Source organism: Micromonospora sp. NPDC049900 (assembly GCF_044461025.1).
In the GTDB taxonomy this organism is placed as follows: Bacteria; Actinomycetota; Actinomycetes; order Mycobacteriales; family Micromonosporaceae; genus Micromonospora.
Map to the genome: position 1 here is coordinate 460,950 of NZ_JBITKM010000001.1, position 55,760 is coordinate 516,709.

Consider the following 55,760-nt stretch of genomic DNA (forward strand, 5'->3'; position numbering starts at 1 on the left):
ATGGGCCCGGGTGTGCCGATCGACCCGAACCTGGTGAAGAACCTGCAGGAGGGCTCGGCCGACAGCTGAGCATCGACCTCCGCGAAGGGCCCCGCCACGGTCGTGGCGGGGCCCTTCCGGCTCTCGTCGGCGGATCTGACGGTCCGCCGCGTACGGCCGGTGGCCTCAGCCGGGTGAGCAGGGGCACAGCAGAGCATTTGGTGGAGCGGCGCGTGGTCGCGTACGCTACGTAGGTTCACACATGTTGTCATGTGTGAGGATCCACCCAGAGACCGCTGGTCACCGTGCCTCGGCACGGTCGAAGGTCCCGCGAAGACGGGCGACCCGCGTAGGGCGGCAAGCGATAACCGGCAGTGTCCCGTGGTCCGCCGACTGCGATGATCTCCGCCGACCTCGCCCCGTGCGCCCTGCGCCGGGGCTTTTCTGTTGCCGCGGTGCCTCCGCCCCCGTCACAGGCGCCTGTCTGCGACGGTGACCAGCCTCGAGTAACGAGAGAGGAGGGACATGGCGGACAAGCCGATCCGGGCCGACAAGGCCACGGCCGTTGCTGAGCTGACGGAGAGTTTCCGCAGCGCGGGTGCCACCGTGCTGACCGAGTACCGCGGTCTGACGGTTTCCCAGCTCACCCAGCTGCGGCGCTCGCTCGGCAAGGAGACCACCTACACGGTCGCCAAGAACACGCTGGCCAAGCGTGCTGCGGCGGACGCGGGCATCTCCGGCCTCGACGAGCTGTTCACCGGTCCTACCGCGCTGACTTTCGTTTCGGGCGACATCGTCGAGGCGGCGAAGGGACTTCGCGACTTCGCGAAGTCCAACCCGAAGCTCGTCATCAAGGGCGGCGTCTTCGAGGGCAAGGCCATCACCGCGGCCGAGGTCACGAAGCTCGCCGACCTGGAGTCCCGCGAGGTGCTGCTGGCCAAGCTGGCCGGCGCGATGAAGGGCAACCTGAGCAAGGCTGCGGCCCTGTTCCAGGCCCCGCTGTCGAAGACCGCCCGTCTGGCGGCCGCACTGCAGGACAAGCGCGAGAAGGAGGGCGCCGAGGCGGCCTGAGGCCACCCGGCGCACCCACGTTCTTAGATAAACCATTCAGAAAGGACGCCAGACATGGCGAAGCTCAGCACCGAAGAGCTGCTCGACGCGTTCAAGGAGATGACGCTGATCGAGCTCTCCGAGTTCGTGAAGCAGTTCGAGGAGACCTTCGAGGTCACCGCCGCCGCGCCGGTCGCGGTCGCCGCGGGCCCGGCCCAGGGTGGCGCCGCCGCCGAGGCCGAGCCGGAGAAGGACGAGTTCGACGTCATCCTCGACGCCGACGGTGGCAAGAAGATCCAGGTCATCAAGGTCGTGCGTGAGCTGACCGGCCTGGGCCTCAAGGAGGCCAAGGACCTGGTCGAGGCCGCGCCGAAGGCGGTCCTGGAGAAGGTCAACAAGGAGGCCGCCGACAAGGCCAAGGCCAAGCTGGAGGGCGAGGGCGCCAAGGTCACCCTCAAGTGACCTGAGCCTCACCCGGGCGCCCCGGCTCACGTGAGCCGGGGCACACCCACATCGCGGCGGGCGACGATCCGGATCTCGGATCGCCGCCCGCTGTGTGGTTTCACCGCCCGGAACCGGTCATGAGCAGGGCGTGTGCGTCGCGGCGGGCGCGGGGGCGAACGGCGCTCGTTTCGCCCGTCGGTGGGAAAGAGCGTCGGATGGCGGCACCGGCCCTTGACGCGACCATGGCCTCCCAGGCACGCTGACATCAGCAAGACCTTCCGCGCTTGCGACGGCCACCGGCTGGGTATGAAGCGGCAGCACCACCGCCGCAGACACCTGGGCGGCCCGGCAGGGACGTTGCGTTCCGAGCGGCCCGGTGCGACCCGTTTCCAGGGTCCCGAGGCCCGTTCCGCAACTTCCTGCGGGGTGGGCTGGACAGCGGTTAGCCTCTCGGCTACACTGCTAGTTTGCGCTGCCTTCCGACTTGACCCCTGCTCGGAAATGTCCGTTTATGGATATTTTCTGGTGGGGTCATTGGAGTGCACGCGTACCAGCCGTTCTGCAGCACCGGTCCTCGGAAGGACGCATCTTGGCAGCTTCCCGCCCTGCGAAGACCAGTCGTACGTCGAGCGCATTCGCTCCCCGCCGAGTTTCCTTCGGTCGGATCACCGAACACCTCGAGGTCCCCAACCTCCTCGCCATTCAGAACGAGTCCTTCGACTGGCTCGTCGGCAACGAGGGTTGGCAGGGCCGGTCGGCGGACGACCCGCACGCACGCTCGGGTCTCGCGGAAATCCTCGACGAGATCAGTCCCATTGAGGACTTTTCCGGCACCATGTCGCTTTCCTTCTCGGCACCGCGCTTCGACGAGGTCAAGGCCTCGATCGAGGAGTGCAAGGAGAAGGACCTGACCTACTGCGCGCCGCTCTTCGTGACCGCGGAGTTCACCAACAACACCACCGGCGAGATCAAGAGCCAGACGGTGTTCATGGGTGACTTCCCGATGATGACGCCGAAGGGCACCTTCATCATCAACGGCACCGAGCGCGTCGTGGTCAGCCAGCTCGTCCGCTCGCCGGGCGTCTACTTCGACAAGCAGCCGGACAAGACCTCCGACCGCGACCTCTCCAGCGTCAAGGTCATCCCGAGCCGGGGTGCCTGGCTGGAGTTCGACATCGACAAGCGCGACACGGTCGGCGTACGCATCGACCGCAAGCGTCGGCAGGCCGTCACGGTGCTGCTCAAGGCCGTCGGATGGTCGGCCGAGCGGATCCGTGAGAAGTTCGGCTGGTCCGAGCTGATGATGACCACGCTCGAGAAGGACCACATCGCCGGCCAGGACGAGGCGCTACTCGACATCTACCGGAAGCTGCGCCCTGGCGAGCCGCCGACCCGTGAGAACGCCCAGACCCTGCTCGACAACCTCTTCTTCAACCCGAAGCGGTACGACGTCGCCAAGGTCGGTCGGTACAAGTTCAACAAGAAGCTCGAAGTGGACGTGCCGATCACCACCGGCACGCTGACCGAGGACGACATCGTCGCCACCGTGGAGTACCTCTGCCGGCTGCACGCCGGTGAGGAGGGCTACGAGGCCGACGACATCGACCACTTCGGCAACCGGCGCCTGCGTACCGTGGGCGAGCTGATCCAGAACCAGGTTCGGGTCGGCCTCTCCCGGATGGAGCGGGTCGTCCGCGAGCGGATGACGACTCAGGACGTCGAGGCGATCACGCCGCAGACCCTGATCAACATCCGTCCCGTGGTGGCCGCGATCCGGGAGTTCTTCGGCACCTCGCAGCTGTCCCAGTTCATGGACCAGACCAACCCGCTGGCGGGCCTGACCCACCGGCGCCGGCTGAGCGCGCTCGGCCCGGGTGGTCTGTCCCGGGAGCGGGCCGGCTTCGAGGTCCGCGACGTGCACCCGTCCCACTACGGCCGGATGTGCCCGATCGAGACGCCGGAAGGCCCGAACATCGGTCTGATCGGCGCCCTGTCCACCTTCGCCCGGGTCAACCCGTTCGGCTTCATCGAGACGCCGTACCGGAAGGTCGTCGACGGTCGGGTCACCGACCAGATCGACTACCTGACCGCGGACGAGGAGGACCGGTTCGTCAAGGCGCAGGCCAACGCGCCGCTGCGGGCCGACGGCACGTTCGCCGAGGACCGCGTCCTGGTCCGCCGTAAGGGCGGCGAGACCGAGGACGTCGCGCCCGGCGCGGTGGACTACATGGACGTGTCGCCGCGGCAGATGACCTCGGTCGCGACCGCGATGATCCCGTTCCTGGAGCACGACGACGCGAACCGGGCCCTGATGGGCGCCAACATGCAGCGTCAGGCGGTGCCGCTGGTCAAGGCGGAGTCGCCGCTGGTCGGCACCGGCATGGAGTACCGCGCCGCGGTCGACGCCGGTGACGTGGTGGTGGCCGAGGTCGGTGGCGTGGTCGAGGACCTGTGCGCCGACTACATCACCGTCCACCAGGACGACGGCCACCGCCGGACGTACCTGCTGCACAAGTTCCGCCGCTCCAACGCCGGCTCCTGCGTCAACCAGAAGCCGGTGGTCTTCGAGGGTGACCGGGTCGAGGCCGGCCAGGTCGTCGCCGACGGGCCGTGCACCGACGAGGGCGAGATGGCGCTCGGGCGCAACCTGCTCGTGGCGTTCATGTGCTGGGAGGGTCACAACTACGAGGACGCGATCATCCTGTCGCAGCGCCTCGTGCAGCAGGACGTGCTCACCTCGATCCACATCGAGGAGCACGAGGTCGACGCGCGGGACACCAAGCTCGGCCCGGAGGAGATCACCCGCGACATCCCGAACGTCAGCGAGGAGATGCTCGCCGACCTCGACGAGCGCGGCATCATCCGGATCGGTGCGGAGGTCGTCCCCGGCGACATCCTGGTCGGCAAGGTCACGCCGAAGGGCGAGACCGAGCTGACCCCGGAGGAGCGGCTGCTCCGCGCGATCTTCGGTGAGAAGGCGCGTGAGGTCCGGGACACCTCGCTGAAGGTGCCGCACGGTGAGACCGGCACGGTCATCGGCGTGCGTACCTTCTCCCGCGAGGACGGCGACGAGCTGCCGCCGGGCGTCAACGAGTTGGTCCGGGTCTACGTCGCCCAGAAGCGGAAGATCCAGGACGGCGACAAGCTCGCCGGCCGGCACGGCAACAAGGGCGTCATCTCCAAGATCCTGCCGGTCGAGGACATGCCGTTCCTGGAGGACGGCACCCCGGTCGACATCGTGCTCAACCCGCTGGGTGTGCCGAGCCGGATGAACATCGGCCAGGTGCTGGAGACCCACCTGGGCTGGGTGGCCAAGACCGGTTGGAAGGTCGACGGCGACGACGCGGAGTGGAAGCGTCAGCTCCAAGGGATCGGTGCGGACGAGTCCGAGCCGGACACCAACGTGGCCACGCCGGTCTTCGACGGTGCCCGCGAGGAGGAGATCTCCGGTCTGCTCGCGTCGACCCTGCCCAACCGGGACGGCAAGCAGCTGATCGGCGCCACCGGTAAGGCGCAGTTGTTCGACGGTCGCTCCGGCGAGCCGCTGCCGGACCCGATCGCGGTCGGCTACATCTACATCCTGAAGCTCAACCACCTGGTCGACGACAAGATCCACGCTCGGTCGACCGGTCCGTACTCGATGATCACGCAGCAGCCGCTGGGTGGTAAGGCGCAGTTCGGTGGCCAGCGCTTCGGTGAGATGGAGTGCTGGGCGATGCAGGCCTACGGTGCCGCGTACGCCCTGCAGGAGCTGCTGACGATCAAGTCCGACGACGTCCTGGGCCGGGTCAAGGTCTACGAGGCGATCGTCAAGGGCGAGAACATCCCCGAGCCGGGCATCCCGGAGTCGTTCAAGGTGCTGCTCAAGGAGCTGCAGTCGCTGTGCCTCAACGTCGAGGTGCTCTCCAGCGACGGCGTGGCCCTGGAGATGCGCGAGACCGACGACGAGGTCTTCCGGGCCGCGGAGGAGCTGGGTATCGACCTTTCCCGGCGCGAGCCGAGCTCGGTCGAGGAAGTGTGACGTTGGGCCTCGGTGGCGGGGCGTTCTCTCCGGAGGCCGCCCCGCCCCGAGCCCAGACCCGGTCAGCTGCTAACGCAACAAGCGACGTGTGAGGGAATTGAACGTGCTCGACGTCAACTTTTTCGACGAGTTGCGAATTGGGCTGGCGACCGCCGACGACATCCGTCAGTGGTCGCACGGCGAGGTCAAGAAGCCCGAGACGATCAACTACCGCACCCTCAAGCCGGAGAAGGACGGGCTCTTCTGCGAGAAGATCTTCGGTCCGCAGCGGGACTGGGAGTGCTACTGCGGCAAGTACAAGCGGGTCCGGTTCAAGGGCATCATCTGTGAGCGCTGCGGCGTCGAGGTGACCCGCTCGAAGGTCCGCCGTGAGCGGATGGGCCACATCGAGCTCGCCGCGCCGGTGACCCACATCTGGTACTTCAAGGGCGTGCCGAGCCGGCTGGGTTACCTGCTGGACCTCGCCCCGAAGGACCTCGAGAAGATCATTTACTTCGCCTCGTACGTCGTGACGAGCGTCGACGCCGAAGCGCGTCACCGCGACCTCTCGACCATCGAGAACGAGATCCTGGCCGAGAAGCGGCAGTCGGAGAACAGCCGCGACTCGGAGATCGAGAAGCGGGCCGCCAAGCTCGAGGCCGACCTGGCCGAGCTGGAGGCGGAGGGCGCGAAGGCGGACGTCCGGCGCAAGGTCAAGGAGGGCGGAGAGCGCGAGATGCGCCAGATCCGCGACCGGGCCCAGCGCGAGATCGACCGCCTGGACGAGGTGCTGGACACCTTCCGCAAGCTGGACTCGAAGCAGTTGGTCACCGACGAGTTGCTCTACCGTGAGCTGCGCGACCGGTTCGGCGAGTACTTCACCGGGGGCATGGGCGCCGAGGCGATCAAGGCCCTGGTGCAGAACATGGACCTTGAGGCCGAGGCGGAGAACCTGCGGGAGACCATCCGCACCGGTAAGGGTCAGCGGAAGATCCGGGCGCTCAAGCGGCTCAAGGTCGTCGCGGCGTTCCAGAACACCCGCAACTCGCCGCTCGGCATGGTGCTCGACTGCGTACCGGTCATCCCGCCGGACCTGCGCCCGATGGTGCAGCTCGACGGTGGCCGCTTCGCGACCAGCGACCTGAACGACCTGTACCGCCGCGTGATCAACCGGAACAACCGGCTCAAGCGGCTGATCGACCTCGGTGCGCCCGAGATCATCGTCAACAACGAGAAGCGGATGCTGCAGGAGGCCGTCGACGCGCTGTTCGACAACGGCCGCCGCGGCCGGCCGGTCACCGGCCCGGGTAACCGTCCGCTGAAGTCGCTGTCCGACATGCTCAAGGGCAAGCAGGGTCGGTTCCGTCAGAACCTGCTGGGCAAGCGCGTCGACTACTCCGGCCGTTCGGTCATCGTGGTCGGCCCGAAGCTCAAGCTGCACCAGTGTGGTCTGCCCAAGCAGATGGCGCTGGAGCTGTTCAAGCCGTTCGTGATGAAGCGGCTGGTCGACCTCAACCACGCGCAGAACATCAAGTCCGCCAAGCGGATGGTCGAGCGGCAGCGCCCGGTCGTGTGGGACGTGCTGGAAGAGGTCATCGGCGAGCACCCGGTGCTGCTCAACCGGGCGCCCACCCTGCACCGACTCGGCATCCAGGCCTTCGAGCCGCAGTTGGTCGAGGGCAAGGCCATCCAGATCCACCCGCTGGTCTGCACCGCGTTCAACGCCGACTTCGACGGTGACCAGATGGCGGTGCACGTGCCGCTGTCCGCCGAGGCCCAGGCCGAGGCGCGGATCCTGATGCTGTCGTCGAACAACATCCTCAAGCCGGCCGACGGCAAGCCGGTCACCATGCCCACCCAGGACATGGTCATCGGGCTCTACCACCTGACCCACCTCACCACCGGTGAGCGCGGGGAGGGCCGGGCGTTCAGCTCGGACGCCGAGGCGCGGATGGCGTACGACAACGGCGAGCTGCACCTGCAGGCGCCGGTCAAGATCCGGCTGCGGGACGTGGTCGAGGTGGACAACGGCGCCGGTGGGCAGCCGTGGACCGCGCCCGAGGGCTGGGTTCCCGGTGAGCCGCTGAGCGTGGAGACCACGCTCGGCCGGGTGCTGTTCAACGAGACCCTGCCGCAGGGCTACCGGTTCGTGAACTACGAGATCCGCAAGGGTCAGCTCTCCGCGATCGTCAACGACCTCGCCGAGCGGTTCCCGAAGGTGGCCCTGGCGGCCACCCTGGACGGGCTCAAGGAGGCCGGTTTCCACTGGGCCACCTGGTCCGGCGTGACCATCGGCATGGAGGACGTCATCGCTCCGCCGCGCAAGCGGGAGATCCTGGAGCGGTACGAGAAGGAAGCCGACCGGATCGACAAGCAGTACCAGCGTGGTCTGATGACCGCCGAGGAGCGTCGCGGCGAGCTCATCGAGATCTGGACCAAGGCGACCAACGAGGTCGCCAAGGAGATGGACACCGCGCTGCCGCAGGAGAACCCGCTGTGGAAGATGATCAACTCGGGTGCTCGCGGTAACCTGCTCCAGCTCCGGCAGATCGCGGCGATCCGTGGTCTGGTGGCCAACCCCAAGGGCGAGATCATCCCGCGGCCGATCAAGGCCAGCTACCGGGAGGGTCTGTCCGTGCTGGAGTACTTCATCTCCACGCACGGTGCCCGTAAGGGTCTCGCGGACACCGCCCTGCGTACCGCCGACTCGGGTTACCTGACCCGGCGTCTGGTGGACGTCTCGCAGGACGTCATCATCCGCGAGGAGGACTGCGGCACCGACCGGGCCATCCCGATGCAGGTCGGTCAGCAGCTCGACGGCCGGCTGGTGGTGCACGAGCACGCCGAGACGAGCGTGCACGCCCGTACCCTCGCCGACGACATCAAGGGGCCGGACGGCACCGTCGTCGCCGTGCGTGGCGCGGACATCAACTCGATCCTGGTCGACAAGATCGTCGCCGCCGGGGTGGACGGTGTCCGGGTCCGCAGCGTGCTCACCTGCGAGTCGAAGCTGGGCGTCTGCGGTGCGTGCTACGGCCGCTCGCTGCCGACCGGCAAGATCGTGGACGTCGGTGAGGCGGTCGGCATCATCGCCGCCCAGTCCATCGGTGAGCCGGGTACCCAGCTGACGATGCGTACCTTCCACACCGGTGGTGTCGCGGGTGAGGACATCACTCAGGGTCTGCCGCGTGTGCAGGAGATCTTCGAGGCCCGGATTCCGAAGGGCAAGGCGCCGATCGCCGACACCCCCGGCCGGATCCGGATCGAGGACGGCGAGCGGTCGCGCAAGATCGTCGTGATCCCGGACGACGGCAGCGACGAGATCGTGTACGACAAGATCTCGAAGCGGGTCCGGCTGCGGGCGCACGACGGCGACCACGTCGAGGTCGGCGAGAAGCTCACCGAGGGCACCATCGACCCGCACGAGCTGCTGCGCATCCTCGGCCCGCGTGCGGTCCAGGTCCACCTGACCCAGGAGGTCCAGGAGGTCTACCGCTCGCAGGGTGTGCTCATCCACGACAAGCACATCGAGATCATCATCCGCCAGATGCTCAAGCGGGTGACGGTCATCGACTCCGGCTCGACCGAGTTCCTGCCGGGTGTGCTGGTCGACCGGGCGCTGTTCGAGTCGGAGAACCGCCGGCTCGTCGGCGAGGGCGGCGAGCCCGCAGCCGGACGTCCGGTGCTGATGGGTATCACCAAGGCCTCGCTGGCCACCGACTCCTGGCTCTCGGCGGCCTCCTTCCAGGAGACCACCCGGGTGCTGACCGACGCGGCGATCCACGCCCGCAGCGACTCGCTGATCGGTCTCAAGGAGAACGTGATCATCGGTAAGCTCATCCCGGCCGGTACCGGCATCAGCAAGTACCGCAACGTCCGGGTCGAGCCGACCGAGGAGGCGAAGGCCAAGGTCTACTCGATGACCGGCTACCCGGAGACCGACTACGGTTTCGGGCCGGCCAGTGGCCAGGCGGTTCCGCTGGACGACTTCGACTTCGGGTCGTACCGCTAGGACCGTGTGACGTGGGAGGCCCCCGGCATCCGCCGGGGGCCTCCTCGTGTCCGTACCCGCCGCTGTGGCGCGGGGTCCGGCGCGGACAGGCATCATGTGCTCATGACGATCGCACCCGGACCGGCGCCGACCGCGTCGGCGCCACGTCATCCGCTCGACCCCGATCCGGTCCGGGCGACCAAGGCCCGCGCCGTGTTCGCGCTCGGGCTGATGGGGGCGATGACCGGCCTGCTGCTGGGCGGGGTGGTCCCCGCGACGATTGCGCTGCATCTGGCGCGGCAGGCACGCCGGGAGGCGTACGCCTCGGGCGGCTTCCTGACCGGCGCGGCCTGGCTGCGTCGCGGCGAACGGCTGGCCTGGACGGGGTTGGTCCTGGTCGCGGCGAGCGTGGTGGCGCTGCTGGTGATCGGGGTGGTCCGGCTCGCCGAGGCGCCCTACGGGCAGGACTTCGCCCCCACCGTCGACTGACCCCGACCTGACGGGGCCTCGCGCCGGGCACGGAGGGCCGACCCACGGCGGTAGCCTGACGGTGTCCGTCCCGCACCGCGGTGGACGGCCGATGAGGAGGAGATCCCGTGACGGAACCGGCGCGCCCCGAGGGCGGCGAGTCCGCCCAGCCCACTTCCGGGCGCCCGGACGACGCGGCCGGGACGGAACCGGGGGAGCAGCCAGGGCCCGGGTACGCGCCGGAGTCCGCCACCCCGCCGCCCCCGTCCGGGTACGCGTCGGCCTACGCCCCGCCGCACAGTGCACCGCCCGGCTTCGGTCCACCCTCCGCGCCGCCCGGCTTTGGCCCGCCGTCCGGGCCGCCCGGGTTCAGCCCGGCTTCTGGGCCGCCCGGCTTCGGTCCGCCTTCTGCGCCGCCCGGCTTCGGTCCGCCGTCCGGGCCGCCCGGGTTCAGCCCGGCTTCTGCGCCGCCGGGCTTCACCGCGCCTTCTGGGCCGCCCGGTGTCGGTCCGCCGCACAACTCGCCGCCGCCGGGACCGCCGCCCGGTGGCCCGGGATTCGGTGCGCCGCCGGTTCCAGGCGGGTCCGGATCGGGCTGGGGTGGCCCGGCGGCCGTGCCGCCACCACAGGACCGGCCCCGGCCGCCCAAGCGGGTGGAGCCGGTGCCCGGCACCCCGTTCGCGACCGTGCACCTGGACGTACCCCCGGTCACGTCGGGACTGGCGGTCGGATCGCTGGTGGCCGGCATCACCTCGATCCTGATCTCGTTCCTGACCATCTGCATCGGTGCGGTCGGCGGCGGCACGGGCGGGGGAGCCTGGGCCGCCGGTGCCTTCGCCGTGCTGGGCAGCCTGACCGGTGCCGGTGCCGTGGTGGCCGGCCTGCTCGGCGTACGACAGATCCGCCGCCCGGCCGCTCCGCCGGCGGTCCGGTTCACCGGCCGTGGCGTGGCGATCGCCGGGATCAGTTGTGGTGGCGCGGGTCTTCTCCTCTGTCTGTCGGGCCTGGGACTGGCGTTGCTGCTGACCCTCACCTGAGACGCGATCCACGTTCGTGGCGGGTGGGTGAACCGGCCGCCGGATACCGACCGGGCCCGCCCAGGGGCTATCGGTCCGGTTTCCGGCGGAGCCGGTACACTTGTCTCCGTAGGTGCCCATCACAACTGTCAGGCATGACGGATTCAGCCGGCGAGCAGTGAGAAGTCCGGCGGGTCTTCCGTTTTGACCTGCACGGCTGTGGTAGGTACTCTTTCCCCTTGTGCCCGGGCTTGCCCGGGCAACTCGTGCGTGCGCAGGATCCGGAATCCGGTATCCGAACAGCGGCACGACTGAGCCAGAAGACCCGGCGGGCGGTGACCCGCGTGCCGGTGACACAACCCGGAGCCTCCGCGCGAGCGTCGGAACCGGGGAACCGTGAGCGGGCGACACGCCCGACCGCGGGTGCCGGGACCACCGCGAGGTGGCCCTGGTCGGAATGTAGGAGAGCCGGTTCATCAGGCCGGTTAAGCGAAGCGCGGTCGCGTGAGCGGCCGAAGGGAGCGGAGAAACCCGGTGCCCACGATCCAGCAGCTGGTCCGCAAGGGCCGCCAGGCCAAGACGAGTAAGACCAAGACCCCGGCGCTGAAGGGATCCCCTCAGCGGCGCGGCGTGTGCACTCGCGTGTACACCACCACCCCGAAGAAGCCGAACTCGGCGCTGCGCAAGGTCGCTCGTGTCAAGCTCAGCAGCCAGATCGAGGTGACCGCCTACATCCCGGGCGTCGGCCACAACCTGCAGGAGCACTCGATCGTGCTCGTCCGCGGTGGTCGTGTGAAGGACCTCCCCGGCGTGCGTTACAAGATTGTCCGCGGCTCGCTGGACACCCAGGGTGTCCGCAACCGCAAGCAGGCGCGCAGCCGTTACGGCGCGAAGAAGGAGAAGAGCTGACATGCCGCGTAAGGGACCCGCTCCGCGGCGGCCGCTGGTCGCTGACCCGGTGTACAACTCGCCGCTGGTCACCCAGCTGGTGAACAAGATCCTGCTGCGGGGCAAGCGTCAGCTCGCCGAGCGCGTGGTGTACGCGGCACTGGAGGGCTGCCGGGAGAAGTCCGGCACCGACCCGGTCGTCACCCTCAAGCGGGCGATGGACAACGTCAAGCCGACCCTCGAGGTGCGCAGCCGCCGTGTCGGTGGCGCCACCTACCAGGTGCCGGTCGAGGTCCGTCCGGCCCGGGCGACCACGCTGGGCCTGCGCTGGCTGGTCACGTACTCCCGCGCCCGGCGCGAGAAGACCATGGTCGAGCGGCTGATGAACGAGCTGCTGGACGCGAGCAACGGCCTCGGTGCCGCCGTCAAGCGGCGCGAGGACACGCACAAGATGGCGGAGTCCAACAAGGCCTTCGCGCACTACCGCTGGTAACAGCCTGGTCCCGGCGCCCAACCGGTGCCGGGACCACCACCAGTTGTGTCGAGACGACGATAAGTAGGGATTGAAGTGGCCGCCGCAGACGCGCTCGCCAACGTACGCAATATCGGCATCATGGCGCACATCGATGCCGGTAAGACCACTACCACCGAGCGAATCCTGTTCTACACCGGTATCACGTACAAGATCGGTGAGGTCCACGAGGGCGCTGCCGTCATGGACTGGATGGAGCAGGAGCAGGAGCGCGGTATCACCATCACCTCCGCCGCCACGAAGTGCGAGTGGAAGGGCCACACGATCCAGATCATCGACACGCCCGGCCACGTCGACTTCACGGTCGAGGTGGAGCGGTCGCTGCGTGTCCTGGACGGTGCGGTCGCGGTCTACGACGGCGTGGCCGGCGTGGAGCCGCAGACGGAGAACGTCTGGCGTCAGGCGGACAAGTACAACGTCCCCCGGATGTGTTTCGTCAACAAGCTGGACCGGACCGGCGCGGACTTCTTCCGCTGCGTGCAGATGATGATCGACCGGCTGAACGCCACCCCGCTGGTGCTTCAGATCCCGATCGGCGCCGAGAGCGACTTCATCGGCGTGGTCGACCTGGTCGAGATGCGCGCCCTCACCTGGCGTGGCGAGACCCAGAAGGGTGAGGACTACGCGGTCGAGGAGATCCCGGCCGAGCTGGCCGACTCCGCCGCCGAGTGGCGCGAGAAGCTGATGGAGACCCTGGCCGACGTCGACGACTCGGTGATGGAGAAGTACCTGGAGGGCGAGGAGATCTCCGTCGAGGAGATCAAGGCCGCCATCCGTCGGGCCACCATCGGCGGCAAGGCCAACCCGGTCCTCACCGGCACCGCCTTCAAGAACAAGGGCATCCAGCCGATGCTGGACGCGGTCGTCGCGTACCTGCCGTCGCCGCTGGACATCCCGGCGATCGAGGGCACCGCGACCGACGGTGAGACCCCGATGCAGCGCAAGCCGTCGGTGTCCGAGCCGTTCTCCGGTCTGGCCTTCAAGATCCAGACGGACAAGCACCTCGGCAAGCTCACCTACGTGCGGATCTACTCCGGCACGCTCGAGTCCGGCTCCCAGGTGGTCAACTCCACCAAGGACCGCAAGGAGCGGATCGGCAAGATCTACCAGATGCACGCCAACAAGCGGGAAGAGCGCAGCTCGGCCCAGGCCGGCGACATCATCGCGGTGCAGGGTCTGAAGCAGACCACCACCGGTGACACGCTGTGCGACCCGGCGAACCCGGTCATCCTGGAGTCGATGACCTTCCCGGAGCCGGTCATCGAGGTCGCCATCGAGCCGAAGACCAAGGCCGACCAGGAGAAGCTCAGCACCGCGATCCAGCGGCTGGCCGAGGAGGACCCGACCTTCCGCGTCAAGCTGGACGACCAGACCGGTCAGACGGTCATCTCCGGCATGGGTGAGCTGCACCTGGACATCCTGGTCGACCGGATGCGCCGCGAGTTCAACGTCGAGGCGAACATCGGTAAGCCGCAGGTGGCGTACCGCGAGACCATCCGCCGCAAGGTGGACAAGGTCGAGTACACCCACAAGAAGCAGACCGGTGGTTCCGGCCAGTACGCCCGGGTGATCATCAGCCTGGAGCCGCTGCCGCTGGGCAACGACGCCCCGACCTACGAGTTCGCCAACGGCGTCACCGGTGGCCGCATCCCCCGGGAGTTCATCCCGTCGGTGGACGCGGGTGCGCAGGACGCCATGCAGTACGGCATCCTCGCCGGCTTCCCGCTGGTGGGCATCAAGCTCACGCTGCTGGACGGCCAGTACCACGAGGTCGACTCGTCGGAAATGGCGTTCAAGATCGCCGGCTCGATGGTGATGAAGGAGGCGGCCCGCAAGGCCGACCCCGCACTGCTCGAGCCGATGATGGCTGTTGAGGTCACCACTCCCGAGGAGAACATGGGTGACGTCATCGGCGACCTCAACTCCCGCCGCGGCATCATTCAGGCGATGGAGGAGCGCAGCGGCGCCCGCGTCGTCCGTGCTCTGGTGCCGTTGTCGGAGATGTTCGGCTACGTCGGCGACCTGCGGTCGAAGACCCAGGGCCGGGCTAGCTACAGCATGCAGTTCGACTCCTACGCCGAGGTTCCGGCCTCGGTCGCCAAGGAGATCATCGCCAAGGCGACGGGTGAGTGACGCTCACCTGAGCTGATCCGGGGTGGTCGCGGGAGGATTCCCCGACTGCGACCACCTCGGTCGGATTGTGTGAATTCCGGGCCTGTAGGCTTCATCGCCGCAGAACCCACAAAGCTCTCCGGCCGTCAGGTCGGAAAGGCTGTCGACAGAGTCCTAAGCGCCGACCTGGCGCACCGGGGCGAACGAACCAAGAAGTCCACAGGAGGACACCAGTGGCGAAGGCGAAGTTCGAGCGGACTAAGCCGCACGTCAACATCGGCACCATTGGTCACATCGACCACGGTAAGACGACGCTGACGGCGGCCATCACCAAGGTCCTGCACGACCAGTACCCGGACCTGAACCCGTACACGCCGTTCGACGAGATCGACAAGGCGCCGGAGGAGAAGGCCCGCGGCATCACGATCTCGATCGCGCACGTCGAGTACCAGACCGAGGCGCGGCACTACGCGCACGTCGACTGCCCCGGTCACGCCGACTACATCAAGAACATGATCACCGGTGCCGCCCAGATGGACGGCGCGATCCTGGTGGTCGCGGCGACCGACGGCCCGATGCCGCAGACCCGCGAGCACGTGCTGCTGGCCCGCCAGGTCGGCGTGCCGTACATCGTCGTGGCGCTCAACAAGAGCGACATGGTCGACGACGAGGAGCTGCTGGAGCTCGTCGAGCTCGAGGTCCGTGAGCTGCTCTCGGCGCAGGAGTACCCGGGTGACGACCTGCCGGTCGTGCGGGTCTCGGCGCTCAAGGCGCTCGAGGGCGACCCGGAGTGGACCGGCCGGCTCCTGGAGCTGATGAACGCCGTCGACACCGCGATCCCGCAGCCGGAGCGCGAGACCGAGAAGCCGTTCCTGATGCCGATCGAGGACGTCTTCACGATCACCGGTCGTGGCACGGTCGTCACCGGTCGCGCGGAGCGCGGCATCCTCAAGCCGAACGAGGAGGTGGAGATCGTCGGCATCCGTGAGAAGTCGATGAAGACCACCTGCACCGGCATCGAGATGTTCCGCAAGCTGCTCGACGAGGCCCGCGCGGGCGAGAACGTCGGTCTGCTGCTGCGCGGCATCAAGCGCGAGGACGTCGAGCGCGGCATGGTGGTCGTCAAGCCGGGCACCAGCACCCCGCACACGGAGTTCGAGGCGACCGTCTACATCCTCTCCAAGGAGGAGGGTGGCCGGCACACCCCGTTCTTCCAGAACTACCGTCCGCAGTTCTACTTCCGGACCACGGACGTCACCGGTGTCGTCACCCTCCCCGAGGGCACCGAGATGGTCATGCCTGGCGACAACACCACGATGACCGTGAAGCTGATCCAGCCCATCGCGATGGAGGACAACCTCAAGTTCGCGATCCGGGAGGGTGGCCGTACGGTCGGCGCGGGTCGCGTCACCAAGATCATCAAGTGAGCTGGGTAACCCCGATTAGACCCGCCGCCGGTCGTGCGGCATACTAGTCAGGTTGCGTAACGACAGTTCGCTGCCTGTGTTCGGCTCACGCCGAACCTCCGGGTAGGCAGAACAGTCGGGCGTGGGGTGGTTGGCGGCCCGGCCGCCAACCACCCTCGCGCGGCGTTCAGGTCGCGGGTAGCGCGATCGGCGCCTGGACCCACCGCGGTCAGGATCGCTCCGGAATCTCGGGGCGGAGCCTGGCCACAGGGCGCGACACGCCCGACCGCGGGGGTGGGCGAAGAGGGCCTGTACCAGCCGGTACAGGCACCCGCAACACAGCGGCATCGAGAGAAGGAACAGAAGCCACCATGGCGGGACAGAAGATCCGCATCCGGCTCAAGGCCTATGACCACGAGGTCGTCGACTCCTCGGCGCGGAAGATCGTCGAGACGGTGACGCGTACCGGGGCGCAGGTCGCTGGCCCGGTGCCGCTGCCCACGGAGATCAACCGTTTCTGCGTCATCCGCTCGCCGCACAAGTACAAGGACTCGCGCGAGCACTTCGAGATGCGTACGCACAAGCGGCTGATCGACATCATCGACCCGACCCCGAAGACGGTCGACTCGCTCATGCGCCTCGACCTGCCGGCTGGCGTCGACATCGAGATCAAGCTGTAGGGACCGGACACATGGACAGGCAAGTTAAGGGGATCCTGGGCGCGAAGCTCGGCATGACCCAGGTCTGGGACAACAACAAGGTTGTCCCGGTGACCGTGGTTCAGGCCGGCCCCTGCGTCATCACCCAGGTTCGTGACGCCGACAAGGACGGTTACTCCGCGGTCCAGCTGGCGTACGGGACGATCGACCCGCGCAAGGCCAAGAAGCCGCTCCGCGGGCACTACGCCAAGGCCGACGTGGCGCCGCGCCGGCACATCGTCGAGCTGCGCACCGCCGACGCCGGCGACTACTCGCTCGGCCAGGAGATCACGGTCGAGGAGTTCCCGGTCGGCGTCTCCATCGACGTCACCGGCAAGACCAAGGGCAAGGGCTACGCCGGCCCGATGAAGCGGCACGGCTTCCACGGTCTGCGCGCCAGCCACGGTGTCGAGCGCAAGCACCGCTCCCCGGGCTCCATCGGCGCCTGCGCCACCCCGGGTCGCGTCTTCAAGGGCACCCGGATGGCGGGCCGCATGGGTGGCGTGCGCTACACCGTGCAGAACCTGACCGTCCAGGCGGTCGACACCGAGAACAACCTCCTGCTCGTCCGCGGCGCCATCCCCGGCCCGAAGGGCGCGCTGGTCCTGGTCCGCACCGCGGCCAAGACCAAGGCGAAGAAGGGCGGTGTGGCCAAGTGACCACCGTTGACGTCCTGAACACCGAAGGCGCCAAGAGCGGCTCGGTCGAGCTGCCCGCCGACATCTTCGACGTGCAGGCCAACGTCCCGCTGATGCACCAGGTCGTGGTGGCGCAGCTGGCGGCGGCCCGGCAGGGCACCCACAAGACCAAGACCCGCGGTGAGGTCGCCGGCGGCGGCAAGAAGCCGTACAAGCAGAAGGGCACCGGTCGGGCCCGTCAGGGCTCGATCCGGGCGCCGCAGTTCGCCGGCGGTGGCGTGGTGCACGGCCCGGTGCCGCGCGACTACAGCCAGCGCACCCCGAAGAAGATGAAGGCCGCCGCGCTGCGTGGCGCCCTCTCCGACCGGGCGCGCGCCGGACAGGTGCACGTCGTCGAGGCGTTCGTCTCGGGCGAGAAGCCGTCGACGAAGGCCGCGCTGGCCACGCTCGCCAAGCTGACCGAGGCCCGTCGGGTGCTGGTCGTGCTGAGCAGCACCGACGAGCTGAACTGGGTGTCGCTGCGCAACGAGTCGCGGGTGCACCTGATCGAGGCCGGCCAGCTCAACACGTACGACGTGTTGGTGGCCGACGACGTGGTCTTCACCAAGGAGGCCCTGGACGAGTTCCTGGGCGTTCCCGCCGAGACCACCGAGGAGGGTGGCAAGTGAGCACGATCGCCGACCCGCGCGACATCATCGTGGCGCCGGTCGTCTCGGAGAAGAGCTACAGCGAGCTGAACCGGAACTGGTACACCTTCCTGGTGCACCCGGACGCGAACAAGACCGCGATCAAGATCGCCATCGAGCAGATCTTCAACGTCCGCGTCCTGACGGTCAACACGCTCAATCGCGAGGGCAAGCGCAAGCGGACCCGTACCGGGTTCGGCAAGCGCAAGGACACCAAGCGGGCGATGGTGAAGCTGGCTGAGGGAGACCGCATCGAGGCCTTCGGCGGCCCGGTCAGCTGAGGGGTGTAGACAATGGCTATCCGTAAGTACAAGCCGACGACGCCGGGCCGGCGTGGCTCGAGCGTCGCCGACTTCGCCGAGATCACCCGGTCGACGCCCGAGAAGTCGCTGTTGGCCCCGCTGCCGAAGAAGGGCGGCCGGAACGCCCACGGGCGGATCACCGCCCGGCACCAGGGCGGCGGCCACAAGCGCCAGTACCGGCTGATCGACTTCAAGCGGGTCGACAAGGACGGCGTGCCGGCCAAGGTCGCGCACATCGAGTACGACCCCAACCGCACGGCGCGGATCGCGCTGTTGCACTACGCCGACGGCGAGAAGCGGTACATCCTCGCGCCGAAGGACCTGAAGCAGGGCGACGCGGTGGAGTCGGGCCCGGGCGCGGACATCAAGCCCGGCAACAACCTCCCGCTGCGCAACATCCCGGTCGGTACCACGATCCACAACGTGGAGCTGCGTCCGGGTGGCGGCGCCAAGCTGGCCCGCTCGGCCGGCGTCGGCATCCAGCTCCTCGGCCGTGAGGGCGCGTACGCGACCCTGCGTATGCCGTCGGGTGAGATCCGCCGCGTCGACGTGCGCTGCCGCGCCAGCGTCGGCGAGATCGGCAACGCCGACCAGTCAAACATCAACTGGGGCAAGGCCGGCCGGATGCGCTGGAAGGGCAAGCGCCCGACCGTCCGTGGTGTGGCCATGAACCCGGTCGACCACCCGCACGGTGGTGGCGAGGGCAAGACCTCCGGTGGTCGCCACCCGGTCAACCCGCAGGGTAAGCCCGAGGGCCGCACCCGTCGTAAGGGCCAGCCGAGTGACCGGCTGATCGTCCGCCGCCGCTACGCCACGCGTAAGCGCGGCTGAGGGAGATAAGACATGCCTCGCAGCCTGAAGAAGGGCCCGTTCATCGACGACCACCTGCTCAAGAAGGTGGAGACGCAGAACGAGAAGGGCTCGAAGAACGTCATCAAGACCTGGTCGCGCCGCTCCACGATCATCCCGGACATGCTCGGGCACACGATCGCGGTGCACGACGGACGTAAGCACGTCCCCGTGTTCGTGACCGAGGCGATGGTCGGGCACAAGCTCGGCGAGTTCGCGTTGACCCGCACGTTCAAGGGTCACGAGAAGGACGACCGGAAGAGCCGCCGGCGCTGACGCCGCGGGCATACGGATAGAGGATCAAGGGGTTACAGCGATGCCAGGAAAGGGCGACGCTCCGGTGCTTCCGGGCGCGCGGGCGATTGCGCGACACGTGCGCATCTCGCCGATGAAGGCGCGCCGGGTGGTCAACCTCGTCCGCGGCCTGCCCGCGAAGGAGGCGCTCACGGTGCTGCAGTTCGCGCCGCAGGCGGCGAGCGAGCAGGTGTACAAGGTGCTCGCGAGCGCGATCGCCAACGCGGAGAACAACGAGCGGCTGGACCCCGACGCGTTGCTCGTCAGCGAGGCGTTCGTGGACGAGGGCCCGACCATGAAGCGGTTCCAGCCGCGGGCCCAGGGCCGGGCGTACCGGATCCGCAAGCGCACCTGCCACATCACGGTGGCGGTCGAGGCGGTCGCGCCGGCCGCGCCGAAGAAGTCGGCGAAGAAGTCGGCCCCGGCCAAGCAGACCGAGCCGGCCGAGACGCAGAGCAACACGGAGGGCGCCGAGTAATGGGTCAGAAGGTTCACCCGCACGGGTTCCGGCTCGGCATCTCGACCGACTGGAAGTCCCGCTGGTTCGCGGACAAGCTCTACAAGGACTACATCGGCGAGGACGTCAAGATCCGCCGGATGATGTCCAAGGGCCTGGAGCGCGCCGGCATTTCCAAGGTCGACATCGAGCGCACCCGCGACCGGGTCCGCGTCGACATCCACACCGCCCGGCCGGGCATCGTCATCGGCCGTAAGGGTGCGGAGGCCGACCGGATCCGCGGCGAGCTCGAGAAGCTCACCGGCAAGCAGGTGCAGCTCAACATCATCGAGGTGAAGAACCCCGAGTCGGACGCGCAGCTGGTCGCCCAGGGCGTCGCCGAGCAGCTCTCCAGCCGGGTCAGCTTCCGCCGGGCGATGCGCAAGGCGATGCAGTCGGCGATGAAGAACCCGATGTGCAAGGGCATCCGGGTGCAGGTCTCGGGCCGCCTCGGTGGCGCCGAGATGAGCCGCACGGAGTTCTACCGCGAGGGTCGGGTTCCGCTGCACACGCTGCGGGCCAACATCGAGTACGGCTTCTTCGAGGCCCGTACCACCTTCGGCCGCATCGGCGTGAAGGTCTGGATCTACAAGGGTGACGCGGTGCCGGGTCGGGAGACCCCGACCGAGGCTCCGTCGCGCCCGCGCCGGGAGCGCGGTGACCGCCCCGAGCGGCCGCGTCGTGGTCGGTCCGGTTCGTCCGGCACGACCTCCGGTGGCACCGAGGCCGGCCGCGCTGCCGCGACGACCGTCGCGCAGCAGGCCGAGACGCCGAGTGGCGAGCCGGTGGACGCGTCCGCCGTCGCCGCCGCGGCAGAAACGCAGCAGGAGGGCTGACAGATGCTGATGCCGCGCAAGCCCCCGAAGGGCTTCCGCAAGCCGCACCACCCGGACCGCAGTGGCGCGTCCAAGGGCGGCAACCGGGTGGTGTTCGGCGAGTTCGGGATCCAGGCTCTCGAGCCGGCGTACGTGACCAACCGGCAGATCGAGTCGGCGCGTATCGCGATGACCCGCCACATCAAGCGTGGCGGCAAGGTCTGGATCACCATCTTCCCGGACCAGGCCCTCACCAAGAAGCCGGCCGAAACCCGGATGGGTTCCGGTAAGGGTTCGCCGGAGTGGTGGGTCGCCAACGTCAAGCCGGGGCGGGTCCTCTTCGAGATGTCCTTCCCCAACGAGCAGATCGCGCGAGAGGCGATGCGCCGCGCGATCCACAAGCTCCCGATGAAGTGCCGAATTGTGACGCGCGAAGTGGGTGAATCCTGATGGCAGCGGGCGTTAAGGCCTCCGAGCTGCGTGAGCTCTCCGAGGAGGAGCTGGTCACGAAGCTGCGTGAGGCCAAGGCGGAGCTGTTCAACCTCCGCGTGCAGGCCGCGACCGGTCAGCTGGACAACAACCGGCGGTTGCAGGTCATCCGTCGGGAGATCGCCCGGATCTACACGATCATGCGTGAGCGCGAGCTGGGGCTCTCGGCCGCGCCGACTGAGGTGACTGCTTCATGAGCGAGAACACGACCGCCACCCAGCAGCGTGGCCGCCGGAAGGTCCGCGAGGGCCTCGTGGTCAGCGACAAGATGGACAAGACCGTCGTGGTCGAGGTCGAGGACCGGGTCAAGCACGCGCTGTACGGCAAGATCATGCGCCGTACCAGCAAGCTGAAGGTCCACGACGAGCAGAACTCCGCCGGTATCGGCGACCGCGTCCTGATCATGGAGACCCGGCCGCTGTCCGCCACCAAGCGGTGGCGAATCGTGGAGATCCTCGAGAAGGCCAAGTAGCGAAGGCTCGAGCTCGGCCGAGATCGGTCGGGCGCAGGTTCCGCCAGGCTCCGGCCGCCCCGGCGGCCGGAGAACCGGCAGACATAGGAGATAGACGTGATTCAGCAGGAGTCGCGACTGCGCGTCGCCGACAACACGGGTGCCCGGGAGATCCTGTGCATCCGGGTTCTCGGTGGCTCCGGTCGGCGCTACGCGAGCATCGGCGACGTCATCGTGGCGACCGTCAAGGACGCGATCCCGGGTGCCGGTGTCAAGAAGGGCGACGTGGTCAAGGCCGTCATCGTCCGTACCGCCAAGGAGCGGCGGCGGCCGGACGGGTCGTACATCCGCTTCGACGAGAACGCCGCCGTCATCATCAAGGACGGTGGGGACCCGCGCGGTACCCGTATTTTCGGCCCGGTCGGTCGTGAGCTGCGGGACAAGCGGTTCATGAAGATCATTTCTCTCGCGCCGGAGGTGTTGTGACCGTGAAGGTCAAGAAGGGCGACACGGTCGTCGTCATCGCCGGCAAGGACAAGGGTGCCAAGGGCAAGGTCATCGCGGCCTACCCGCGGCAGGACAAGGTCCTGGTCGAGGGCGTGAACCGGGTCAAGAAGCACACCCGCATCAGCACCACTCAGCGTGGCGCCAAGACCGGTGGCATCGTCACTCAGGAGGCCCCGATCCACGTCTCGAACGTGATGGTCGTGGACTCCGACGGCAAGCCGACCCGCGTCGGTTACCGGATCGACGACAACGGCCAGAAGGTCCGCGTCGCGCGTAGCACTGGTAAGGACCTGTGATGACCACGGCTACCGAAACCAAGACCATGCCGCGCCTCAAGGAGCGGTACCGCAACGAGATCGTGGCCCAACTGCGCGAGCAGCACGAGTACGGCAACCCGATGCAGGTGCCGCGACTGGTCAAGATCGTCGTGAACATGGGTGTCGGCGAGGCCGCTCGGGACGCCAAGCTCATCGACGGCGCGGTCCGCGACCTGGCCACCATCACCGGCCAGAAGCCGCAGGTCCGGCGGGCGACGAAGTCCATCGCGCAGTTCAAGCTCCGCGAGGGCATGCCGATCGGCGCGAAGGTGACCCTGCGCGGCGACCGGATGTGGGAGTTCCTGGACCGGCTGCTCTCCATCGCGCTGCCGCGTATCCGTGACTTCCGCGGCCTGGACGGGCGCAAGCTCGACGGGCACGGCAACTACACGTTCGGTCTGACCGAGCAGTCGGTGTTCCACGAGATCGACCAGGACAAGATCGATCGCCAGCGGGGCATGGACATCACGGTGGTGACCACCGCCACGACCGACGACGAGGGCCGGGCGCTGCTGAAGCTCCTGGGCTTCCCGTTCAAGGAGAACTGAGATGGCCAAGAAGGCGCTGATCCTCAAGGCGGCCGCGAAGCCGAAGTTCTCGGTTCGCGCGTACACCCGCTGCCAGCGGTGCGGGCGTCCCAAGGCGGTCTACCGCAAGTTCGGTCTCTGCCGGGTGTGCATCCGGGAGATGGCCCACCGCGGTGAGCTGCCCGGCGTGTCCAAGGCTTCCTGGTAATAGCCCGGCGCGCTTCGGCGCATCTGCTGGACTGTCTCTTCGCCGTAGGCCTGCGCGAGTCGCGGGAACCCCGGCGAGAAAGGTTGACGAGTTTTCATGACGATGACCGACCCGATCGCAGACATGCTCACGCGTCTGCGTAACGCCAACCAGGCGTACCACGACCGGGTGACGATGCCCTACTCGAAGATCAAGGCCAACATCGCCGAGGTCCTCAAGTCCGAGGGTTACATCGCCACCTGGGCGGTCGAGGAGCCCGAAGAGGGCGCCGTCGGCAAGCGACTGGTCGTCGAGCTGAAGTACGGCCAGAACCGGGAGCGGAGCCTGGCCGGTATCAAGCGCGTCTCCAAGCCCGGTCTGCGGGTGTACGCCAAGTCGGACGGGCTCCCGCGGGTGCTCGGTGGGCTGGGCGTGGCGATCATTTCGACGTCCCAGGGGCTGCTCACCGACCGGCAGGCCCGCAAGCGGAGCGTTGGCGGGGAAGTCCTCGCCTTCGTCTGGTAACGGGAGACAGGTAGAAATGTCGCGAATTGGACGTAAGTCGATCCCGGTGCCCTCCGGCGTCGACGTGACGATCGACGGCCAGACCGTCAAGGTCAAGGGCCCCAAGGGCGAGCTGTCGCACACCCTGGCCGCGCCGATCACGATCGAGCGGGCCGAGGACGGGCAACTGAGCGTCAACCGCCCGAACGACGAGCGCAAGGCCAAGGAACTGCACGGCCTGAGCCGTACCCTGGTCGCCAACATGATCGTCGGGGTCACCGAGGGCTACCGCAAGAGCCTGGAGATCGCCGGCACCGGTTACCGGGTCACCGCCAAGGGCAAGGACCTGGAGTTCGCACTCGGGTTCTCGCACCCGGTGCAGGTGCAGGCGCCCGAGGGCATCACCTTCACGGTGGAGCGGCCGACGCTGTTCCACGTGGCCGGTATCGACAAGCAGCTCGTCGGTGAGGTCGCCGCCAACATCCGGAAGATTCGCCCGCCGGAGCCCTACAAGGGCAAGGGCGTGAAGTACCAGGGCGAGGTCATCCGTCGCAAGGCTGGTAAGGCGGGCAAGAAGTGACCGCGTTCGCTGACACCAGGGCGAGGTCATCCGCCGGCCGCGAGGCCGTGAGAAAGGCAGGTAAGAAGTGAGCGCCACGCTGCTCAAGCGCCGCCGCGGCGTCGCCGCCAAGCGTGCCGTCGGGCGTGCGCGTCGGCACTTCCGGGTCCGCAAGCACGTCAGTGGCACCGCCGAGCGTCCGCGCCTGGTGGTCACCCGTTCGCTGCGGCACATCGTGGCCCAGATCGTGGACGACACCAAGGGGCACACCCTGGCGTCGGCCTCGACGCTGGACGCCTCGGTGCGCGGTACCGAGGGCGACAAGAGCGCCCTGGCCGGCAAGGTCGGCTCCCTGCTCGCCGAGCGGGCCAAGGCCGCCGGCGTCTCCAAGGTCGTCTTCGACCGCGGTGGCAACCGGTACGCGGGGCGGGTCGCCGCGCTTGCCGACGCCGCCCGCGAAGCCGGGCTCGAGTTCTGACAATCCCCGTCACGAGAGAGAAGGAAGGCTGCTGATGCCAGGTCAACAGCGCCGTGGCGGCGGGTCCGGTGGCAACGAGGGTGGTCGCCGCGACAACCGCCGTGAGGGCGGCCGCGGAAACGCGCCCGCCGAGAAGACCCCGCACCTCGAGCGGGTCGTCGCGATCAACCGCGTCGCCAAGGTCGTGAAGGGTGGTCGTCGCTTCAGCTTCACCGCCCTCGTGATCGTCGGCGACGGCGACGGCACCGTGGGCGTGGGCTACGGAAAGGCCAAGGAGGTGCCCGCGGCGATCGCCAAGGGTGTCGAGGAGGCCAAGAAGCACTTCTTCAAGGTGCCGCGGATCGGTTCCTCGATCCCGCACCCGGTCACGGGCGAGGACGCCGCCGGTGTGGTGCTGCTCAAGCCGGCCTCGGCCGGTACGGGTGTCATCGCCGGTGGTCCGGTCCGTGCCGTGCTGGAGTGCGCGGGCATCCACGACGTGCTCTCCAAGAGCCTCGGCTCGTCGAACCCGATCAACATCGTGCACGCCACCGTGGCGGCCCTGAAGGGGCTGGAGTCCCCGGAGGCTGTCGCGGCGCGTCGGGGCCTGCCGGTGGAGGACGTCGCTCCGGCCGCCATGCTCGCCTCGCGGGCGGAGGTGGCCTCCTGATGGCACGTCTGAAGGTCACCCAGCTCCGGTCCGACATCGGGACCAAGCACAACCAGCGTGAGTCGCTGCGGTCGCTCGGTCTCAAGCGGATCAACGACGTGGTGGTCAAGGAGGACCGGCCCGAGATTCGCGGCATGATCTTCAAGGTGAGCCACCTCGTGAAGGTCGAGGAGGTCGAGTAATGACGATCAAGGTCCATCACCTGCGCCCGGCGCCGGGGGCCAAGACCGCGAAGACCCGGGTGGGTCGCGGTGAGGGCTCCAAGGGCAAGACCGCCGGTCGCGGTACCAAGGGTTCGAAGGCCCGGAAGAACATCCCGGCGGCGTTCGAGGGTGGGCAGATGCCCATCCACATGCGCCTGCCGAAGCTGAAGGGCTTCAAGAACAAGTTCAAGGTGGTCTTCCAGGTGGTCAACCTGGACCGCCTGGCCGAACTGTTCCCCAACGGTGGTCAGGTCGGCCCGGCCGAGCTGGTCGAGGCCGGTGCGGTCCGCAAGGGTCACCCGGTCAAGGTCCTCGGCACCGGGGACCTCGGCAACGTGTCGCTCCAGGTCTCGGCGCACGCGTTCAGCGCGTCGGCCAAGGAGAAGATCGCTGCCGCCGGTGGTTCGGCCACCGAGCTGTAAGCAGGTACGAGCGATGGCGCCCGCCAGTTGATCGAAGCTGGCGGGCGCCATGGTCTCCACAGGGCCTGTGCGCCCGGTAACATCGGATTCGGTTTATGTAGCCGGGCACATCTGCCCGGACGGGGATCGGGCTGTTAGAGTCCCTTCCCAGCCATGGATATCGGGCACCTGCCCGGCACCCACCCCAAACCGCCAGGGACGACCGGCGGCCCGCCTCGCGCAGGAGGAAGAAGTTGCTGTCCGCCTTTCTCAGTGCGTTCCGTACGCCTGACCTGCGCAAGAAGCTGCTGTTCACAGTAGGCATCATCGCGATCTACCGGCTCGGCGCGACGCTGCCCAGCCCAGGCGTGTCGTACGGCAACGTCCAGCAGTGCCTCGACACCATCGACGGCTCGACCGGGGTCCTGAACCTGCTCGACCTCTTCTCCGGTGGTGCGCTGCTCCAGCTCTCGGTCTTCGCGTTGGGCATCATGCCCTACATCACCGCGTCGATCATCTTGCAGCTTCTGACAGTGGTGATCCCGCGGCTCGAGCAGCTCCGCAAGGAGGGCCAGGCCGGCCAGGCGAAGATCACCCAGTACACCCGCTACCTGACCCTGGGGCTGGGTGTCCTGCAGGCGTCCGCGTTCGTGGCACTGGCCCGCTCCGGACAGCTCTTCAACAACCAGTGCGACCAGTTCCCGATCATCCCCGAGGGCACCGGCATCCCGGACTGGCTGACCCTGTCCATCCTGGTGATGACGATGACCGCCGGTACCGGTGTGGTCATGTGGCTGGGCGAGCTGATCACCGACCGTGGCGTCGGCAACGGCATGTCGGTGCTGATCTTCACCTCGATCGCCGCCCGCCTCCCCAGCGAGGGCTGGCGGATCAAGGAGAGCCAGGGCTGGGCCAAGTTCTTCCTCGTCATCGCCCTGGTCCTGGTGGTCATCACCGCGGTCACCTTCATCGAGCAGGCGCAGCGCCGGATCCCGGTGCAGTACGCCAAGCGCATGATCGGCCGGCGGATGTACGGCGGCACGTCGACCTACATCCCGTTGAAGGTCAACCAGGCGGGTGTCATCCCGGTCATCTTCGGCTCGTCGCTGCTCTACCTGCCGCAGTTGGCGCTGCAGTTCTTCGACCAGAACGACCCGGGTCAGACGCAGGCGTGGATCCAGAACAACCTGGTCGACCCGACCAGCCCGATCTACATCTCGGTCTACTTCCTGCTGATCATCTTCTTCACGTACTTCTACGTGTCGATCACGTTCAACCCGACCGAGGTCGCGGACAACATGAAGAAGTACGGCGGCTTCGTGCCGGGCATCCGCCCCGGCAAGCCGACCGCCGACTACCTGGACTTCATCCTGAGCCGGATCACGCTGCCGGGGGCGCTGTACCTCGCGATCATCTCGATCCTGCCGAACTTCTTCTTCATCTGGCTGGACCGGCAGCAGTACCTCAACTTCCCGTTCGGCGGTACCGCTGTACTGATCATGGTCGGTGTGGCTCTGGAGACCAGCAAGCAGATCGAGAGCCAACTGATGCAGCGGAACTACGAAGGGTTCCTGCGGTAGATGAGACTGGTTCTGGTTGGCCCACCCGGGGCGGGCAAGGGAACGCAGGCGGAGTTCATCGCCGCGCACGTCTCCGTGCCGAAGATCTCGACCGGTGACATCTTCCGCGCCAACGTGTCGCAGGGCACCCCGCTCGGGGTCGAGGCCAAGCGCTACATGGACGCCGGCAAGTTGGTGCCGGACGAGGTCACCATCAACATGGTGCGGGATCGTCTCGCCGAGCCGGACGCGTCCGAGGGCTTCCTGCTCGACGGCTTCCCGCGGACCACTCCGCAGGCCGCCGCGCTGGACAAGCTCCTGGCCGACCTCGGCACCGCGCTGGACGTCGTCCTGGAGCTGGTCGTCGACGACGACGAGGTGATCCGCCGGCTCTCCGGCCGGCGTACCTGCCGGGGCTGCGGCAAGATCTGGCACGTCGAGTTCGACCCGACCAGTCGGGACGGCATCTGCGACCGGTGCGGTGCCGAGCTGTTCCAGCGCGACGACGACAAGCCGGAGACGATCGCCGCTCGCCTGCGCGAGTACGCGGAGAAGACCGCGCCGCTGGTGGACTACTACGGTGCCCAGGGCAAGCTGGTCGGGATCGACGCCACCGGTCCGGTGGAGGACGTCACGGTCCGCGCGATCGACGCCCTGCGGTCCTACGGCGGCTGAGATCGGCGTAGTCGCCGGCCGGATAGAGTGCGAACAGCGGGGTACGCCCGGCGTGCCCCGCTGGTTCGGCAACGAAAGGTAGCGCCCCGATGCGTCGTCCCCAGCTGGACATCCAGCTGAAGACCCCCGAGCAGATCGAGAAGATGCGTGCCGCCGGGCTGGTGGTCGCCGAGGCGTTACACCGGATGCGCGAGGCGGTGGCGCCCGGAGTGAGCACCGCCGACCTGGACGCGATCGCCGAGTCGACCATCCGCGAGGCCGGTGGCGTCCCCTCGTTCAAGGGCTACCACGGCTTCCCGGCGTCGATCTGCTCGTCGGTGAACGAGCAGATCGTGCACGCGATCCCGTCGCCGGACCAGGTGCTCGCCGAGGGCGACCTGATCTCGATCGACTGCGGTGCGGTGCTCGACGGTTGGCACGGCGACGCCGCCATCACCGTCGGGGTGGGGGAGGTCGACCCCGCGCTGCTGCGGATGGCGACGGTCGCCGAGGACGCGATGTGGGCCGGTATCGCCGCCGCCGCTCGGGGCGCGGCCAGCGGCAAGGGCCGACTGACCGACATCTCCCACGCGGTGGAGAACGCGGTCCGCAAGGGCGGCCGGTACGGCATCGTCGACGGCTACGGCGGCCACGGCATCGGCACCGAGATGCATCAGGACCCGCACGTACTCAACCACGGGCGTCCGGGCAAGGGGCCGCGTCTGGTGCAGGGCATGGCGCTGGCCATCGAGCCCATGATCACCATGGGTTCGCCGCGTACCGCCGAACTGGCCGACGGTTGGACCGTGGTGACCCGGGACGGGTCCCGCGCGGCGCACGTCGAGCACACCATGGCGCTGCTCCCGGACGGGGTCTGGGTGCTGACCGCCCGGGACGGCGGCCGGGCACGCCTCGGTGATCTGGTCACCGCCCGCCAGCCCGCCGACTCCTCGGCCGGCTGAGCCCACCGACGCTCGGCGATCGGCCGCGCCGTCGGCTCTCTGGGCGGCTCTGTCCGGTCGTCGGTCGTGTGACGTTCGACACCACCGGAGCCCTGTGCTCACTCTCCGTGATTGGAGGCGGGGTGGTCGAGTCGGCTCCGGCGTGACGGCGGGCGGCCGTACGACGTCGGTTAGCCGGACTGGCGGCACGATGGCATGCTTGCCGACATGGACGGGCGGGACGGGATGCGGGCAGCGAACTCCGACCGGCAGGCCGTCGCCGAACGGCTCCGCGAGGCGCTCGACGAGGGCCGGCTCGACCTGCACGAGTACGACGACCGGTTGCAGCGCGCCTACGCGGCACGGACGTACGCGGAACTGGACGCTCTGACGGGTGACCTGCCCGGGGCGCTGCCGGCGCGGCAGGAGCCGGATGCGCCGGTGCTGCCCGACGGCGGGCGTGGGGTGACCGTCCGCTGGCTCGTCGACGTGTGGGAGCCGTGGCTCAAGACCGTCGGCATCGTCGTCGCGATCTGGGCGGTCACCTCGTTCGCCGCCCGCGATCTGGTCTACTTCTGGCCCATCTGGGTCGCTGGACCGTGGGGCGCGGTGCAGGTGGTGCGTACCGTCACCGGGTTGAGCACCGGGGAGCCGCAGCGGTGGGCGGCGCAGCAGGAACGCCGCCGGCAGCGGCGGAAAGAGAAGAAGGCCCGCAAGCGGGAGCGGGCCGCGCTCGTCGACGAGCAGCCCGGCGAGATCGCCGCCACGGCGACCGGATTCACCGAGCCGGGCGCGGGGCGGAACCGGCTTAGCACCGACACCGGGCCGGACGCGGTGCCCGAGTCGGCCGGGGCGGACCTGCGCGCCGAGGAGCTGGGCGCGGAGGCGGGTGGCGGTACGCGCGCCGAGCCGGAGGCCACCGGCGGGATGCGCCGTGCGGAGCGCGACGCGGCGGGCTGAAAGCCGGGTTTGTCCACCTCGTGGGCGTACTCTGGCCGGTCGGTTTGGCGGCGGCGTGCAGGCGGGCGTACACTTTCTGATCGGCGCACAGCGTCCACTCCGCCATGCCCACCAGCGCTTCGGTGGGACGCGGAGCCGCGGCTGGCGCGGGAAATCTGATCTTGATCAGTCACCCGTGTAAGACGTTGTGGGCCGTCCGGAGTAACCGACGTCAGGACAGCGGAGGACATGCCGAAAAAAGACGGAGCCATCGAGATCGAAGGTCGGGTCATCGAGCCCCTGCCGAACGCCATGTTCCGGGTGGAGCTCGCCAACGGCCACAAGGTGCTGGCTCACATCAGCGGCAAGATGCGGCAGCACTACATCCGCATCCTGCCGGAGGACCGGGTCGTCGTCGAGCTCTCGCCGTACGACCTGACTCGCGGGCGCATCGTCTACCGCTACAAGTAAGCCTGACGGCGGCCGGAAATCGTCCCGTGTCCGTCTTCGACGTCCGGTGTCGCGCCTCGTGGCGCCGGGCCAGATGGGAAGTAAGGCAACCGTGAAGGTCAAGCCGAGCGTCAAGAGGATCTGCAACAAGTGCCGGGTTATCCGCCGGCACGGCCGGGTCATGGTGATCTGCACCGACCCGCGCCACAAGCAGCGCCAGGGCTGAACCAGCCCACACATCACACATGCTCGTCCCAGCCGCGGGCGGTGCGCAGCGCGTACTTTCTCGTGGTTGACCCCCGGTCGGAGGCCGGGGCCCGCTCGGGCAGCGACCGATCCCGGTCGCCGGCGTGTATCGCGCCGGAAAGACGGGACGGCCGCGTAGCGGGGTGGGACGGGACCACACCTCCGGCAGAAAACCACAAGGAGTACGCCCGCAGATGGCACGTCTAGTCGGCGTGGATCTCCCCCGCGAGAAGCGGCTGGAGATTGCGCTCACCTACATCTTCGGCGTGGGTCGTACCCGCGCACTGGAGACGCTCGCCGCCACCGGCATCTCGCCGGACAAGCGCGCCCGGGACCTCACGGACGAGGAGCTGGTCCAGCTCCGTGACCACATCGAGGCCAACTACAAGGTAGAAGGCGACCTGCGCCGCGAGGTCGCCGCTGACATCCGCCGCAAGGTCGAGATCGGCTGCTACGCGGGTATCCGGCACCGCCGGGGACTGCCCGTCCGTGGCCAGCGGACCCGCACGAACGCGCGTACCCGCAAGGGCCCGAAGCGGACGGTCGCCGGCAAGAAGAAGCCCGGCAAGAAGTAGTAGTTCTTAAACCGGAATTCTGGTCCTTCTCCGCCGAGGTCGGCCGGACTCCCACCGGAGCCGGTGTCTACGGAAGTAGCGGGGCGAGAGACCGGAACCCGATCGAGAACCCAAACAGGAGCGCACAGACTTATGCCACCGAAGGCTCGTGCCGGAGCCGCAGTCAAGAAGGTCCGGCGCAAGGAACGCAAGAACGTCGCCCACGGGCAGGCGCACATCAAGAGCACCTTCAACAACACCATCGTGTCCATCACGGACCCGACCGGTGCCGTCATCTCGTGGGCCTCCGCCGGCCAGGTCGGCTTCAAGGGCTCGCGCAAGTCGACTCCGTTCGCCGCGCAGTTGGCCGCCGAGGCCGCCGCGCGTCGGGCCATGGAGCACGGCATGCGCAAGGTCGACGTGTTCGTCAAGGGACCCGGCTCCGGCCGGGAGACCGCCATCCGTTCGCTGCAGGCGGTGGGTCTGGAGGTCGGGCAGATCTCCGACGTCACCCCGCAGCCGCACAACGGGTGCCGTCCGCCGAAGCGTCGTCGGGTCTGAGAGGTTAGAGAGAGATGGCTCGTTACACCGGTGCTGACTGCCGCCGTTGCCGGCGGGAGAAGATGAAGCTGTTCCTCAAGGGCAGCAAGTGCGATGGTCCGAAGTGCCCGTTCGAGTCCCGGCCGTTCCCGCCCGGGCAGCACGGCCGCGGTCGGACCAAGGAGACGGAGTACCTGCTCCAGCTCCGTGAGAAGCAGAAGGCTCGCCGGGTCTACGGCGTGCTGGAGAAGCAGTTCCGCGGTTACTACGAGGAGGCCGTGGCCAAGCAGGCCAAGACCGGTGAGGTCCTCCTGCAGATCCTCGAGTCGCGGCTGGACAACGTGGTCTACCGGGCCGGCTACGCCAAGTCCCGGGACATGGCCCGCCAGCTGGTCAAGCACGGTCACTTCACGGTGAACGGCAAGAAGGTCGACATCCCGTCGTACCGCGTCAAGGAGCACGACATCATCGAGGTTCGGGTGAAGAGCAAGGAGCTCACCCCGTTCATCGTGGCGCAGGCCGAGGCCGGCTCCAAGACGGTTCCGGCGTGGCTTGAGGCCATCCCGAGCCAGATGAAGGTGCTCGTGCACTCGCTCCCGGCCCGCCAGGTGATCGACACCCAGGTCCAGGAGCAGCTGATCGTCGAGCTCTACTCCAAGTAAGGGCTCGTTGCGGTGGCCCGCCCGGCGACGGGCGGGCCACCGGAACACGTTGTGTCGTGGACGTCATATAGCGGGCGTCCCGGAAGAGAAGAGAAAACATGCTCATCAGCCAGCGACCGTCTCTCTCCGAAGAGTCGATCAACGAGACCCGGTCCCGGTTCACCATCGAGCCGCTGGAGCCGGGCTTCGGCTACACCCTGGGCAACTCGCTGCGGCGTACGCTGCTGTCGTCCATCCCCGGTGCGGCGGTCACCTCGATCAAGATCGATGGTGTGCTGCACGAGTTCACCACGATCCCCGGGGTCAAGGAGGACGTGGTCGAGCTCGTCATGAACATCAAGGAGCTCTGCGTCAGCTCCGAGCACGACGAGCCGGTCAGCATGTACCTGCGCAAGCAGGGCCCGGGCGACGTGACCGCCGGTGACATCCAGCCCCCGGCCGGTGTCTCGGTGCACAACCCGGACCTGAAGCTCGCCACCCTCAACGGCAAGGGCCGGCTCGACATGGAGCTGACCGTCGAGCGGGGTCGGGGCTACGTCACGGCGGCGCAGAACAAGCAGGCGGGTGCCGAGATCGGCCGGATCCCGGTCGACTCGATCTACTCGCCGGTGCTCAAGGTGACGTACCGGGTCGAGGCGACCCGTGTCGAGCAGCGGACCGACTTCGACCGGCTGATCATCGACGTCGAGACCAAGCCGTCGATGGGCCCGCGTACCGCACTGGCCTCGGCCGGTTCGACGCTGGTGGAGCTGTTCGGGCTGGCCCGGGAGCTGGACGAGACGGCGGAGGGCATCGACATCGGCCCGTCGCCGCAGGACGCGCAACTGGCGGCGGACCTGGCACTGCCGATCGAGGAGCTGGACCTGACCGTCCGCTCCTACAACTGCCTCAAGCGCGAGGGCATCAACTCCGTTGGTGAGCTCATCGGGCGTACCGAGGCCGACCTCCTCGACATCCGCAACTTCGGCCAGAAGTCGATCGACGAGGTCAAGATGAAGCTCGCCGGAATGGGTCTGGGGCTGAAGGACTCGGCTCCGAACTTCGACCCGGCGCATGTCGTGGACACCTTCGGCGAGGCCGACTACGACACCGACGACTACCGCGAGACCGAGCAGCTCTAGTCCGCGCTGCCGCCACACCTGAGGAGCACCAAGCATGCCCACGCCCACCAAGGGCCCCCGCCTCGGCGGCAGCCCCGCGCACGAGCGGCTGATGCTGGCCAACCTGGCCACCGCGCTGTTCCAGCACGGCAAGATCAAGACCACCGAGACCAAGGCCCGGCGGCTGCGTCCGCTCGCCGAGCAGCTGATCACCAAGGCCAAGCGGGGCGACCTGGCGTCGCGTCGGCGGGTGCTGACCGTGGTCAAGGACAAGGACGTGGTCTACGCCCTGTTCGACCAGATCGCGCCGCGGTACGCCAACCGGCCCGGCGGCTACACCCGGATCGTGAAGACCGGTCCGCGCAAGGGTGACGCCGCGCCGATGGCGATCATCGAGCTGGTCGAGGAGCTTCAGGTCGCCGAGCCGAAGGCGAACCAGAAGACCGCCGCCCGCAAGGCCGCGCAGCAGGACAAGGTCGAGGCGTTGGCCCCGGCCGACGAGGCCCCGGCGAACCGGTCGGGCGACCAGGACGCCGAGGCGCCGGTGTCGGCATCCGGTGACACCGCCGCTGCCCGCGAGGACAGCGACCTGGCCACCGAGGAAGGCAAGGCCTGAGTCAGGCCGTCGTCGGGCCCGGCATCCCCCACGGGGGTGCCGGGCCCGACTCGTCGAGGAGGTACGACGTGGACGAGCGCACCCGGCTGCGGCTGGACGTCGCGTACGACGGGACCGGCTTCTCGGGGTGGGCCGCCCAGCCGGAGCGGCGCACCGTCGCCGGTGTGCTGGTCGAGGCGCTGGACCTGGTGCTCGGAGCGGGTGTCGCGGCCGGGCTGACGGTCGCCGGACGCACCGACGCCGGGGTGCACGCCAGCGGGCAGGTCTGCCACGTCGACGTGCCCGGCGAGGTGTGGCGGGCGCACGAGGGCCGCCTGCTGCGTCGGCTGGCCCGACTGCTGCCGGGTGACGTGCGGGTGCGCGCGATGGGCGTGGTGCCGGGAAGCTTCGACGCCCGCTTCTCGGCGACCTTCCGGCGCTACGAGTACCGGGTGACCGACGCGCCCTGGGGCGCCGAACCGTTGCGCCGGCACGAGATCCTGGCCTGGCGCCGCGCGCTCGACGTCGACCTGCTCGGTGCGGCGGCGGCCGGGTTGGTGGGGGAGCACGACTTCGCCGCGTACTGCCGGCGCAAGGAGAACGCCACCACGCTGCGGGAGGTGACCCGCCTGGACTGGCGACGCGAGGCCGACGGCATCCTGGTCGCCACCGTGCAGGCCGACGCGTTCTGCCAGGCGATGGTGCGCAGCCTGGTCGGCGCGATGCTGGTCGCCGGGGACGGGCGTCGACCGGTCGAGTGGCCGGCGGGCCTGCTCACCCGGCGGGAGCGGTCCAGCGAGGTGACGGTGGCGCCGGCGCACGGGCTGACCCTGGTGGCGGTCGGCTATCCCGACGATCCGGCCGAGTACGCCCGCCGGGCCGAGGCCACCCGACAGCTCCGGGTGCCCGCCGGGGCCTGAGTGGCCTGCTCAGTTTCCGGTGTCGGGGTCCTGGTCGCCGGTGTCGTCGGTGGGCGTCGGGCTCGGCTGCGTGGCCGTACCGCCGGCTGCCCGCCGTTCCAGCACGTCCCGGCTGAGATGCATCTCCAGCATGTCGAAGAGGACCTCGCGGACCGTGGTGTCGGCGGAGCGGACGGCTGCCCCGTCCGTCCGGGCCACCACCGCGTAGGCGAGGTAGTGACCGCGTACCTGCCAGCCCACCCGGGCGGGCGCGGAGGTGATGACGTCGGTCCCGTCGCCGGCCGACATGCCCCGGAACCGGCCCTGTCGTGCGTCGAGCGCCTGCCGGATGCGGTCCCGGGCCCGTTCCGCGCTGGAGCGGTCGGTCAGGTTGAACAGGCCGGTGGTGACCAGGTGTTCGCCGTCGGGGGTGCGCAGGGTTGCCCGCACCACCTGGTTGCAGCCGAGCAGGGTCAGGGACTCGGCGACCTCGCCGGTGGCCGCGACCGCGCAGCTCGCGCTCGACTGCGTCCGCAGCACCTCGTAGCCGGTGTCTCTGCCGTCGACCGTCAGGGTGCTGGCCGGGAAGACCTCGCGCGCGGTCAGCGGCGCGGAGTCGGTGTCCCGGGAGTCCAGGTCGCTGGCGGCGGGCTCGGTGTCCTGGGTGTCCTGCTGCTCGGAGGTGGGCGCCGCCTGTTGACCGATGAACTGCCCACCGTCCATCAGCGCCCCGGCGGTGAGGCCGCAGAGCCCGAGCAGCACGAGCGCGGCGGCACCGCCGATCAGCACCTGCCAGGTGCGGTTGCCGCCGGTGCGTGGCGGCGGCGGGCTCACCGGTGTGGACGGTGGCGCGGCGGTGGTCGGCTCGTACCCGGTGAGGGAGGTCTGCGTCGCCGTCGCGGTGCTCGACGCGTACACCCCGGAGGGGAGGACCAGGTCGGGCTCCGGCGGATAAGGCTCCGGTGGGTACGCCTCCGTTGGGTAGGGCTCCTGTGGGCCGATCGGCGCCGGTGGCGCGGCCAACTCGGGCGCGGGATCCGCGTCGGGGGCCGCTGCCGTCGAGGGCAGCAGGATCTGGTTGGGGCGCGTCAGCGACGGTGTGGGGAAGCGCGACGGCGAGGGGCCACCCGGGCGGCGGGCGTCGCCGGCCGGCATCCCCTCGGCGTCGTCGTCGCCGTACTGGAGGTATGCGTCCTCATCAGAGTCGTACCGGTACATGGTGACCAGAGTAAGGATTTTTACCCCATTAGTGGGCATTTTGCCGGATGTGCTGGCGGCGCAGGCCACTCCCGACGGCCGGGTCGGTTCCGGCCCGGTGCGAGAATGGCCGGCGTGACCGGGGACCACTACTTCACCGCCGAACCGAGCACGCCCGCCCAGGCGCGCGAGGTGCAGTTCAGCGTCGCCGGCCGCGACTACGCCCTGGCGTCGGCGGGCGGGGTCTTCTCGGCCACCCGGCTGGACCCCGGCACCGCCGTGCTGCTGCGCAAGGCCGAACTACCGACGTCGGCCACCGGGCCGCTGCTCGACCTCGGCTCCGGGTTCGGACCGATCGCCTGCGTCCTGGCCAGCGTCGCGCCCGAGGCGACGGTCTGGGCGGTGGACGTCAACGCGCGGGCCCGGGAGCTGACCGCCGGCAACGCGCAGCGGCTCGGCGTCGCGGACCGGGTACGGGTGGCCGCCCCCGAGGACGTACCGGCCGACCTCCACTTCGCGCAGATCTGGTCCAACCCGCCGATCCGGATCGGCAAGGAGGACCTGCACCAGTTGCTCGGCCGCTGGCTGCCGCGACTGGCCCCGGACGGGGTGGCCTGGCTGGTGGTGGCCCGCCACCTCGGCGGCGACTCGCTGCACCGTTGGCTGGTCGAGCAGGACTGGCGGGTCGAGCGGCACGCCAGCCAGAAGGGCTTCCGGGTGCTGCGCGTCACCCGCTGACCGCTCGCGGGCGACTAATCGGTTGGCCGTCCGGCCCGGCTCCGGCAGGATGCCGGCGTGGGATACGTCGACGTGGCAGCGGTCGGACACGTACTGCCGGACGGGCGGGAACTCTTCACCGACGTGTCGTTCCGGGTCGGTGAGGGTGCCAAGGTGGCGCTGGTCGGCCCGAACGGCGCCGGCAAGACCACCCTGCTGCGGATGGTCGCCGGTGACCTGCCGGTGCGTACCGGCACCATCGCGCGGGCCGGTGGCCTGGGCGTGATGCGCCAGTTCATCGGCATGATCGGCGACGAGTCGACGCTGGCCGACCTGGCTCTGTCCCTGGCCCCGCCGCCGCTGCGTGAGGCCGGACGCCGGCTGGCCGAAACCGAGGCGGCCATGCGCGCGGCCGAGCTTCGCGGCAAGTACAGCACGGTGGCGGGCAAGGCACAGCTCGCGTACGCGGACGCGCTGGCCGCCTGGGGCGAGACCGGCGGGTACGACGCCGAGGTCCTCTTCGACACCGTCGCCACCATCGTGCTCGACCTGCCCTGGGACACCGCCCGACAGCGGCCGGTCCGCACTCTCTCCGGTGGACAGCAGAAGCGGTTCGCGCTTGAACTGCTGCTGCGCGGCCCGGAGGAGGTGCTGCTGCTCGACGAGCCGGACAACTTCCTCGACGTGCCCGGCAAGCGCTGGCTGGAGGCGCGGCTGCGGGAGTCCGCCAAGTCGGTGCTCTACGTCTCGCACGACCGGGAGTTGCTGGCGCACACCGCCGACCGGGTGGTCGCGGTGGAGGGCGGCAGCGCCTGGGTGCATCCGGGCGGCTTCGCCAGTTGGCACGAGGCCCGGGTGGCGCGCCACGCCCGCCTCGACGAGCTGCGCAAACGGTGGGACGAGGAGCACCACAAGCTGCGCGAGCAGATGCTGATGTACAAGCAGAAGGCGGCGTACAACTCGGACATGGCCTCCCGGTACCAGTCGGCGCAGACCCGGTTGCGCAAGTTCGAGGAGGCCGGGCCGCCGCCCGTACCGCCGAAGGACCAGGACATCCGGATGCGGCTGGCCGGCGGCCGGACCGGCAAGCGGGCACTGATCTGCGAACAGCTTGAGATCGACGGCCTGACCTACCCGTTCGACCTGGAGGTCTGGTACGGCGACCGGGTGGCGGTGCTGGGCGCCAACGGCACCGGCAAGTCCCACTTCCTGCGGCTGCTGGCGCGCGGGGGCACCGACCCGGATCCGGCCAACGGCCCGGTCGACGGGGCGGCGGCGCTCGCGCCGGTGGCACACGACGGGACGGCCCGACTCGGCGCGCGGGTGCGCCCCGGGCACTTCTCGCAGACCCACGACCGGCCGGAGCTGATGGCGAAGACGCTGGCCGAGATCCTGTGGCGGGGCGACGAGCACCGTGCCGGCATGGACCGACACGCCGCGATGGCCGCGCTCAGCCGGTACGAGCTGGCCGGGCAGGGCGACCAGCGCTTCGGCACGCTCTCCGGCGGCCAGCAGGCCCGTTTCCTGGTGCTGCTGCTGGAGCTGTCCGGGGCGACCCTGCTGTTGCTCGACGAGCCGACGGACAACCTCGACCTGGCCTCGGCCGAGGCGTTGGAGGCCGGGTTGGCCGCGTTCTCCGGCACGGTGCTGGCGGTCACCCACGACCGCTGGTTCACCCGGACCTTCGACCGCTTCCTGCTGTTCCGCGGTGACGGTGAGGTGGTGGAGACGCCGGAGCCGGTGTGGGAGGTCGGGCGATCGACATAGGGTTGATCTCGTGACTGAGATGACCTATCGCCGGTTGGGCGACTCCGGGCTCGTGGTGTCCGTCGTGGGGATCGGCTGCAACAACTTCGGCCGCAAACTCGATCTGGACGGCACCCGCGCGGTGGTCGACGCCGCCCTCGACGTCGGGATCAACTTCTTCGACACCGCCGACATCTACGGCGAACCGCACGGTGCGTCGGAGGCTCAGCTCGGTGCGGCCCTCAAGGGCCGTCGCGACGACGTGGTGATCGGGACCAAGTTCGGCATGTCGATGGGGGGTGACAACGGGCGCGACTTCGGCGTGCGCGGCTCGCGGCGGTACGTCATCCGGGCGGTGGAGGCGTCGCTGCGCCGCCTGGACACCGACTACATCGACCTGTATCAGTTCCACGAGCCGGACCCGGGCACCCCGATCGAGGAGACGCTCGCCGCCCTGGACGACCTGGTCCGCGCCGGCAAGGTGCGCTACCTCGGCAACTCCAACTTCGCCGGCTGGCAGATCGCGGACGCCGACTGGACGGCGAAGACCCGGGGGACCACCCGATTCGTCAGCGCCCAGAACCACTACAGCCTGCTCAACCGGGACGCCGAGATCGAGGTGCTGCCCGCCTGCGAGCGTTTCGGCCTCGGCATGCTGCCGTTCTTCCCGCTGGCCAACGGGCTGCTCACCGGCAAGTACAAGCGTGGCGAGGCCCCGCCGGCCGGTAGCCGCCTCGCCGGTGGCGGCCGGTACGCCCAACGGCTCGCCGCCGCCGACTGGGACACCATCGAGGGCATCGAGGCGTACGCCGCCGAGCGGGGGGTGTCGATGCTGCACGTGGCGATCGGCGGACTGGCCGCCCAACCGGCGGTCACCTCGGTCATCGCCGGAGCCACCACGCCCGACCAGGTGCGCGCCAACGCCGAGGCGGGCAACTGGCAGCCGGGTGAGGCGGACCTCACGGCACTGCGCGCGGTGCTCGACCGGTAGGGGACAGCGCACGCGGAGGGGCCCCGCCCGGCGCACAGCCGGACGGGGCCCCGAGAACTCGCCTACAACTTCCGGCCGGGCGCGAGCCGGGTGGGATCGCCACCCAGTCGTCCGGTGCCGGCGACGGACTCGCCGTCGTTGGCGCGTACGCCCGCCTTGCTGGCCGTGCCACCGAGCCGGACGATCATGGCGTCGGTGTCCCGGACCAGCGTGTCCCGGATCTCCGCCTCGCCGACGAGCGAGGCGTCGGCGGCCAGCCCCCGGAACGCGGTGAGCTGGTTGATCGCCCGCTGGTCGTTACCGGCGGCCTCCGCCGTACGGGCGTTGGAGAGCCGGTTCGACAACTGGGTGTGCGCCCGAGCGGAGAGCCGACCCGTCGCCTTGAACCGGTCCAGCAGGTTCTGCATGTCCCGGAACGACGTGGTGACGAAGAACCGGACCGTCGTGGTGGTGGCGTTACCCGCCTTGTCGGTCGCGGTCACGGTCAGCTCGTGCAGCCCCAGCGGCAGCTCGTACATCGCCTGGAGGGTGCCGCTGACGTACGGGCGGTCGTCGAGGCGGCCGACCACGGTGGCGATCCCCGAGGTGGGGTCCACCGCCTGCCAGGACACCCGTACGTCCTGACTGTCGCCGTAGAGCTGGCCGTCGGCGATGCCGGAGACCAGCAGCGTCGGCTTGGTGCCGTCGATGCGCACCACCGCCGACTTGAGCGTCTCGGCGTTGCCCACGTTGTCGGTGGCCCGGTAGAGCAGCTCGTGGGCCCCGTCGCCGCTGATCTCGACCGGCTCGGTGTACGGCGTCCAGTCACCGCCGTCCAGCGACCACTCCAGCGACTTCACCCCGGAACCGGCGTCGGTCGAGGTGAGCACCACCGGCACGGTGCCGTCGTGCCAGCCCTCGTCGTTCGCCGGAGCGAACGCCGCGGTGCTGACCGGCGCGGTGGTGTCGATCCGGACGTCGACCGTCCTGGTCTCCTCCACGTTGCCGGCCTCGTCGACCGAGCGGAACCGCAGCTCGTGCTCGCCGTCCCCGGACACCGCCACCGGCGCGGTGTAGGTGGTCCAGGTGTCGGCGTCGTCGAGCTGGTACTCGGTCCGGGCCACCCCGCTGCCGCCCTCGTCGGTGGCGGCCAGCGTGACCGTCGTCGGGCCGGTGTACCAGCCCTGAACCGGCGTACCGGCGACCTCGGCGGTGGTCACCGGCGCGGTGTCGTCGACCGTGCCGGTGCTCAGCCGGAAGTAGTCGAACGACACCTGCTTCGAGGCGGTCTGGTTGCCGCCGAGGGCGAACAGGCCCACCTTCGGGGTCGGCCCGACCGCCGCGTTGGTCAGCTCGGTCAGCGTCGTCCAGGTGTTGCCGTCCGCCGAGTACGACGCGGTGAAGGTGTCACCGGTGCGGGCCAGCCGCAGGTGCCACACCGACTCGGTCAGGCCCTCCGCGCCGGGCTGCGGGTCCTGGATCACCCCGTCGATCTCGCTGCGCAACTCGATCCGTCGCGACACCGGCGAGCCGGCCTGGTTGTCGACGACGAAGTCGAACTTGACGTAGTTGTCGTCGTCGCCGTACACGATCAACCCGCCCTGCTGGTACTGCTCGTCCAGCAGTCTGCCGTCGACCTTCGTCTCCAGCGTCCAGTCGCCGTCCGGCGCGTTCTGCAGGATGAAGTTCGTCGGCCCGGTGTTGTCGGTGCCGTAGATGTCACCGTTGGGTACGTCGATGCGCAACGCCCCGTCGGCCACCAGGTAGGCGGTGGCGTCCTCCCGGAGGATCGCGTTCCACCGGCACTTGTCCAGCGCGGTCCCGCTGAACTCGTCGGACGGGTCGACCGGTCCGGCCGGCTCGTCCGGCGTCACCTGGAACCAGTCGAACGCGGCGTCCACCACCGGCGCGGTCGTGCCGCCGTTGAGGGCGAACAGACCGATCCGGGGGTTCTCGATGCCCTCCAGCGCCGCCGCCCGACCGACCGGGGTGAAGGTCAGCCCGTCGGACGAGAGCGACGCCGTCAGGCTGGTGCCGTCGCTGCTGATCCGCAGGTGGACGGTGTCACCGGCCGGTGCCGCCGTGCTGTCGGCACCCTCGTTGCGAGGCGTACCCGCGGTCTCCCGGATGAACTCCACCCGCCGGCTGCCGTTGTAGAGCAGGTCCACCTTGGCGTAGTTGTCGTCGTCGCCGTAGACCAGCAGACCGGCCTGCTGGTAGTCGGCCGTCACCGGCAGGGTCACCTTGGTGGTGGCCGACCAGGCACCCGAGGGAGCCGGCTGGAGCACCAGGTTGGTGGCGTCGTTGCGGCTGCCGTACAGGTCACCGGCCGAGGTGGGCAGGCGCAGCGCGCCGTCGGAGACGGACAGGAGTTGGTTCTCCCGCACCACGCTGGTCCAGCGCTCCCGGTCCAGGGTGGTGCCGCCGAAGTCGTCCGAGCGCGTGCCGACGCAGGAGGTGTTCGGCGCGTCGACCCGGACCGGCACGGTGGCGTACGAGAACGCGCCCCGGCTGTCGGTCACCGTCAGGGTGGCGGTGAAGTTGCCGGGCCGCTCGTACGTGTGCTCGGCCTGGAGCGTGTCGGCGGTGCCACCGTCACCGAAGTCCCACTCGTACGTCAGCGGGGTGTCGCCCTCGGGGTCGACGGCCGTTCCGCCGAACGCGATGGTGACCGGCGCGGTGCCGGTGGCCGGCGTGGCGGTGGCGGTGACCGTCGGCGGGGCGTTGTCGGTGACGCCCTTGCCGACGAAGTCCGCCCAGTTGACGTTGAACAGCGAGCCGGAGCCGCCGCTCGGGTGCCGGGCCACGAAGAACAGCGATCCGCTCGCCGGTCCGGTGACCTCCGCGGTGACGTCGGTGTACGTCTGCCAGTCACCGGTGCCCGGCACGGTGGCCGTGGCGACCACCGGTCCGTCGACCGCGCCGGCCCGGACCTCGATCACCCCGCCGTCCACGCCGGATGAGGCACGGAACCGGATCTCGGAGATCTCGGTCAGGTCGGCCGGGTCCACCGACCACCAGTCGCCGTCCTCGATGAAGCTGATGTTCTCGCCACCGCCCGCGCTGTCGCCGGTGGTCTCCCGCTGCACGCCGGGCTCACCGCCGCCGGTGCCGTCCGCGGTACGGCCGGTGTCGCTGAAGTACTCGGCCTGCTTGCGCTTCGGCTGGAGGATCTCGATGACCCGCCCGGTCAGCGGGCTGGCGCCGCCGGAGCCGCCCTTGTCGGTGTAGGTCGCCTCCAGCACGGTGAAGACGTCCGCCTCGGCGCCGTGACCGGCGGCGAGCTGGGTCTGCACCGTGCCGCTGCACCCGGTGTGCTGCTCCAGCGGGTGCGCGTGCTCGTCGTGGCCGAGCAGCACCTGGAGCTGGACGTCGGCGCAGTCGATCTCGCCGTCCTCCGGGTCGGTCACCTTGATCGAGTACCTGACCTGGTCGCCCCAGTTGAAGAAGCCACCGTTCGGCGGGAACTCGATCTCCACCGTCGGCGCGGTGTTGCCCACGGTCACCGGGACGTTCGCCACCGCCGTACGGCCGTTGGGGTTGGTCACGGTGAGCTGGGCGGTGTAGTTGCCGGCCTCGGCGTACGTGTGGGTGGGGTTCGCCTCGGTGGAGGTGCCGCCGTCGCCGAACGCCCAGGAGTACGTCAGCACGCCGCCGTCCGGGTCACGTGACCCGGCGCTGGAGAACTCGACGGTCAGCGGCGCCGGGCCGGAGGTCGGCTCGGCGGAGGCCACCGCGATCGGCGCCCGGTCACCGGCGATGTAGTCGATCCGGTAGACGCCGGAGTTGTCGTTGTTGCCGCCGAAGCCGCTGCCCCACTCGATCAGGTACATCGCGCCGTCGGGGCCGAACTCGAAGTCCATCGGACGGATGAAGGTCATCCCGGTGAGCAACTGGTTGATGTCGACCAGTTCCCGCCCGTCCGCGCTGACCTGCATCGTGTACATCTTGGACTGGTTCCACTCGCCGAGCAGTGCCTTGCCGTCGTAGTACGCCGGCCACTTGCGGTCCGAGTCGAGGTCGGCGTCGTACCGGTAGACCGGGCCGCCCATCGGAGCACCGCCGCCACCGATCTCCGGGAACCGGGGGTCACCGCTGTAGCCGTAGTCGACGGTGGCCGGGATGGCCGGCGGCAGGTTGGTCAGACCGGTGTTGTTGGGCGAGTTGTTCACCACGGCGGCGCAGTCGAACTTCGGCCCGCTCGGGCCGGACGGGAACTGGTAGTCGTTGTACGCCTGGTTCCCGCCGTGGCAGTACGGCCAGCCGTAGTTGCCGGCCTCGGCCACGATGTTCCACTCGACCAGGCCGGCCGGGCCACGGTTCGGGTTGGCCGAGGCGGCGTCCGGACCGTAGTCGGCGACGTAGAGCGTGTCGGTGGCCGGGTCGATGCCGATCCGGAACGGGTTCCGGAAGCCCATGCCGTAGATTTCCGGGCGGGTCTTCTCGGTGCCCGGCGGGAACAGGTTGCCCTCCGGGATGGTGTACGTCCCGTCGTCCTCCGGGTGGATCCGCAGGACCTTGCCGCGCAGGTCGTTGGTGTTGCCGGAGGTGCGCTGCGCGTCGTAGTCGGCACGGCCCGGACGCTCGTCGATCGGGGTGTACGCGTCCGACTGGAACGGGTTGGTGTTGTCGCCGGTGGCCAGGTAGAGGTTGCCGGCCGAGTCGAACGTCATGGTGCCGCCCGCGTGGCAGCAGGTGTTGCGCTGGGTGTCGACCTGGAGGACGACCTTCTCGGTGGCCGCGTCGATCGCGTCACCGCTCACCGTGAACCGGGACAGCACGTTACGTGCCACCCCGTCGTTCGGGGCGTAGTAGAGGTACACCCAGTTGTTGGTGGCGAAGTCCGGGTCGAGGCGGATGCCGATCAACCCGTCCTCGTTGCCGGTGAAGACGTCGAGGTCGATGGCGGTGACCGTGTTGCCGGTGTCCGGCTTGACGATCTGCACCCGGCCGTCGCGCTCGATGTAGAAGACCCGGCCGTCCGGGGCTATGTCCAGTTCCATCGGGTTGCTGGTGTTGCTGTCCAGCGTCACCTTCTCGAAGCTGGCGGTCAGCGAGGCGCCGCAGTCGGCGTCCTGCACCCCGGCCGCGGTCCGGATGCCACCGAGCAGGTGGGTGAGGAACTGCGGCTCCGCGTACGACTCGTTGGTGTGGCCGCCGCCGGTGTACCAGGACCGGCCGCCGTCGTAGTCCTGGCACCAGGCGATCGGGTGGTCGTGGCCCATCGCACCGGCACCGGGGGAGTAGCTGGTCTCGTCCAGCGTGGCCAGCACGTGCACCTTGCCGCGCGGGTTTGTCCGGTAGTTGTACCACTCGTCGAACCGGGACCAGCGGTCCGGCAGGTCCGCCGTGGACGGGTGCGCCGGATCCTCCACCTTGATCGTGGCCTGCTGGTTGGCCGGGTGGCTGTTGAAGTACGCGCCGACCAGGCCGCCGTACCACTCCCAGTCGTACTCGGTGTCGGAGGCGGCGTGGACGCCCGCGTACCCGCCACCGGCCCGGATGTAGCGCTCGAACGCCGCCTGCTGGTCGGCGTTGAGCACGTCACCGGTGGTGGAGAGCCAGATCACCGCCTGGTATTCGGCGAGGTTCTGGTCGGTGAAAGCGGTGCTGTCCTCGGTGGCGTCGACGGTGAACCCGTGTTCCGCGCCGAGCTGCTGGATGGCGGCGATACCGGCCGGGATCGAGCCGTGCCGGAAGCCGGCGGTCTTGGAGAAGACCAGCACCGAGAACGGGTCGGCCTCGGCCTGCGGGGCCGGCGCCTGGGCGACGGGGACGGTCCGGGACGGGGCGGCCTGGGCGGCGGGTGCGCCGGCGAGCGTGGTCGCGGCCAGGCCGAGGGTGAGAAGGGTGGCGGTCAAGGGCACGCGCTTACGGCGTGTTCGGAACACTCCGGTCTCCTTTGTCCTTGCCGGACAGGGGTCGCGGGGGCCGGCTCGCCGAAGACCGTCCCTGATGGAGCCGCAGCCGGGGGGCCGTGCCAGGGCTTTCCGTTGCGGCATTATGTCGAATCGCTGAACAAATTAATTCCGGTGAATCGGTTCATGGCAAGGTCTCGATGGATAACGTTTCGGCATCGGTGGGCTGTAATTACCGTCTATGTGTACGAAGCGCGCATTCCGCTGGAAGTAAGGAGGGGTCCCCTGCTAACGCCTGCGGTATAGGAAGGGCCCCCTCCTCACGCCAGCGGCGGAGCCGGCGTCGTGGCGGGACGCACCTTGGCAGGTCAGCGGATCTGTCGTACGGTGGCCACGCAAGTGACCCACGGGAGCCCGGTCGACCGGGCTGAGAGGGGGGCTGTGAGCCCCCGACCGTCGAACCTGATCCGGGTAATGCCGGCGCAGGGAGGAGTGTTGCCGTGCCGTCCCTGGGACGACTGCATCTGATCACCGACACCCGGCCCGGGCGGGATCCGCTCGCCGTGCTCCGGGCCGTGCTCCCGGTGGCCCGTACCGAACTGCTGGTGCAGGTCCGGGTGGAGGACTCCGCCACCGACCGCGAGGCGTACGACCTGACCCGACGGGTGCTCGCCCTCTGCGCGCCGTACGCGGTGGGCTGCCTGGTCAACGACCGGCTGCACGTGGCGTTGGCGGCCGGCGCGGTCGGCGGCCACGTCGGCGCGGACGACCTGCCGGTCACGGCGGCGCGGCGGGTGCTCGGCCCGGCCGCCGTGCTGGGCGCCACCGCCCGCGAACCGGGCTCGGCCCGCGAGGCGGTCGATGCCGGCGCGAGCTACCTGGGCGTCGGTCCGTGCCACGCCACCACCACCAAGGACGGGCTGCCGCCGGCGATCGGCGTCTCCGGGGTACGGGCGGTGGCCGAGGCGGTCACCGTGCCGGTGATCGCCATCGGCGGGGTGACGGCGGCGGACGTGCCCGCGTTGCGGGCCGCCGGGGCGTACGGGGTGGCGGTGGTCGGTGCGCTCTCCGGCGCCGCCGATCCCGCGCGCGTCGCGGCAGAGCTGATCGGGGCGCTGTCGTGTTAGCAGGGGACCCTTCCTATACCGCAGGCGTTAGCAGGGGGCCCTTCCTTTCATCCGATGTCGCTGTCGTCGGTGGGGGCCCGATCGGGCTCGCGATCGCCTGGCGCTGCGCGGCGCGCGGGTTGCGGGTGGTCGTGCACGATCCCGCGCCGGGCTCGGGTGCCTCGCACGTCGCCGCCGGGATGCTCGCGCCGGTGGCCGAGGCGTACTTCGGCGAGCACGAGCTGACCGCCCTGCTCACCGAGTCGGCTGCCCGCTGGCCGGCGTTCGCCGCCGAGCTGACCGAGGCGAGCGGCGCCGACATCGGCTACCGCACCGAGGGCACGCTGATGGTCGGGCTGACCGCCGACGACCTCGCCGAGGCGCGTCGACTCTGGGCGTACCAACAGGGCCTGGGGTTGCCGGTGACGCCGCTGCGTCCCTCGCAGCTTCGCGACCGGGAGCCGGCGCTCGCGCCCCGGGTCCGGGGCGGCGCGCTCGCCGCCACCGATCACCAGGTCGATCCGCGTCGGCTGGTGCCGGCGCTGCGGCTCGCCGCCGAGCGGGCCGGTGCGACGGTGGTCCGGGAGCCGGTGCGGAGGCCGGCCGACGTCCGCGCTCGGGTGACCGTGGTCGCCGCCGGCTGCGGCTCGGCCGCGCTCACCGGGCTACCGGTCCGCCCGGTGAAGGGCCAGGTGTTGCGGCTGCGCGCCCCCGACGGCGGTCCGCCGGGCTTCCGGCACGTGATCCGGGGGTACGCCGACGGCGAGCACGTCTATCTGGTGCCCCGCGACGACGGCGAGGTGGTGGTCGGGGCGACCGTCGAGGAGCGCTCCGACCTGGCGGTCGGTGCCGGGGCGGTGCTGCGGCTGCTGCGGGCCGCGATCGACCTGCTGCCGGAGCTGGCCGAGTACGACCTGGTGGAGGCGATCGCCGGGTTGCGCCCCGGCACCCCGGACAACGCCCCGATCCTGGGTCCGTTGCCGGGTCGGCCGGACGTGCTGGTCGCCACCGGGCACCACCGGCACGGGATCGTGCTCACCCCGGTGACCGCCGACCTGATCGCCGACCTGGTGACCGGGGCGGACCCCGACGCGATCGGCGGTCCGTTCCGCCCCGAACGCTTCGTCGTCGCCGCTGCCGACGCGACCGCCAGCCCGTTCCGGCCCGAGCGCCACGTCGCCGCCGGACCGGGCGAGGGCTTCGGCGCTTCCGGCGACGCCACCCGATCCGCGCAGTGAACGGAGGAGTCCTGATGGAGTTGACGGTGAACGGTGTCGGGCGCAGCGTGCCGGACGAGGTGACGGTCGCCGAGCTGGTCCGGGACGTGACCCCGCAGCAGCGCGGCGTGGCGGTGGCGGTCAACGGCGAGGTGGTGCCGCGTACCGACTGGCCGGCCACGGTGCTGCGGGGCGGCGACCGGGTCGAGGTGCTCAGCGCCGCCCAGGGCGGGTGAGCGGCATGGAGCGCACACCGCCGACCGGCGGGCCCGAGACGGACGCCGAGACGAAGGGTTTCGAGCTGGGCGGGGTCCGGTTCGGCTCCCGGCTGGTCCTCGGCACCGGCGGGGCTGCCAACCTGCACGTGTTGGAACAGGCGATCCGCGCTTCCGGCACGGAGCTGGTCACGCTGGCGCTGCGCCGGGTGGACACCGTCGCGGTCGGCTCGGGTGGCCTGCTCGACCTGCTGGACCGCTGTGGCGTACGCCTGCTGCCGAACACGGCCGGCTGCTACACCGCAGGTGAGGCGGTGAAGGTGGCGCGGCTGGCCCGGGACGCCTTCGCCACCGACTGGGTCAAACTGGAGGTGATCGGCGACGAGCGCACGCTGCTGCCCGACGGGGTGGAACTGCTGCGTGCCGCCGAGGAACTGGTCGACGACGGGTTCACCGTGCTGCCGTACACGTCGGACGATCCGGTGCTGGCCCGGCGGCTGGCCGACGTGGGCTGCGCGGCGGTGATGCCGGCCGGCGCGCCGATCGGCTCCGGGCTGGGCGTCAACAATCCGCACCACATCCGGTTGATCCGGCAGGACGTGACGGTGCCGGTGATCCTGGACGCGGGCATCGGCACCGCCTCGGACGCGGCCCTGGCCATGGAGCTGGGCTGCGACGCCGTGCTGCTGGCCAGCGCCGTCACCCGGGCTGCGGATCCGGTCGCCATGGCCACCGCGATGCGGTACGCCATCGAGGCGGGCCGCCTCGCGTACGGCGCGGGCCGGATTCCCCGCCGGTTCCACGCCCTGGCCTCCACTCCCGACGACGGTCGACCCGACCTGTGACCCGTCACGTCGCCGATCCTGGTGCGAAACCGCCCCTCCAGGGGACTCCTCGCACCAAGGTCCAGCCGGTTTCGGGTGTGGTGCTGCTGACGGATCGCCGGGCGGCCCGGGGGGACCTGCGCGATGTGGTGGCGCAGGCGGTCTCCGGGGGAGTGCGGTGCGTGGTGCTGCGCGAGAAGGACCTGCCGCGTGCCGAGCGCCTGGTGCTCGCCGCCGAGCTGCGACCGATCCTGGCCGAGGCGGGCGGCACGCTGATCGTCGCCGGCCCCGACCCGCTCCTGCCCGACACCCAGCCCGCCCCACGGATCCCCAGCACCTTCGGCGGGGCATTCGTCGCGCTCCACCTTCCGGCCGCCGGCCCGTACCCGCCACCCGTCGCCGACCTGGTCGGTCGCTCCTGCCACGACGAGGCGGAGCTGGACCGACTCACCACCGAGGACTACGTGACCCTGTCACCGGTCTTCCCCACCCGCAGCAAACCCGGTTACGGCCCATCGCTGGGCCCCGACGGTCTGGCCGCCCTGGTGGGTCGCAGTCCCGTGCCCGTCCTCGCCCTCGGCGGCATCGAGACACCCGCCCAGGTCCGGGCCTGCGTGGAGGCCGGCGCCACCGGCGTGGCCGTCCAGGGCGCCATCATGCGCGCCCGAAACCCACACCGGGTCGCCACCACCCTCACCACCGCCCACCACGAGCTTCTCCAGACGAGTACGCCCCAGACCCCCCACCGCAGCGACCCCGCCCCCACCACCCCGGCCCAGCGATGACCCCCACCCCGCCAGCCTCTCCCAAGGCAGGACACCCGAAGCCGCCACCAATCCGTCTCGATGGGCGACGCCCACGACGGGGCTGCGGCCGACCGTGCCCACGCAGGGATCAAGCCTGACCGCCCGGAGTGGGCACGGTCGGCCGCAGCCCCCAACCGCAACCCGAGCAAGAACAAGCCAAGAGGAGACACGTGAGAACCCCAACGACCGTGCTCACCGTCGCCGGTTCGGACTCCGGTGCCGGTGCCGGTATCCAGGCCGACCTCAAGGTCTTCGCCGCTCTCGGTGCGTACGGCACGAGTGTGCTCACCGCCGTGACGGCGCAGAACACCCGGGGCGTGGACGCGGTGCTGCCGTTGCCGCCGCAGACGGTCAGCGACCAGTTGGACAGTGTGCTCTCCGATTTCACGGTCCGCGCGGTCAAGACCGGGATGCTCGGTACGCCGGCCGTGGCGGGTGCGATCGCCGAGGCGGCGGCAGCGGGTCGCCTGCCGCAACTCGTCGTCGATCCGGTGCTCGTGGCGACCAGTGGACACCGGCTCGGCGTGGTGGAGGCGGTGGAGCGGCTGCTGCCGTACGCCCGGGTGGCGACGCCGAACAGCGCGGAGGCCGCCGCCCTCACCGGGGCGCCGGTGACCGGCGTGGCGGAGATGACGGCGGCGGCGCGGGCGTTGGCGGCGGGCGGTGCCGAGTGGGTGATCGTGACCGGCGGTGACGTGGACACCGGCGACGAGGCGGTGGACGTGCTGCACGGCCCGGACGGCACGACGGTGCTGCGGGCTCCCCGGGTGCCGACCCGGCACACGCACGGCACCGGGTGTTCGTTCTCGGCGGCGACCGCCGTACGGCTGGCGCTGGGCGATCCGGTGCCGGTGGCGGTCGCCGCCGCCAAGGAGTACGTGACCCGCGCGCTGGCCGGTGCGCGGGACTGGGAGTTGGGCGCGGGACGCGGCCCGATGGACCACTTCGGCTGGTCCGCTTAGGCGAGGGAGGCTGTCATGCAGGCACGTCGCAAGGTCTACGTCGAGGGTTCGCGACCGGACGTCCGGGTGCCGTTCGCGGAGGTCGAGCTGACCGGGGACAACCCGCCGGTCCGGTTGTACGACACCGCCGGGCCGGGTTCGGACCCGGAAATCGGTCTGCCGCCGCTGCGGGGACCGTGGATCGCCGAGCGGGGCGACGTGGCCCCGGTACGCGGTGCCGGAACGCCGCTGGGCGGGGCGGACGGCAGACGGCCGACGCAGCTCGCGTACGCCCGGGCCGGAATCGTCACCCCCGAGATGGAGTTCGTGGCGATCCGGGAGGGGATGGCGCCCGAGTTCGTCCGGGACGAGATCGCGGCGGGTCGGGCGGTGCTGCCGCTGAACATCAACCACCCGGAGTGCGAGCCGGCGATCATCGGCAAGGCGTTCCTGGTCAAGGTCAACGCCAACATCGGCACCTCGGCGGTGACCTCCTCGGTGGCCGAGGAGGTGGAGAAGCTGACCTGGGCCACCCGGTGGGGCGCGGACACCGTGATGGACCTGTCCACCGGCAAGCGGATCCACGAGACCCGCGAGTCGATCGTGCGCAACTCGCCGGTGCCGATCGGCACGGTGCCGATCTACCAGGCGTTGGAGAAGGTCGGCGGTGACCCGGTGAAGCTGACCTGGGAGGTGTTCCGGGACACCGTGGTCGAGCAGGCCGAGCAGGGCGTGGACTACATGACGGTGCACGCCGGGGTGCTGCTGCCGTACGTGCCGCTGGCGGTCGACCGGGTGACCGGCATCGTGTCGCGGGGCGGCTCGATCATGGCGGCCTGGTGCCTGGCGCACCACGAGGAGAACTTCCTCTACACGAACTTCCGGGAGCTGTGCGAGATCCTGGCCCGCTACGACGTGACGTTCTCGCTCGGTGACGGGCTGCGGCCCGGCTCGATCGCGGACGCCAACGACGAGGCGCAGTTCGCCGAGCTGCGCACGCTCGGTGAGCTGACCCGGATCGCCTGGGAGTACGACGTGCAGGTGATGATCGAGGGTCCGGGCCACGTGCCGATGCACAAGATCAAGGAGAACGTGGACCTGCAACAGGAGTGGTGCCACGAGGCACCCTTCTACACGCTCGGCCCGCTGACCACCGACATCGCGCCCGCGTACGACCACATCACCTCGGCCATCGGCGCGGCGATGATCGGCATGTTCGGCACCGCGATGCTCTGTTACGTCACGCCCAAGGAGCACCTCGGGCTACCGGACCGTGACGACGTCAAGGCGGGGGTCATCGCGTACAAGATCGCGGCGCACGCGGCGGACCTCGCCAAGGGGCACCCCGGCGCGCAGGCCTGGGACGACGCGCTCTCCAAGGCACGCTTCGAGTTCCGGTGGGAGGACCAGTTCAACCTCTCGCTCGACCCGGAGACGGCGCGGTCCTACCACGACGCCACGCTGCCCGCCGAGCCGGCGAAGACCGCGCACTTCTGCTCGATGTGCGGGCCGAAGTTCTGCTCGATGAAGATCAGTCAGGACCTCAAGGAGTACGCCGCCCGGGGCATGCAGGACAAGTCCGAGGAGTTCGTCGCCTCCGGCGGACGGGTCTACCTGCCGCTGGCCTGACGGGTCCGGCCGGCCGGGCTGCTGCTACTCGCGGTGGTGCCGGCCGGTCGGCCGCAGTCGGCGGCGCGTCTCCTTCGGCAACGGCTCGTCCTCGATCGACGGGCGGCCGAGTCCGGCCACCCAGTCCACGTACTCCTCGTCCTGCGCGGCGAGCGGTTCCTCCTGCTCCGCGGGGTCGGTCTCCACGGGGCGGGGCCGGTTGCGCCGGAACAGGCCCCGCCGGCCCCTCTCGCGTTCGTGCTTGGGCGGGGCTGGTTCGGCGCGCGGGGCGGGCGGTTTGCTGAACGCAGCCGTCACGTCGCGGGCGGCCGCCGCCGGGTCGGTGGAGACGGCCGGTGCCGCGCTGGCGAAGGCCGCCGAGACGTCCCGCGCGGCGGTCGCCGGGTCGGTACCGGCACCGGCCTCGGTGTGGCCCGGGTCGGAATCGACACCGGCGGTGGCGTGGTTCGGGTCGGCACCGGCGTGGGCGTGGCCCGGTTCGGTGCCGCCGTCCAAACCCGATGGTCCGTCGGTGCCCGGCCCGGTCGGCGACCCGGCCTCGTCGGTGGCATCGGCCGGGTCAGGGTGGCGGGCCGGTGTGAAGGCGTTCCAGGTCGCCGTGGTGTTGAGGTCGGGCAGCGGGAGCCGGTGCCGGGGCCAGGGTGCGGTCTCCGGTCCCTCGACCGGACGGGGGGCCGGCGTCACCGCACTGTCGGACCGGCCGCCACCGGTCGGCTCGTCGTCGTCCGTCGACCCGGGACCGCCCCCGGGTGGTACGGGCGCGGTGTCGACGAAGTCCGGACCACCGGCCTGGTCGGGCACCCCGGCCCGGGGCATCGGCGTCTGGGCGGTCGGGCCTGACGCGTCGAACGGGTGCGGCGATCGGTCCTGGTCAGCGGCGCGAAACACGGGCGCGATCCGGTTCGGCGGCTCGGCCAGCGGGCGTGGTGTGCGGACAAGCCGGGGTGGCCGTTTCGCCGGGCCCGCCGTCGGGGTGAGGTCGCCGCCGTCGCCGACCGGGTCGGGCCCGGCCGTCCAAGGCTCGGTGATCGCGCCGCTGCGGGCAGGCGGCCCGACGATCGCGCCGGTCCCCGCCGACGGCGTGTCGAAGGGCGGCCGGTGGTCGTACGGCCCCGCCGGATCCATCGGGCGCGCGTGAAGTGTCGGCGGCTGGTCCGGGTGGTCGGGGTCGCCCGTCGCCGGGTCCGTCGCCTGGACCGCGAGGGCCGGTGTACCGAGCGGAGCGGGGTCGACGATCGCGGGGTCGACGGTGTCGGTGCCGACGAAGAGGGGCCGCTCGGTGGGGTCGGCATGGGCGGGTCGGTCGGCAGCGGACCGGGCACCGGAGGGCTCGGCAGCGGGTTCGGCGTCGCTGGATTCGGCGGGGACGGGTCGGGCGGGGGTGGCTCCGTCGCGGTCGACACCGATGGCTGAACCGAAATCGGCCGCAGCGGCTGAGCCGGGGCCGGCGGCGGGGAGGCGGTCGGTGGCGGGCAGACGGTCGGGGTCGGTGTCGGGCGCACCGGGGCCGGTGGCGGTGGCACCGGCGTCGGCCGCCGACTCGTCCGGTCGGGTCAGCCCTGCGGTGCCGGTGGGCAGATCCTCGGACCCGGTGTGGAGAGCGGCGCCGGCGGCCGGTGCGACGTCGCCGTCGATGGTCGGGCCGGCGGCGGTCGGGAGACCGGTCCTCGGCCCGGCGTCGGAGGCCGGACCGATCGGCGCGTTCCCCGACGCGGCGGGCACCGGGGCAGCCGGCTCGCCGGGCCAGTGCCAGTGCGGCGGTGACGCGTCGCCGGTGACCGGCCGGTCGGGGCCGGTGTGCGGACCGCCGGGCGGATCGGCCACCGCGACGGCCCCGGCGCTGGCCTCCGTGCCGGTCGGACGGTCGGCCGACGTCGGCAGGGCGGGGGAGGTCGGTAGGGGCTGCAGGATCGCGGTCGGTTCGATGGCGGTCCCGGCGGTCCCGGCGGTCCCGGCGGTCCCGGCGGTCCCGGCGGTGTCGCGGTCGAGTGCGGCGAGAGGGATCAGCGCGGCAGCGGCCGACCCGAGGGCACCGACCGCGACCGCGATCAGGGCACCGTAGTAGGGCGCGAGCTGGTAGCGGTCGCTCGCGTCGCCGGGTCCGGCGGCCAGGTAGGCGAACGCCACCAGGATCGGCCCGGCCACCCCGCTCGGCCCGCTGATCAGCGGCGGCTGGCCGCGCCACCGGGCCAGGGCACCGGTCGCGGCACCGGCCAGCAGGCTGACCAGCGGCAGGATCAGCAGGGACAGGCGCTGAGCCGCGTCGGCGGTGAGCCAGCTCGGTTCCAGTACGCCGAGGCGGACCGGGGTCAGCGGCCCGGTCGAGGCGAGCGACGGGGCGACGGACAGCAGCGCCAGCAGCCACACCGTACCGGCGATGCCGGCCATGTTCCAGGCGAAGGTCGGCCGGAGCAGGGCGGCCAGCGCGGCGCCCGCGCCGACCACCGCGCCGAGGACGGCGCAGATGGCGACGGCCCAGACCGGGTCGACCGAGACGAGCTCGACCGCGCGGGCCGGTCGCATGCACAACGGTGCCACCACGACGGCGCCCAGTGCGGCGCTGCACGCCACGGCCAGTTGACGATGCGTACCGGTGAGCCCTCCGTGGCGCTCGGCGAGGCGTTCGGTGAGTACCGCTCCGACGACGGCGGCGTTCGCCGCGAACCAACCGGCCCAGACGAGTTGGGCCGGCCACTGGTTGACGGTGGCGCCGGTGAAGGTGCCGGTGAGACGGAGTATGCCGAAGCCGAAGGCGACGCCGAGCTGACCGGCTGCGGTCAGCAGGCTGACGCCGAACGCCGTGAGCAGTAGCCGGCTCAAGGTCCTATGGGCCATGGTCGGCACGTTACGGTCCGTGGCGACCGATCGCCACCGGCGCGCCGTGGGACGGCCGCTACCTGCGCCCGGCGGGTCTACTTGAGCTCGACCAGGCGAGCCAGGTATGTCGTGTCCCCGACGTTGGTCAGCATGTGCACCGCGCCCGGGTCGCGGTAGACCACGCCGCCGGTCGGCTCGTCCGCGTCGATCGTGGTGCCGTCGATGGTCTGCACCACGTTCTTCGCACCCTGCACAGCCACCACCAGATAGGGGTGGTCGTGCCGGTGCAGCGGCTGCCGCTCGCCCGGCTCCAGCCGGATGTGCCAGACCCGGACCCGGTCGTTCTCGAAGACGATCTCCTGGCCCACCGGGCCGAGCGTGGGCAGGTCGAGGGGGGTCTCGGTCATCGGGTTCCCTCCAGTCGGGGCAGCACCTCGGCCGCGATCAGCTCCAGGTGGTCCAAGTCGTCGAGGTCGACCAACCGGAGGTGTACGCGGGCGGTGCCGACGGCCGCGAACTCGCCGATCCGGTCGACCAGTTGATCCGGTGAGCCGACCACCGCCTCCTCGGGCGGCAGGGCGCTGGTCACGTGCAGTGGTGCTGCCCGTCGTCGGGCCTCCGCGTCGGTGCGTCCGATCGCCA

The 55,760-nt window shown here is 70.0% G+C and carries 58 protein-coding genes, 1 pseudogene and 1 riboswitch (2 of these 60 cut by a window edge); of the genes and pseudogenes, 54 read left to right on the top strand and 5 right to left on the bottom strand.

What is annotated here, in order from left to right; all coding sequences use genetic code 11:
• The 44 genes and pseudogenes from rplA to truA all read left to right on the top strand — a co-directional run.
• Positions 1-69, top strand: the 3' end of a protein-coding gene (gene rplA, locus ACIBMZ_RS02145) for a 50S ribosomal protein L1 (RefSeq protein WP_396690238.1). 648 nt of this gene lie to the left of the window's left edge; 69 of the gene's 717 nt are visible here — the last part of the coding sequence; its start codon lies off the left edge, out of view; the stop codon is at positions 67-69.
• A gap of 435 nt (positions 70-504) precedes the next feature.
• A complete protein-coding gene (gene rplJ, locus ACIBMZ_RS02150) occupies positions 505-1,050 on the top strand; it encodes a 50S ribosomal protein L10 (RefSeq protein ID WP_396690240.1) in 546 nt (181 codons plus the stop codon).
• Between the two features lie 54 nt (positions 1,051-1,104).
• Positions 1,105-1,491: a 50S ribosomal protein L7/L12 gene (gene rplL / locus ACIBMZ_RS02155; protein WP_396690242.1), complete on the top strand. Its 387-nt coding sequence runs from the start codon at positions 1,105-1,107 to the stop codon at positions 1,489-1,491.
• A 571-nt stretch (positions 1,492-2,062) separates the two neighbouring features.
• On the top strand, positions 2,063-5,494 hold the full coding sequence (locus tag ACIBMZ_RS02160) for a DNA-directed RNA polymerase subunit beta (RefSeq protein WP_396690244.1): 3,432 nt from the start codon (positions 2,063-2,065) through the stop codon (positions 5,492-5,494).
• Between the two features lie 103 nt (positions 5,495-5,597).
• Positions 5,598-9,485, top strand: coding sequence for a DNA-directed RNA polymerase subunit beta' (locus ACIBMZ_RS02165; protein ID WP_396690962.1), 3,888 nt, complete (start codon positions 5,598-5,600; stop codon positions 9,483-9,485).
• A gap of 102 nt (positions 9,486-9,587) precedes the next feature.
• Positions 9,588-9,953: a hypothetical protein gene (locus ACIBMZ_RS02170; protein ID WP_396690246.1), complete on the top strand. Its 366-nt coding sequence runs from the start codon at positions 9,588-9,590 to the stop codon at positions 9,951-9,953.
• A 641-nt stretch (positions 9,954-10,594) separates the two neighbouring features.
• Positions 10,595-10,969 carry a hypothetical protein gene (locus tag ACIBMZ_RS02175; protein WP_396690965.1) on the top strand — a complete coding sequence of 125 codons (375 nt, stop codon included), beginning with the start codon at positions 10,595-10,597 and terminating at the stop codon, positions 10,967-10,969.
• A gap of 513 nt (positions 10,970-11,482) precedes the next feature.
• Positions 11,483-11,857, top strand: a complete 375-nt coding sequence (gene rpsL, locus ACIBMZ_RS02180; protein WP_014440718.1) for a 30S ribosomal protein S12 — start codon at positions 11,483-11,485, stop codon at positions 11,855-11,857.
• 1 nt (position 11,858) lies between these two features.
• Entirely contained in the window at positions 11,859-12,329 is a 471-nt protein-coding gene (gene rpsG / locus ACIBMZ_RS02185) for a 30S ribosomal protein S7 (RefSeq protein ID WP_091650217.1), read from the top strand.
• A 75-nt stretch (positions 12,330-12,404) separates the two neighbouring features.
• Positions 12,405-14,501, top strand: coding sequence for an elongation factor G (fusA, locus tag ACIBMZ_RS02190; protein ID WP_396690249.1), 2,097 nt, complete (start codon positions 12,405-12,407; stop codon positions 14,499-14,501).
• A gap of 212 nt (positions 14,502-14,713) precedes the next feature.
• On the top strand, positions 14,714-15,907 hold the full coding sequence (gene tuf, locus ACIBMZ_RS02195; protein ID WP_111215579.1) for an elongation factor Tu: 1,194 nt from the start codon (positions 14,714-14,716) through the stop codon (positions 15,905-15,907).
• 350 nt (positions 15,908-16,257) lie between these two features.
• The gene (gene rpsJ / locus ACIBMZ_RS02200; RefSeq protein WP_007073037.1) at positions 16,258-16,566 is read left to right on the top strand and encodes a 30S ribosomal protein S10; all 309 of its coding nucleotides are present in this window, start codon (positions 16,258-16,260) and stop codon (positions 16,564-16,566) included.
• 11 nt (positions 16,567-16,577) lie between these two features.
• Entirely contained in the window at positions 16,578-17,243 is a 666-nt protein-coding gene (gene rplC, locus ACIBMZ_RS02205) for a 50S ribosomal protein L3 (RefSeq protein WP_396690251.1), read from the top strand.
• Entirely contained in the window at positions 17,240-17,890 is a 651-nt protein-coding gene (gene rplD, locus ACIBMZ_RS02210) for a 50S ribosomal protein L4 (RefSeq protein ID WP_396690252.1), read from the top strand. The genes rplC and rplD overlap by 4 nt, the downstream gene beginning before the upstream one ends.
• Positions 17,887-18,189 (top strand): 50S ribosomal protein L23, encoded by a 303-nt coding sequence (gene rplW, locus ACIBMZ_RS02215; RefSeq protein WP_093403611.1) that lies wholly within the window; start codon positions 17,887-17,889, stop codon positions 18,187-18,189. The genes rplD and rplW overlap by 4 nt, the downstream gene beginning before the upstream one ends.
• A gap of 12 nt (positions 18,190-18,201) precedes the next feature.
• Positions 18,202-19,041: a 50S ribosomal protein L2 gene (gene rplB, locus ACIBMZ_RS02220; RefSeq protein WP_117226254.1), complete on the top strand. Its 840-nt coding sequence runs from the start codon at positions 18,202-18,204 to the stop codon at positions 19,039-19,041.
• 12 nt (positions 19,042-19,053) lie between these two features.
• Entirely contained in the window at positions 19,054-19,335 is a 282-nt protein-coding gene (rpsS, locus tag ACIBMZ_RS02225) for a 30S ribosomal protein S19 (protein WP_067359615.1), read from the top strand.
• A 40-nt stretch (positions 19,336-19,375) separates the two neighbouring features.
• Positions 19,376-19,831: a 50S ribosomal protein L22 gene (gene rplV / locus ACIBMZ_RS02230; protein WP_350692880.1), complete on the top strand. Its 456-nt coding sequence runs from the start codon at positions 19,376-19,378 to the stop codon at positions 19,829-19,831.
• The gene (rpsC, locus tag ACIBMZ_RS02235) at positions 19,831-20,685 is read left to right on the top strand and encodes a 30S ribosomal protein S3 (protein WP_131052671.1); all 855 of its coding nucleotides are present in this window, start codon (positions 19,831-19,833) and stop codon (positions 20,683-20,685) included. Before rplV ends, rpsC begins: the two co-directional genes overlap by 1 nt.
• Before the next feature lie 3 nt (positions 20,686-20,688).
• Entirely contained in the window at positions 20,689-21,114 is a 426-nt protein-coding gene (gene rplP / locus ACIBMZ_RS02240) for a 50S ribosomal protein L16 (RefSeq protein WP_007465292.1), read from the top strand.
• Positions 21,114-21,350: a 50S ribosomal protein L29 gene (gene rpmC, locus ACIBMZ_RS02245; RefSeq protein ID WP_007073028.1), complete on the top strand. Its 237-nt coding sequence runs from the start codon at positions 21,114-21,116 to the stop codon at positions 21,348-21,350. The genes rplP and rpmC overlap by 1 nt, the downstream gene beginning before the upstream one ends.
• Positions 21,347-21,625 carry a 30S ribosomal protein S17 gene (gene rpsQ / locus ACIBMZ_RS02250; protein WP_396690256.1) on the top strand — a complete coding sequence of 93 codons (279 nt, stop codon included), beginning with the start codon at positions 21,347-21,349 and terminating at the stop codon, positions 21,623-21,625. Before rpmC ends, rpsQ begins: the two co-directional genes overlap by 4 nt.
• Before the next feature lie 96 nt (positions 21,626-21,721).
• Positions 21,722-22,090 carry a 50S ribosomal protein L14 gene (rplN, locus tag ACIBMZ_RS02255; RefSeq protein WP_023358185.1) on the top strand — a complete coding sequence of 123 codons (369 nt, stop codon included), beginning with the start codon at positions 21,722-21,724 and terminating at the stop codon, positions 22,088-22,090.
• A complete protein-coding gene (gene rplX, locus ACIBMZ_RS02260; protein WP_350692876.1) occupies positions 22,087-22,407 on the top strand; it encodes a 50S ribosomal protein L24 in 321 nt (106 codons plus the stop codon). The genes rplN and rplX overlap by 4 nt, the downstream gene beginning before the upstream one ends.
• Positions 22,407-22,976 (top strand): 50S ribosomal protein L5, encoded by a 570-nt coding sequence (gene rplE / locus ACIBMZ_RS02265; RefSeq protein WP_350692874.1) that lies wholly within the window; start codon positions 22,407-22,409, stop codon positions 22,974-22,976. Before rplX ends, rplE begins: the two co-directional genes overlap by 1 nt.
• Position 22,977: 1 nt before the next feature.
• Entirely contained in the window at positions 22,978-23,163 is a 186-nt protein-coding gene (locus ACIBMZ_RS02270; protein WP_007073023.1) for a type Z 30S ribosomal protein S14, read from the top strand.
• A gap of 96 nt (positions 23,164-23,259) precedes the next feature.
• The gene (rpsH, locus tag ACIBMZ_RS02275) at positions 23,260-23,667 is read left to right on the top strand and encodes a 30S ribosomal protein S8 (RefSeq protein ID WP_093403619.1); all 408 of its coding nucleotides are present in this window, start codon (positions 23,260-23,262) and stop codon (positions 23,665-23,667) included.
• 16 nt (positions 23,668-23,683) lie between these two features.
• The gene (gene rplF / locus ACIBMZ_RS02280) at positions 23,684-24,226 is read left to right on the top strand and encodes a 50S ribosomal protein L6 (protein ID WP_203997226.1); all 543 of its coding nucleotides are present in this window, start codon (positions 23,684-23,686) and stop codon (positions 24,224-24,226) included.
• Positions 24,227-24,293: 67 nt separating this feature from the next.
• Positions 24,294-24,683, top strand: coding sequence for a 50S ribosomal protein L18 (rplR, locus tag ACIBMZ_RS02285; protein ID WP_396690260.1), 390 nt, complete (start codon positions 24,294-24,296; stop codon positions 24,681-24,683).
• 34 nt (positions 24,684-24,717) lie between these two features.
• Entirely contained in the window at positions 24,718-25,332 is a 615-nt protein-coding gene (gene rpsE / locus ACIBMZ_RS02290) for a 30S ribosomal protein S5 (protein WP_093403623.1), read from the top strand.
• Entirely contained in the window at positions 25,332-25,514 is a 183-nt protein-coding gene (rpmD, locus tag ACIBMZ_RS02295; RefSeq protein ID WP_117226245.1) for a 50S ribosomal protein L30, read from the top strand. The genes rpsE and rpmD overlap by 1 nt, the downstream gene beginning before the upstream one ends.
• A complete protein-coding gene (gene rplO / locus ACIBMZ_RS02300) occupies positions 25,514-25,957 on the top strand; it encodes a 50S ribosomal protein L15 (RefSeq protein ID WP_396690263.1) in 444 nt (147 codons plus the stop codon). Before rpmD ends, rplO begins: the two co-directional genes overlap by 1 nt.
• A 233-nt stretch (positions 25,958-26,190) precedes the next feature.
• Entirely contained in the window at positions 26,191-27,516 is a 1,326-nt protein-coding gene (secY, locus tag ACIBMZ_RS02305) for a preprotein translocase subunit SecY (RefSeq protein WP_396690265.1), read from the top strand.
• The gene (locus ACIBMZ_RS02310) at positions 27,517-28,170 is read left to right on the top strand and encodes an adenylate kinase (RefSeq protein WP_117226242.1); all 654 of its coding nucleotides are present in this window, start codon (positions 27,517-27,519) and stop codon (positions 28,168-28,170) included.
• Between the two features lie 89 nt (positions 28,171-28,259).
• Complete coding sequence (map, locus tag ACIBMZ_RS02315) at positions 28,260-29,111, top strand: type I methionyl aminopeptidase (RefSeq protein WP_396690267.1); 852 nt, start codon at positions 28,260-28,262, stop codon at positions 29,109-29,111.
• Positions 29,112-29,318: 207 nt separating this feature from the next.
• A pseudogene (locus tag ACIBMZ_RS02320) lies at positions 29,319-29,822 on the top strand (DUF1707 domain-containing protein); the annotation flags it as partial.
• A gap of 456 nt (positions 29,823-30,278) precedes the next feature.
• Positions 30,279-30,500 carry a translation initiation factor IF-1 gene (infA, locus tag ACIBMZ_RS02325; protein ID WP_007073013.1) on the top strand — a complete coding sequence of 74 codons (222 nt, stop codon included), beginning with the start codon at positions 30,279-30,281 and terminating at the stop codon, positions 30,498-30,500.
• A gap of 91 nt (positions 30,501-30,591) precedes the next feature.
• The gene (rpmJ, locus tag ACIBMZ_RS02330; RefSeq protein WP_012184307.1) at positions 30,592-30,705 is read left to right on the top strand and encodes a 50S ribosomal protein L36; all 114 of its coding nucleotides are present in this window, start codon (positions 30,592-30,594) and stop codon (positions 30,703-30,705) included.
• 214 nt (positions 30,706-30,919) lie between these two features.
• Positions 30,920-31,300: a 30S ribosomal protein S13 gene (gene rpsM / locus ACIBMZ_RS02335; RefSeq protein ID WP_117226239.1), complete on the top strand. Its 381-nt coding sequence runs from the start codon at positions 30,920-30,922 to the stop codon at positions 31,298-31,300.
• Positions 31,301-31,432: 132 nt separating this feature from the next.
• The gene (gene rpsK / locus ACIBMZ_RS02340; protein WP_007073011.1) at positions 31,433-31,840 is read left to right on the top strand and encodes a 30S ribosomal protein S11; all 408 of its coding nucleotides are present in this window, start codon (positions 31,433-31,435) and stop codon (positions 31,838-31,840) included.
• Positions 31,841-31,854: 14 nt separating this feature from the next.
• Complete coding sequence (gene rpsD / locus ACIBMZ_RS02345; protein ID WP_350692864.1) at positions 31,855-32,481, top strand: 30S ribosomal protein S4; 627 nt, start codon at positions 31,855-31,857, stop codon at positions 32,479-32,481.
• Between the two features lie 98 nt (positions 32,482-32,579).
• The gene (locus ACIBMZ_RS02350) at positions 32,580-33,602 is read left to right on the top strand and encodes a DNA-directed RNA polymerase subunit alpha (RefSeq protein WP_074472529.1); all 1,023 of its coding nucleotides are present in this window, start codon (positions 32,580-32,582) and stop codon (positions 33,600-33,602) included.
• Between the two features lie 34 nt (positions 33,603-33,636).
• Positions 33,637-34,197: a 50S ribosomal protein L17 gene (gene rplQ / locus ACIBMZ_RS02355; RefSeq protein WP_396690272.1), complete on the top strand. Its 561-nt coding sequence runs from the start codon at positions 33,637-33,639 to the stop codon at positions 34,195-34,197.
• A gap of 68 nt (positions 34,198-34,265) precedes the next feature.
• Positions 34,266-35,096, top strand: a complete 831-nt coding sequence (truA, locus tag ACIBMZ_RS02360) for a tRNA pseudouridine(38-40) synthase TruA (RefSeq protein WP_396690274.1) — start codon at positions 34,266-34,268, stop codon at positions 35,094-35,096.
• Positions 35,097-35,105: 9 nt separating this feature from the next.
• Here the strand turns inward: truA and ACIBMZ_RS02365 are convergent, their stop codons facing one another.
• Positions 35,106-36,293, bottom strand: a complete 1,188-nt coding sequence (locus ACIBMZ_RS02365) for a hypothetical protein (RefSeq protein WP_396690276.1) — start codon at positions 36,291-36,293, stop codon at positions 35,106-35,108.
• A gap of 114 nt (positions 36,294-36,407) precedes the next feature.
• Between ACIBMZ_RS02365 and ACIBMZ_RS02370 the strand changes: the two genes are divergently transcribed.
• Genes ACIBMZ_RS02370 through ACIBMZ_RS02380 form a run of 3 tightly spaced genes read left to right on the top strand, consistent with a single transcriptional unit; the run spans position 36,408 to position 39,726 of the window.
• A complete protein-coding gene (locus ACIBMZ_RS02370; RefSeq protein WP_396690278.1) occupies positions 36,408-37,010 on the top strand; it encodes a class I SAM-dependent methyltransferase in 603 nt (200 codons plus the stop codon).
• Between the two features lie 57 nt (positions 37,011-37,067).
• The gene (locus ACIBMZ_RS02375; RefSeq protein WP_396690280.1) at positions 37,068-38,756 is read left to right on the top strand and encodes an ABC-F family ATP-binding cassette domain-containing protein; all 1,689 of its coding nucleotides are present in this window, start codon (positions 37,068-37,070) and stop codon (positions 38,754-38,756) included.
• 19 nt (positions 38,757-38,775) lie between these two features.
• A complete protein-coding gene (locus ACIBMZ_RS02380; RefSeq protein ID WP_396690967.1) occupies positions 38,776-39,726 on the top strand; it encodes an aldo/keto reductase in 951 nt (316 codons plus the stop codon).
• A gap of 62 nt (positions 39,727-39,788) precedes the next feature.
• Here the strand turns inward: ACIBMZ_RS02380 and ACIBMZ_RS02385 are convergent, their stop codons facing one another.
• Positions 39,789-45,572 carry a ThuA domain-containing protein gene (locus ACIBMZ_RS02385; protein ID WP_396690969.1) on the bottom strand — a complete coding sequence of 1,928 codons (5,784 nt, stop codon included), beginning with the start codon at positions 45,570-45,572 and terminating at the stop codon, positions 39,789-39,791.
• Positions 45,573-45,960: 388 nt separating this feature from the next.
• Positions 45,961-46,069, top strand: a riboswitch (TPP riboswitch).
• On the opposite strand from ACIBMZ_RS02385, the gene ACIBMZ_RS02390 reads away from it, so the two are divergent.
• From ACIBMZ_RS02390 to thiC, 7 genes are all read left to right on the top strand, one after another.
• A complete protein-coding gene (locus ACIBMZ_RS02390) occupies positions 46,064-46,690 on the top strand; it encodes a thiamine phosphate synthase (protein WP_396690282.1) in 627 nt (208 codons plus the stop codon). (Overlaps the previous riboswitch by 6 nt.)
• Positions 46,684-47,907, top strand: coding sequence for a glycine oxidase ThiO (gene thiO / locus ACIBMZ_RS02395; protein ID WP_396690284.1), 1,224 nt, complete (start codon positions 46,684-46,686; stop codon positions 47,905-47,907). The genes ACIBMZ_RS02390 and thiO overlap by 7 nt, the downstream gene beginning before the upstream one ends.
• A gap of 14 nt (positions 47,908-47,921) precedes the next feature.
• Entirely contained in the window at positions 47,922-48,122 is a 201-nt protein-coding gene (gene thiS / locus ACIBMZ_RS02400; protein ID WP_396690286.1) for a sulfur carrier protein ThiS, read from the top strand.
• 5 nt (positions 48,123-48,127) lie between these two features.
• Positions 48,128-48,946, top strand: coding sequence for a thiazole synthase (locus tag ACIBMZ_RS02405; RefSeq protein ID WP_396690288.1), 819 nt, complete (start codon positions 48,128-48,130; stop codon positions 48,944-48,946).
• Positions 48,947-49,026: 80 nt separating this feature from the next.
• A complete protein-coding gene (locus tag ACIBMZ_RS02410; RefSeq protein WP_396690971.1) occupies positions 49,027-49,710 on the top strand; it encodes a thiamine phosphate synthase in 684 nt (227 codons plus the stop codon).
• Positions 49,711-49,901: 191 nt separating this feature from the next.
• The gene (gene thiD, locus ACIBMZ_RS02415) at positions 49,902-50,693 is read left to right on the top strand and encodes a bifunctional hydroxymethylpyrimidine kinase/phosphomethylpyrimidine kinase (RefSeq protein WP_350692845.1); all 792 of its coding nucleotides are present in this window, start codon (positions 49,902-49,904) and stop codon (positions 50,691-50,693) included.
• 15 nt (positions 50,694-50,708) lie between these two features.
• Positions 50,709-52,301, top strand: a complete 1,593-nt coding sequence (gene thiC, locus ACIBMZ_RS02420) for a phosphomethylpyrimidine synthase ThiC (protein ID WP_396690289.1) — start codon at positions 50,709-50,711, stop codon at positions 52,299-52,301.
• Between the two features lie 24 nt (positions 52,302-52,325).
• On the opposite strand, the gene ACIBMZ_RS02425 is transcribed toward thiC, so the two are convergent.
• From ACIBMZ_RS02425 to ACIBMZ_RS02435, 3 genes are all read right to left on the bottom strand, one after another.
• On the bottom strand, positions 52,326-55,136 hold the full coding sequence (locus tag ACIBMZ_RS02425; RefSeq protein WP_396690291.1) for a hypothetical protein: 2,811 nt from the start codon (positions 55,134-55,136) through the stop codon (positions 52,326-52,328).
• Positions 55,137-55,213: 77 nt separating this feature from the next.
• Positions 55,214-55,525 carry a cupin gene (locus ACIBMZ_RS02430; protein ID WP_396690293.1) on the bottom strand — a complete coding sequence of 104 codons (312 nt, stop codon included), beginning with the start codon at positions 55,523-55,525 and terminating at the stop codon, positions 55,214-55,216.
• A protein-coding gene (locus ACIBMZ_RS02435; protein WP_396690295.1) for an LLM class F420-dependent oxidoreductase crosses the window boundary here: on the bottom strand, positions 55,522-55,760 show its 3' end. Its footprint extends 712 nt past the window's final position; only the last 239 of its 951 coding nucleotides appear in the window; its start codon lies off the right edge, out of view; its stop codon occupies positions 55,522-55,524. Before ACIBMZ_RS02435 ends, ACIBMZ_RS02430 begins: the two co-directional genes overlap by 4 nt.

Excerpts from the sequence above, each read along its gene's own strand:
- rplJ (WP_396690240.1), top strand. The coding sequence starts at position 505 with ATGGCGGACAAGCCGATCCGGGCCGACAAGGCCACGGCCGTTGCTGAG.
- rplL (WP_396690242.1), top strand. The coding sequence starts at position 1,105 with ATGGCGAAGCTCAGCACCGAAGAGCTGCTCGACGCGTTCAAGGAGATG.
- ACIBMZ_RS02170 (WP_396690246.1), top strand. The coding sequence starts at position 9,588 with ATGACGATCGCACCCGGACCGGCGCCGACCGCGTCGGCGCCACGTCAT.
- rpsG (WP_091650217.1), top strand. The coding sequence starts at position 11,859 with ATGCCGCGTAAGGGACCCGCTCCGCGGCGGCCGCTGGTCGCTGACCCG.
- rpsJ (WP_007073037.1), top strand. The coding sequence starts at position 16,258 with ATGGCGGGACAGAAGATCCGCATCCGGCTCAAGGCCTATGACCACGAG.
- rplC (WP_396690251.1), top strand. The coding sequence starts at position 16,578 with ATGGACAGGCAAGTTAAGGGGATCCTGGGCGCGAAGCTCGGCATGACC.
- rplB (WP_117226254.1), top strand. The coding sequence starts at position 18,202 with ATGGCTATCCGTAAGTACAAGCCGACGACGCCGGGCCGGCGTGGCTCG.
- rpsS (WP_067359615.1), top strand. The coding sequence starts at position 19,054 with ATGCCTCGCAGCCTGAAGAAGGGCCCGTTCATCGACGACCACCTGCTC.
- rplV (WP_350692880.1), top strand. The coding sequence starts at position 19,376 with ATGCCAGGAAAGGGCGACGCTCCGGTGCTTCCGGGCGCGCGGGCGATT.
- rpsC (WP_131052671.1), top strand. The coding sequence starts at position 19,831 with ATGGGTCAGAAGGTTCACCCGCACGGGTTCCGGCTCGGCATCTCGACC.
- rplP (WP_007465292.1), top strand. The coding sequence starts at position 20,689 with ATGCTGATGCCGCGCAAGCCCCCGAAGGGCTTCCGCAAGCCGCACCAC.
- rpmC (WP_007073028.1), top strand. The coding sequence starts at position 21,114 with ATGGCAGCGGGCGTTAAGGCCTCCGAGCTGCGTGAGCTCTCCGAGGAG.
- rpsQ (WP_396690256.1), top strand. The coding sequence starts at position 21,347 with ATGAGCGAGAACACGACCGCCACCCAGCAGCGTGGCCGCCGGAAGGTC.
- rplE (WP_350692874.1), top strand. The coding sequence starts at position 22,407 with ATGACCACGGCTACCGAAACCAAGACCATGCCGCGCCTCAAGGAGCGG.
- ACIBMZ_RS02270 (WP_007073023.1), top strand. The coding sequence starts at position 22,978 with ATGGCCAAGAAGGCGCTGATCCTCAAGGCGGCCGCGAAGCCGAAGTTC.
- rpsH (WP_093403619.1), top strand. The coding sequence starts at position 23,260 with ATGACGATGACCGACCCGATCGCAGACATGCTCACGCGTCTGCGTAAC.
- rplF (WP_203997226.1), top strand. The coding sequence starts at position 23,684 with ATGTCGCGAATTGGACGTAAGTCGATCCCGGTGCCCTCCGGCGTCGAC.
- rpsE (WP_093403623.1), top strand. The coding sequence starts at position 24,718 with ATGCCAGGTCAACAGCGCCGTGGCGGCGGGTCCGGTGGCAACGAGGGT.
- rpmD (WP_117226245.1), top strand. The coding sequence starts at position 25,332 with ATGGCACGTCTGAAGGTCACCCAGCTCCGGTCCGACATCGGGACCAAG.
- rplO (WP_396690263.1), top strand. The coding sequence starts at position 25,514 with ATGACGATCAAGGTCCATCACCTGCGCCCGGCGCCGGGGGCCAAGACC.
- ACIBMZ_RS02310 (WP_117226242.1), top strand. The coding sequence starts at position 27,517 with ATGAGACTGGTTCTGGTTGGCCCACCCGGGGCGGGCAAGGGAACGCAG.
- map (WP_396690267.1), top strand. The coding sequence starts at position 28,260 with ATGCGTCGTCCCCAGCTGGACATCCAGCTGAAGACCCCCGAGCAGATC.
- infA (WP_007073013.1), top strand. The coding sequence starts at position 30,279 with ATGCCGAAAAAAGACGGAGCCATCGAGATCGAAGGTCGGGTCATCGAG.
- rpsM (WP_117226239.1), top strand. The coding sequence starts at position 30,920 with ATGGCACGTCTAGTCGGCGTGGATCTCCCCCGCGAGAAGCGGCTGGAG.
- rpsK (WP_007073011.1), top strand. The coding sequence starts at position 31,433 with ATGCCACCGAAGGCTCGTGCCGGAGCCGCAGTCAAGAAGGTCCGGCGC.
- rpsD (WP_350692864.1), top strand. The coding sequence starts at position 31,855 with ATGGCTCGTTACACCGGTGCTGACTGCCGCCGTTGCCGGCGGGAGAAG.
- ACIBMZ_RS02350 (WP_074472529.1), top strand. The coding sequence starts at position 32,580 with ATGCTCATCAGCCAGCGACCGTCTCTCTCCGAAGAGTCGATCAACGAG.
- rplQ (WP_396690272.1), top strand. The coding sequence starts at position 33,637 with ATGCCCACGCCCACCAAGGGCCCCCGCCTCGGCGGCAGCCCCGCGCAC.
- ACIBMZ_RS02365 (WP_396690276.1), bottom strand. The coding sequence starts at position 36,293 with ATGTACCGGTACGACTCTGATGAGGACGCATACCTCCAGTACGGCGAC.
- ACIBMZ_RS02380 (WP_396690967.1), top strand. The coding sequence starts at position 38,776 with ATGACCTATCGCCGGTTGGGCGACTCCGGGCTCGTGGTGTCCGTCGTG.
- thiS (WP_396690286.1), top strand. The coding sequence starts at position 47,922 with ATGGAGTTGACGGTGAACGGTGTCGGGCGCAGCGTGCCGGACGAGGTG.
- ACIBMZ_RS02405 (WP_396690288.1), top strand. The coding sequence starts at position 48,128 with ATGGAGCGCACACCGCCGACCGGCGGGCCCGAGACGGACGCCGAGACG.
- thiC (WP_396690289.1), top strand. The coding sequence starts at position 50,709 with ATGCAGGCACGTCGCAAGGTCTACGTCGAGGGTTCGCGACCGGACGTC.
- ACIBMZ_RS02425 (WP_396690291.1), bottom strand. The coding sequence starts at position 55,136 with ATGGCCCATAGGACCTTGAGCCGGCTACTGCTCACGGCGTTCGGCGTC.
- ACIBMZ_RS02430 (WP_396690293.1), bottom strand. The coding sequence starts at position 55,525 with ATGACCGAGACCCCCCTCGACCTGCCCACGCTCGGCCCGGTGGGCCAG.